Origin of the sequence: Rhizobium sp. AC27/96 (assembly GCF_001692325.1) — a bacterium.
Classification (GTDB): domain Bacteria; phylum Pseudomonadota; class Alphaproteobacteria; order Rhizobiales; family Rhizobiaceae; genus Rhizobium.
In genome coordinates this window covers 114,717-164,085 of record NZ_LXKN01000009.1, presented here as the reverse complement: position 1 = coordinate 164,085, position 49,369 = coordinate 114,717, and the positions used below count along the sequence as shown (strand labels likewise).

At 61.6% G+C, this 49,369-nt stretch carries 40 protein-coding genes and 1 pseudogene (1 of these 41 running past the window's edge); 20 read left to right on the top strand and 21 right to left on the bottom strand.

Features of this window, described 5'->3' with window-relative positions; all coding sequences use genetic code 11:
* Positions 1-434: 434 nt before the first annotated feature.
* The 4 genes from A6U86_RS10325 to A6U86_RS10310 all read right to left on the bottom strand — a co-directional run bounded on the left by A6U86_RS10325 (position 435) and on the right by A6U86_RS10310 (position 9,437).
* On the bottom strand, positions 435-3,542 hold the full coding sequence (locus A6U86_RS10325; protein ID WP_068390084.1) for an efflux RND transporter permease subunit: 3,108 nt from the start codon (positions 3,540-3,542) through the stop codon (positions 435-437).
* Positions 3,539-6,658 (bottom strand): efflux RND transporter permease subunit, encoded by a 3,120-nt coding sequence (locus A6U86_RS10320; RefSeq protein WP_068390081.1) that lies wholly within the window; start codon positions 6,656-6,658, stop codon positions 3,539-3,541. Before A6U86_RS10320 ends, A6U86_RS10325 begins: the two co-directional genes overlap by 4 nt.
* The gene (locus A6U86_RS10315) at positions 6,655-8,118 is read right to left on the bottom strand and encodes an efflux RND transporter periplasmic adaptor subunit (RefSeq protein WP_068390079.1); all 1,464 of its coding nucleotides are present in this window, start codon (positions 8,116-8,118) and stop codon (positions 6,655-6,657) included. The genes A6U86_RS10320 and A6U86_RS10315 overlap by 4 nt, the downstream gene beginning before the upstream one ends.
* Before the next feature lie 215 nt (positions 8,119-8,333).
* Entirely contained in the window at positions 8,334-9,437 is a 1,104-nt protein-coding gene (locus A6U86_RS10310) for an RHE_PE00001 family protein (protein ID WP_068390076.1), read from the bottom strand.
* A gap of 173 nt (positions 9,438-9,610) precedes the next feature.
* Between A6U86_RS10310 and A6U86_RS10305 the strand changes: the two genes are divergently transcribed.
* Both A6U86_RS10305 and cueR read left to right on the top strand, forming a co-directional pair.
* A complete protein-coding gene (locus A6U86_RS10305; RefSeq protein WP_068390073.1) occupies positions 9,611-12,118 on the top strand; it encodes a heavy metal translocating P-type ATPase in 2,508 nt (835 codons plus the stop codon).
* A gap of 11 nt (positions 12,119-12,129) precedes the next feature.
* A complete protein-coding gene (cueR, locus tag A6U86_RS10300) occupies positions 12,130-12,522 on the top strand; it encodes a Cu(I)-responsive transcriptional regulator (protein WP_068390070.1) in 393 nt (130 codons plus the stop codon).
* A 172-nt stretch (positions 12,523-12,694) separates the two neighbouring features.
* On the opposite strand, the gene A6U86_RS10295 is transcribed toward cueR, so the two are convergent.
* Positions 12,695-13,885 (bottom strand): acetyl-CoA C-acyltransferase, encoded by a 1,191-nt coding sequence (locus tag A6U86_RS10295; RefSeq protein WP_068390067.1) that lies wholly within the window; start codon positions 13,883-13,885, stop codon positions 12,695-12,697.
* 190 nt (positions 13,886-14,075) lie between these two features.
* Here A6U86_RS10295 and A6U86_RS10290 point away from each other — a divergent pair, with 190 nt between their 5' ends.
* Positions 14,076-14,297: a type II toxin-antitoxin system VapB family antitoxin gene (locus A6U86_RS10290; RefSeq protein WP_068390064.1), complete on the top strand. Its 222-nt coding sequence runs from the start codon at positions 14,076-14,078 to the stop codon at positions 14,295-14,297.
* Entirely contained in the window at positions 14,297-14,692 is a 396-nt protein-coding gene (locus A6U86_RS10285) for a type II toxin-antitoxin system VapC family toxin (protein ID WP_068390061.1), read from the top strand. Before A6U86_RS10290 ends, A6U86_RS10285 begins: the two co-directional genes overlap by 1 nt.
* Before the next feature lie 22 nt (positions 14,693-14,714).
* On the opposite strand, the gene A6U86_RS10280 is transcribed toward A6U86_RS10285, so the two are convergent.
* The 3 genes from A6U86_RS10280 to A6U86_RS10270 form a co-directional block, all read right to left on the bottom strand.
* On the bottom strand, positions 14,715-15,020 hold the full coding sequence (locus A6U86_RS10280; protein ID WP_068390058.1) for a hypothetical protein: 306 nt from the start codon (positions 15,018-15,020) through the stop codon (positions 14,715-14,717).
* An 82-nt stretch (positions 15,021-15,102) separates the two neighbouring features.
* Positions 15,103-16,563, bottom strand: coding sequence for an MFS transporter (locus tag A6U86_RS10275; RefSeq protein WP_068390056.1), 1,461 nt, complete (start codon positions 16,561-16,563; stop codon positions 15,103-15,105).
* 205 nt (positions 16,564-16,768) lie between these two features.
* The gene (locus A6U86_RS10270) at positions 16,769-17,431 is read right to left on the bottom strand and encodes a sulfite oxidase-like oxidoreductase (RefSeq protein ID WP_068390053.1); all 663 of its coding nucleotides are present in this window, start codon (positions 17,429-17,431) and stop codon (positions 16,769-16,771) included.
* Between the two features lie 277 nt (positions 17,432-17,708).
* On the opposite strand from A6U86_RS10270, the gene A6U86_RS10265 reads away from it, so the two are divergent.
* On the top strand, positions 17,709-18,125 hold the full coding sequence (locus tag A6U86_RS10265) for a hypothetical protein (RefSeq protein ID WP_158008743.1): 417 nt from the start codon (positions 17,709-17,711) through the stop codon (positions 18,123-18,125).
* Between the two features lie 57 nt (positions 18,126-18,182).
* Here A6U86_RS10265 and A6U86_RS10260 read toward each other — a convergent pair whose 3' ends face one another.
* The 4 genes from A6U86_RS10260 to hutI are packed head-to-tail and all read right to left on the bottom strand — an operon-like array spanning position 18,183 to position 23,230.
* Entirely contained in the window at positions 18,183-18,752 is a 570-nt protein-coding gene (locus A6U86_RS10260; protein WP_068390047.1) for a HutD family protein, read from the bottom strand.
* A gap of 2 nt (positions 18,753-18,754) precedes the next feature.
* Positions 18,755-20,440, bottom strand: coding sequence for a urocanate hydratase (hutU, locus tag A6U86_RS10255; RefSeq protein WP_068390044.1), 1,686 nt, complete (start codon positions 20,438-20,440; stop codon positions 18,755-18,757).
* Position 20,441: 1 nt separating this feature from the next.
* Positions 20,442-21,977: a histidine ammonia-lyase gene (gene hutH / locus A6U86_RS10250; protein WP_068390041.1), complete on the bottom strand. Its 1,536-nt coding sequence runs from the start codon at positions 21,975-21,977 to the stop codon at positions 20,442-20,444.
* Positions 21,974-23,230 (bottom strand): imidazolonepropionase, encoded by a 1,257-nt coding sequence (hutI, locus tag A6U86_RS10245; RefSeq protein ID WP_068390038.1) that lies wholly within the window; start codon positions 23,228-23,230, stop codon positions 21,974-21,976. The genes hutH and hutI overlap by 4 nt, the downstream gene beginning before the upstream one ends.
* A 101-nt stretch (positions 23,231-23,331) precedes the next feature.
* On the opposite strand from hutI, the gene A6U86_RS10240 reads away from it, so the two are divergent.
* Positions 23,332-24,675 carry a formimidoylglutamate deiminase gene (locus A6U86_RS10240; protein WP_068390035.1) on the top strand — a complete coding sequence of 448 codons (1,344 nt, stop codon included), beginning with the start codon at positions 23,332-23,334 and terminating at the stop codon, positions 24,673-24,675.
* A gap of 79 nt (positions 24,676-24,754) precedes the next feature.
* Entirely contained in the window at positions 24,755-25,474 is a 720-nt protein-coding gene (gene hutC, locus A6U86_RS10235) for a histidine utilization repressor (RefSeq protein ID WP_068390170.1), read from the top strand.
* Between the two features lie 12 nt (positions 25,475-25,486).
* Here hutC and A6U86_RS35595 read toward each other — a convergent pair whose 3' ends face one another.
* On the bottom strand, positions 25,487-25,642 hold the full coding sequence (locus A6U86_RS35595; RefSeq protein ID WP_198929041.1) for a hypothetical protein: 156 nt from the start codon (positions 25,640-25,642) through the stop codon (positions 25,487-25,489).
* 317 nt (positions 25,643-25,959) lie between these two features.
* Here A6U86_RS35595 and A6U86_RS10230 point away from each other — a divergent pair, with 317 nt between their 5' ends.
* The 3 genes from A6U86_RS10230 (at position 25,960) to A6U86_RS10220 (ending at position 27,312) form a co-directional block, all read left to right on the top strand.
* Positions 25,960-26,574, top strand: coding sequence for a hypothetical protein (locus A6U86_RS10230; RefSeq protein ID WP_068390033.1), 615 nt, complete (start codon positions 25,960-25,962; stop codon positions 26,572-26,574).
* A 95-nt stretch (positions 26,575-26,669) separates the two neighbouring features.
* A complete protein-coding gene (locus A6U86_RS10225) occupies positions 26,670-26,903 on the top strand; it encodes an AbrB/MazE/SpoVT family DNA-binding domain-containing protein (RefSeq protein ID WP_068390030.1) in 234 nt (77 codons plus the stop codon).
* Between the two features lies 1 nt (position 26,904).
* Positions 26,905-27,312, top strand: a complete 408-nt coding sequence (locus tag A6U86_RS10220; protein ID WP_068390027.1) for a type II toxin-antitoxin system VapC family toxin — start codon at positions 26,905-26,907, stop codon at positions 27,310-27,312.
* Positions 27,313-27,329: 17 nt separating this feature from the next.
* On the opposite strand, the pseudogene A6U86_RS10215 reads toward A6U86_RS10220, so the two are convergent.
* Together A6U86_RS10215 and A6U86_RS10210 are read right to left on the bottom strand one after the other, a co-directional pair.
* A pseudogene (locus tag A6U86_RS10215) lies at positions 27,330-30,488 on the bottom strand (efflux RND transporter permease subunit).
* Complete coding sequence (locus tag A6U86_RS10210) at positions 30,488-31,657, bottom strand: efflux RND transporter periplasmic adaptor subunit (RefSeq protein WP_068390026.1); 1,170 nt, start codon at positions 31,655-31,657, stop codon at positions 30,488-30,490. The pseudogene A6U86_RS10215 and the gene A6U86_RS10210 overlap by 1 nt, the downstream one beginning before the upstream one ends.
* Before the next feature lie 202 nt (positions 31,658-31,859).
* Here A6U86_RS10210 and A6U86_RS10205 point away from each other — a divergent pair, with 202 nt between their 5' ends.
* The gene (locus A6U86_RS10205; protein ID WP_068390023.1) at positions 31,860-32,486 is read left to right on the top strand and encodes a TetR family transcriptional regulator; all 627 of its coding nucleotides are present in this window, start codon (positions 31,860-31,862) and stop codon (positions 32,484-32,486) included.
* On the opposite strand, the gene A6U86_RS10200 is transcribed toward A6U86_RS10205, so the two are convergent.
* A complete protein-coding gene (locus tag A6U86_RS10200) occupies positions 32,483-32,953 on the bottom strand; it encodes an Lrp/AsnC family transcriptional regulator (RefSeq protein ID WP_068390020.1) in 471 nt (156 codons plus the stop codon). The genes A6U86_RS10205 and A6U86_RS10200 overlap by 4 nt on opposite strands.
* 151 nt (positions 32,954-33,104) lie before the next feature.
* Between A6U86_RS10200 and A6U86_RS10195 the strand changes: the two genes are divergently transcribed.
* The 4 genes from A6U86_RS10195 (at position 33,105) to A6U86_RS10180 (ending at position 38,126) form a co-directional block, all read left to right on the top strand.
* Positions 33,105-33,854: a tryptophan 2,3-dioxygenase family protein gene (locus A6U86_RS10195; protein ID WP_068390167.1), complete on the top strand. Its 750-nt coding sequence runs from the start codon at positions 33,105-33,107 to the stop codon at positions 33,852-33,854.
* Between the two features lie 398 nt (positions 33,855-34,252).
* A complete protein-coding gene (locus tag A6U86_RS10190) occupies positions 34,253-35,611 on the top strand; it encodes an Nramp family divalent metal transporter (RefSeq protein ID WP_068390017.1) in 1,359 nt (452 codons plus the stop codon).
* Between the two features lie 132 nt (positions 35,612-35,743).
* Positions 35,744-37,561, top strand: a complete 1,818-nt coding sequence (locus A6U86_RS10185) for a M23 family metallopeptidase (RefSeq protein ID WP_068390014.1) — start codon at positions 35,744-35,746, stop codon at positions 37,559-37,561.
* A gap of 187 nt (positions 37,562-37,748) precedes the next feature.
* Positions 37,749-38,126, top strand: a complete 378-nt coding sequence (locus tag A6U86_RS10180) for a DUF427 domain-containing protein (RefSeq protein ID WP_068390011.1) — start codon at positions 37,749-37,751, stop codon at positions 38,124-38,126.
* 97 nt (positions 38,127-38,223) lie between these two features.
* Here the strand turns inward: A6U86_RS10180 and A6U86_RS10175 are convergent, their stop codons facing one another.
* The 4 genes from A6U86_RS10175 to A6U86_RS10160 all read right to left on the bottom strand — a co-directional run bounded on the left by A6U86_RS10175 (position 38,224) and on the right by A6U86_RS10160 (position 42,469).
* Complete coding sequence (locus A6U86_RS10175) at positions 38,224-39,294, bottom strand: ABC transporter ATP-binding protein (protein ID WP_068390007.1); 1,071 nt, start codon at positions 39,292-39,294, stop codon at positions 38,224-38,226.
* A gap of 21 nt (positions 39,295-39,315) precedes the next feature.
* A complete protein-coding gene (locus tag A6U86_RS10170) occupies positions 39,316-40,164 on the bottom strand; it encodes a carbohydrate ABC transporter permease (protein ID WP_068390004.1) in 849 nt (282 codons plus the stop codon).
* Positions 40,157-41,005 carry a carbohydrate ABC transporter permease gene (locus A6U86_RS10165; RefSeq protein WP_244509865.1) on the bottom strand — a complete coding sequence of 283 codons (849 nt, stop codon included), beginning with the start codon at positions 41,003-41,005 and terminating at the stop codon, positions 40,157-40,159. Before A6U86_RS10165 ends, A6U86_RS10170 begins: the two co-directional genes overlap by 8 nt.
* A gap of 162 nt (positions 41,006-41,167) precedes the next feature.
* Positions 41,168-42,469 (bottom strand): ABC transporter substrate-binding protein, encoded by a 1,302-nt coding sequence (locus A6U86_RS10160; RefSeq protein WP_068390161.1) that lies wholly within the window; start codon positions 42,467-42,469, stop codon positions 41,168-41,170.
* 222 nt (positions 42,470-42,691) lie between these two features.
* Between A6U86_RS10160 and A6U86_RS10155 the strand changes: the two genes are divergently transcribed.
* From A6U86_RS10155 to A6U86_RS10140, 4 genes are all read left to right on the top strand, one after another.
* Positions 42,692-43,894 carry an ROK family transcriptional regulator gene (locus A6U86_RS10155; protein WP_068390001.1) on the top strand — a complete coding sequence of 401 codons (1,203 nt, stop codon included), beginning with the start codon at positions 42,692-42,694 and terminating at the stop codon, positions 43,892-43,894.
* 141 nt (positions 43,895-44,035) lie between these two features.
* The gene (locus A6U86_RS10150; RefSeq protein ID WP_068389999.1) at positions 44,036-45,136 is read left to right on the top strand and encodes a Gfo/Idh/MocA family protein; all 1,101 of its coding nucleotides are present in this window, start codon (positions 44,036-44,038) and stop codon (positions 45,134-45,136) included.
* Positions 45,137-45,160: 24 nt separating this feature from the next.
* Positions 45,161-45,802, top strand: coding sequence for a ThuA domain-containing protein (locus A6U86_RS10145; protein WP_068389995.1), 642 nt, complete (start codon positions 45,161-45,163; stop codon positions 45,800-45,802).
* A gap of 214 nt (positions 45,803-46,016) precedes the next feature.
* Positions 46,017-46,871: a 5'-nucleotidase, lipoprotein e(P4) family gene (locus tag A6U86_RS10140; RefSeq protein WP_068390158.1), complete on the top strand. Its 855-nt coding sequence runs from the start codon at positions 46,017-46,019 to the stop codon at positions 46,869-46,871.
* A 260-nt stretch (positions 46,872-47,131) separates the two neighbouring features.
* Here the strand turns inward: A6U86_RS10140 and A6U86_RS10135 are convergent, their stop codons facing one another.
* Entirely contained in the window at positions 47,132-48,427 is a 1,296-nt protein-coding gene (locus tag A6U86_RS10135) for an ABC transporter substrate-binding protein (protein WP_068389992.1), read from the bottom strand.
* A gap of 150 nt (positions 48,428-48,577) precedes the next feature.
* Between A6U86_RS10135 and A6U86_RS10130 the strand changes: the two genes are divergently transcribed.
* On the top strand, positions 48,578-49,369 hold the 5' portion of the coding sequence (locus A6U86_RS10130) for a LacI family DNA-binding transcriptional regulator (RefSeq protein ID WP_068389989.1). Its footprint extends 231 nt past the window's final position; 792 of the gene's 1,023 nt are visible here — the first part of the coding sequence; the start codon lies at positions 48,578-48,580; its stop codon lies off the right edge, out of view.

Sequence of the window (49,369 nt, the reverse complement as noted above, 5' to 3'; positions counted from 1 at the left end):
GATCGGCATCGGCGTCATGGGCGGCATGATCTCCGCCACCGTCCTCGGCGTCTTCTTCATCCCGCTGCTCTTCGTCTCCGTGCGCCGAATCTTCAAGGGCACGGTCAAGTCGACGGCAGCGGTGACACCACCCGATGACGCGCCGACCACAGGTGCCGCACATTAAAGACCTGTATGCCCGCTCTCCTCGAAAGGTGAGCGGGCGCACCCACACAATATGGTTCAAATCAAAAGGGCTCCTGCGATATCGCAGGAGCCCTTTTGATTTGATGTTACATCTGACTTGGGAAAGGGATCGCGGGGAGCACCCTGTCTGCATAGCCGCCGCGGAAGCGACCGTTCCGACATCAGCCAAGATGGCGGCTTCGGCGCGGAAACATGCGCCACCCTCCCCGCGACGCGATCAGCAGCTGCGATTGATATCTGCAAATCACTTAGGTGGGTGATGAAACAACCGGTGCCGCCGGCTGCGCCTTCGGCGACCATTTTGCATGCAGCTTGGCGAGCATCAGATAGATGATGGGCGTCGTATAGAGCGTCAGCACTTGCGACACCACGAGACCGCCCACAATGGTGATGCCGAGCGGACGACGAAGCTCCGAACCCGGGCCGGTCGCGATGATCAGCGGGATGGCCCCCATCAGCGCCGCCAGCGTCGTCATCAGGATCGGACGGAAACGCTTGAGGCATGCCTCATAGATCGCCTCGTCGGGCGGCAGGCCGAGCACACGCTCGCCCTGCAGGGCGAAGTCGACCATCATGATACCGTTCTTCTTGACGATGCCGATCAGGAGGATGATGCCGATGAAGGCGATGATCGTCAGTTCCGTGCCGCTGATGACAAGCGCCAGCAGCGCGCCGAGGCCGGCGGAGGGCAGCGTCGAGATGATCGTCAGCGGATGCGCCAGGCTTTCATAGAGGATGCCGAGAACGATATAGACCGTCAGCAGGGCCGCCAGAAGCAGCAGCGGCTGGCTGCCCGACGACTGCGAGACGCTCGCCGCATCGCCGGCAAAATCCGCATGCAGCGTATCGGGCAGGTGCATCTCAAGCACCGCCTTCTGGATGGCATCGTTCGCCACCTGCAACGGCGTATCGAGCGCCAGATTGTAGGAAATGGTCACCGAGGGATATTGCCCCTGGTGATTGACCACCAGCGGTGCAAGCGTCCGGTTGATCGATGCGACTGCGCTGAGAGGGACCTGCGTGCCGCCCGAGGCCGGCACATAGAGCTTGGAGATATCATGCGGGTCCAGAGCGTAGTTCGGATTCGCCTCCAGTACGACACGATACTGATTGCGCTGCGTGTAGATCGTCGAAATCTGCCGCTGCGCAAAGGCGTTGTTCAGCGCGGCATCGATGGATTGGATGCTGACGCCAAGCTGGGAAGCAAGGCTCCGGTCGATATTCACGGTCGCCTGCAGACCGTTCGGCTGCCTGTCGGTCGCGACATCAGTCAGTCCCGGAAGGGCTTGCATGCGCTCCAGCACCTTCGGCGCCCAATCCACCAGCTCGTCGTAATTCGCACCCCAGAGCGTGAACTGATATTGCGACTGCGACTGGCGCGCGCCGGCCCGGATATCGCCGGGCGAAAACAGGAATGTGCTGAGCCCCGGAACCGCCATCAGCTGCTTGCGCAACCTGTTGATGACCTCGGCCGTCGACACCCGCTCCGATTCCGGCTTGAGCGAAATCAGAAGCTGCCCGCGATTGACAGAGCTGGAGAAGCCGCCGCCTCCGACAGAGGAGCCAAGACCCGAGACCGCAGGGTCCTTGGCAACGATATCCGCCGCCTGCTGCTGCAATTTGACCATCGCCGGATAGGAGATGTCGGTCGCAGCCTGCGTCCCGCCCTGGATAAACCCGGTGTCATCCTGCGGAATGAAACCCTTCGGCACCTTGACGTAGAGATAGGCCGTCATGACGACGCAGGCGATGATGACAAGCACGGACAGCACGCGATGATGCAGCACCGCCTTCAGCGTGCGGCCGTAGAAGGACGTGACAGCCCCGAGCGTTCCTTCTACGAGGTGGCCAAACGGACCCGGTCGAGCATCGATATCGTGCTGGCGAAGGCGATGACCGCAGATCATCGGCGTCAACGTCAGCGACACCAGCGTCGAGACGACGATGGTGAAGCCGAGCGTCAGCGAGAAGGTCTGGAAGAAGCGCCCGACAATGCCGCCCATGAAGAACAGCGGAATGAAGGCTGCAAGCAGCGACAGGCTGATCGAAACAACAGTAAAGCCGATCTGCTTCGCACCCTCGAGCGCCGCCTTCATCGGCTTCATGCCGGTTTCCAGATTGGCGTAGATATTCTCGATCATGACGATGGCGTCGTCGACGACGAAACCGACGGATACGGCAAGCGCCATCAGTGAGAGGTTGTCGATCGACAATCCGAACAGCCACATCGCCGCAAAGGTTCCGGCCAGCGACAGCGGCACCGTTACGCCAGCTGCAAAGGTCGGCGTCGCGCGCCTGAGGAAGACGAAAACCACGCCCATGACCAGGCAGATGGTGGCAAGCAGCGTCCATTGCATGTCGTTGACGCTGGCGTGGATCGTCGTGGTGCGGTCGGAAAGGATGTCGATCTTGACGCCGGCGGGAATGAGCCGCTGTAGTTCAGGGATCAACTGCTTGACGCCATCGACGGTGGAAATGACGTTGGCATCGGCCTGCTTGGTGATGTTGAGCAGCACTGCCGGTTTGCCGTCATACCAGGCATCGGAGCGGCTGTTGCGCACGCCCGGCTCGACGGTGGCGATATCGGAAAGGCGAACGGCCGTACCGTCGCCACTCTGAATGATGATTCGTCCATAGGCTTCCGGCGTTCGCAACTGGCTATTCACGGCAATGGAGAAGGCGCCGCTGGCGCCGTCGATAGAGCCGAAGGGGCCGAGCACATTGGCGTTGACGATCGCCGTACGAACGGCATCGAGCGACAGGCCCATGGCCGAGAGACGGTCGGGGTCGAGCCTCACGCGCACCGCCGGCTGATCCGCGCCGCTGACCGTCACGCCGCCAACGCCATCCACCTGTGAAATGCGCTGCACGACCACCGTATCCGCCGCGTCATATATGGCGCTCGGCGCAACATTGTCCGACGTCAGCGCCAGGATGAGGACGGGAGCCGCAGCCGGATTGATCTTGCGGAAGGACGGCAAAGTGGGCAGATCGCCTGGCAGGTCGGTCGCGGCCGCATTCAATGCCGCCTGCACATCCTGCGCCGCGCCGTCGACGCTGCGCGATAGATCGAACTGCACGATGATGGTGCTCGAGCCGAGCGAACTGACGGAGGTCAATTGCGTGACACCGGCGATGGTGCCGAGATGTCGCTCCAGTGGAGCGGCAACGCTCGCCGCCATGCTGGCGGGATCGGCGCCGGGACGGCTGGACGAGACGACGATGGTCGGCAGATCGACGGTCGGCAGGCTTGCGACCGGCAGAAAACGATATGCGACGAAACCGAGGATCATCAATCCGATCGCCAGAAGCGTCGTCCCGACCGGGCGTTTGACGAATGGCTCGGAGATGTTCATGTCTCGTCACCCGCCATTTCAGTCATCTCGGGGCTGGGCATGCCGCTCGTCCGCCCCACGACGCGAGCGCGCAGGCTCTCGAAGGCCAGATAGATGACCGGCGTCGTATAGAGCGTCAGAAGCTGCGAAAGCACGAGGCCGCCGATGATGGTGATGCCGAGCGGAATGCGCAATTCGGCACCCGTGCCCTGTGCCAGCGCCAACGGAAGCGCACCGAAAAGTGCAGCCAGCGTCGTCATCATGATCGGACGGAAACGCAGGATAGAGGCCTTGAGAATGGCCTCGCGCGGCGCAAGCCCTTCCTTGCGCTCCGCCTCCAGCGCGAAGTCGATCATCATGATCGCGTTCTTCTTCACGATACCCATCAAGAGCACGATGCCGATCAAGGCGATGATCGACAGGTCCTGGCCGAACAGCATCAGCGCCAGCAGCGCGCCGACACCGGCAGACGGCAGCGTCGAAAGGATCGTGATCGGATGTACGGCGCTCTCGTAGAGAAGGCCGAGCACGATGTAGATCGTGACGACGGCAGCAAGGATCAACCAGGGTTCGCCGGCAAGCGAAGAGGCAAATTCCTCGGCGTCGCCGGAATATTTGCGCTGGATATTGTCGGGCATGCCGATATCTCGTTCGGCCGCCTTGACCTCTGCCACCGCGTCGCTCAGCGAAGCGCCCTTGGCGAGATCGAAACTGAGGGTCACGGCCGGAAACTGTTCGTCATGGCTGATGACCAGCGGCGCCGTGGTGAAGGTCGCCGTGGTGAAGGCATTGAGCGGAACCTGCGTATCGCTGGCGCCGGCAACATAAAGCTTGTCGAGCGATTTCGGATCCGATTGATACTGCGGCGCCGCCTCGAGGATGACGCGATACTGGTTGGCCTGTCCGTAGATCGTGGCGATCTGCCGCTGGCCGAAGGCGTCATTCAATGTGTCGCTGACAGCCTGCATGGATACGCCAAGCCGCGAGGCAGTCTCGCGGTCGACATCGACAAAGATGCGGCCGCCGCCCATCTCGACCTCGGAGGAGACGTCGATCAGCTTCGGGCTTTCCTGCAGCCGCTGCGCCAGCTTGGCGGACCAATCGACGACGGTCGCGGTATCGGTTCCGGTCAACGTATATTGATAGGGTGCCCGGCTGGCGCGGGTGCTGATCGAAATGTCGCGCACGCTCTGGAAGGTGACGTGGATGCCGGGCAGGCCGGTGACCTCATCCCGCATCCGGTCGATGATCTGATCGGCGGAAGCGTCACGCTGGTTTCTGGGCTTCAGCACGAGGCTGAGATTGCCCGTGTTCAGTGTCAGATTGCTGGCGCTGGAGCCGATGACCGTGACCACGCCGGTCACATCCGGATCCTTGCGCAGGCGATCGGCAACGGTTGCCTGTATCTGCTTCATCGTTTCGAAGGAGGTCGTTGGTTCAGCCTCGACGACGGCGGTGATCAGGCCCGTATCCTGGGCCGGCAGGAAGCCCTTGGGAATGACGATATAAAGCGCGACAGTCGCAGCCAGTGTCGCCACCGTCACCAGAAGCATGAGGGCACTGCGATCGACGGCCCAGACCAGACTGCGGCGGTAGCCCTCGATCAGCCGCTCCATGAGATGGTCGGTACCCGCCAGGATGCCGCCCTTGCGCTCTTTAGGCTTGCGCAGAATCCGGGCGCACATCATCGGCGTCAGCGTCAGCGAAACGACGGCCGAGACGACCACGGCAATGGTCAACGTCAGCGCGAATTCGCGGAACATGCGCCCGACGATCCCGGTCATGAACAGCAGCGGAATGAACACTGCCACCAGCGAGACCGTCAGCGATATGATCGTGAAGCCGATTTCGCCGGCGCCCTTCAGCGCCGCCTGCATCGGGTTCTCGCCCTCCTCGATATGGCGCGCAATGTTCTCGATCATGACGATGGCGTCGTCGACGACGAAGCCTGTACCGATGGTCAGCGCCATCAGCGAGAGATTGTCGAGGCTGAAACCGGCAAACCACATGACGCCGAAGGTCGCAATCAGCGACAGCGGCAGGGCGACACCTGCAATGAACGTCGCCGTCACCGTGCGCAGGAACAGCAGGACGACGAGGATGACCAGCCCGATGCTGATGACCAATGTCCATTGCACGTCATGGATCGAAGCACGGATCGTCTCGGTGCGGTCGTTGACGATATCGAGGGAAACGCCGGCCGGCATGGCCTGCTTCAGCTTAGGAAGCTGCTTCAGCACATTCTCGACGGTTTGAATGACGTTGGCGCCCGGCTGGCGCATGATATCGATAATGACGGCCGGTTGCCCCTGATACCAGGCGCCGACACGGTTGTTCTCCAATCCTTCAACGACGGTGGCCACGTCCTTCAATTGCACCGGCGCGCTGTTCCGATAAGCGACGATGACGGACTTATAGACATTGGGATCGACGATCTGGTCGTTGGCGGCAAGCGTGAAGCTCTGCTGGGTGCCATCCAGCGAACCCTTTGCCCCGGCGACACTGGCATTGGTGATGGCCGAGCGAATGTCTTCCAGGGCGAGACCATAGGAGGCAAGCCGTGGCAGATCGACCTGAATGCGGATGGCGGGCTTGACGCCGCCCTGAATATTGACGTCACCGACGCCGGAAACCTCGCTTAGCCGCTGCGCCATCATCGTATCGGCGAAATCGCTGAGTTCGCGGATCGAATAGCTGTTGGAGCGCAAGGCCAGCGTTACGATCGGCGTATCGGCCGGGTTCACCTTCGAATAGGTCGGTGGGTAGGGAAGCGTGCGCGGCAGCGTCGACCCGGCGGCATTGATCGCCGCCTGCACGTCCTGCGCTGCCCCATCGATATCGCGACCGAGATCGAACTGCAGGGTAATCTGGCTGATACCGAAAGCGCTCGACGAGGTCATCGACGCCAGCGACGGGATCTGGCCGAGCGGCCGTTCCAGCGGCGCCGTCACCAGCGCCGCCATCGTATCGGGATCGGCGCCCGGCAGCTGTGTCGTCACCTGTATCGTCGGGAAATCCACCTGCGGCAGCGGCGCCACCGGCAGGAAGAGGAAGCCGAGAATGCCGCCCAAGAGAACCGCGACCCCGAGAAGCGAGGTTGCGATAGGCCGGCCAATAAAGAGCGACGAAACGTTCATTGTTGCTGTGTCGGCGTTGCGGGCGCTGTGGCCGGAGGAGTGCCGCCGCTGGAATCCTTGCTCTGTTCGGCGCCTGCGGCATTCTGGCCGCGATGACCGCCATTGCCGCCCTGACCATTACCATTGTGCCGATGATGCTGTTGCTGGCCTCCGGCAGCGTTGTTCTGACCGCCTTGCGGATCGTTCTCGGCGACCGGCTGGCCCTGATCGTCTGCTGCCGGCGCATCCGGCGCAGCCTGGCCGGGATTGGCCGAAATCTGTACTTTCGATCCATCCTGAAGCCGGGCAAAGCCCGTCGTCACTACCTTGTCGCCGGTGGCCACGCCATCGGTGATGACAGCCAGCGTATCATCCTGCTGACGCACCTTAACCGTCTTCATCGCAACGCTCTCATCCGGCTTGATGATGTAGACGAAGGTACCGTTCGGCCCGCGCTGGACAGCAGCGCTCGGGATGACGATGACGTCCTTCAGCGTCTCCACAAGCAGACGGGCATTGATGAAGGCGCCAGGCCACAGCGCCAGCTTGTCATTGGGAAAATTCGCCTTCAGCTTGACAGTCCCGGTCGTCGGATCGACCTGGTTGTCGACCACCTGGAGACTACCATTGTCGACCACGGTCTCGCCGTCGCTGCCCATGGCCTGGACGGCGAGCGTTCCGGCCGCGTTGGCGGCATTGACGCGCGCAAGCTGCTGCTGGGGAATGGAAAAGAGCACGGAAATCGGCTGGATCTGCGACAGCGTCACGATGCCGGTCGTGTCGCCCGAACTGACGAGGTTGCCGATATCGACGTTTCGGATGCCGGTGCGCCCATCGATGGGCGCCTTGATCGTCGTATAATCGAGCGTCGCCTGCGCGCTTTCTATAGCCGCCACATCGACCTGGATTTGTGCGGTATATTGCGCCACCAGCGACAGCTGGGTGTCGACTTGCTGCTGCGTGCCCGAGGCGGTCTTCACCATGAGTTGATAGCGGTTGAGGTCACGCTGCGCGCCGGCAAGCAGGGCTTCATCCTGCGCCTTCTTGGCAACCGCCTGGTCGCGCTGTGCCTTGTAGACGCCGTCGTCGATGCGGGCGATAACGTCGCCCTTCTTGATGTCCTGGCCTTCGTTAAAATCGATTTCCACGATTTTCCCGTTGACCTGCGCGCGCACCGTCACAGTGTTCAAAGCCTTCACCGAACCGACGCCGTTGATGTAGACGGGCACGTCGGCTGTCTTCGCATCGGCGGCCAACACCGGAACCGGACCGCTGAACTGCGAGGCTCCGCGCCGTCCTCCGCCGCCCTGTCCTTGCCCGTTGCGACGCTGACCTTGAGCTTGCTGCGCGGGGGCAGAGGTATTCTGATAGCCAAGTAGCCGTTCGGCGCTGGCAAGCCAGAGATCGCGAGTCGCGTAGGCGCCATAGCCTACCGCACCGATCACCGCCAACGACATTACGACCCGAAATGCGCGAGCCATCAATCCACCTTCCTTCAAAGCCTCCGGCGATCGAAGATCCGCCGTTGTTTTATGGCGCGACTTTAGCTTGCATCGTGTCGCTTAGGAATTTGGTATAGCCATTAAATTTTGTCCATTTTTGCGGCGACTTAGCGAAATAATTTGTTACATTTCATAAAACTAGGGTTGTACCCGCAAAAGGTTGGTGCGGACGCAAGTTGCCGCTGTCTGCCGGATCAGAGCACACCCCAGCCGCGATAACGCCCGCGGCCGGTCATCTCGCGCAAGCCGAGTTCGCTCACCAGATTGAGCGCGCCCCTCGGGGTGACGCCGACATGGCGGGCTATCATCTTCGCCGAGACGATCGGTCTCGACAGCACGATATCGATGACTTCGGGCAGGCTGCTGTTCGAACGCCGGTCTTTCAGTCGCAACTCCATCTGCAGCTTGGCGAGCGACAGGCGATCCAGCTCCTTGAGGCCCGAATCGGCGGAAAGCGCCATGGCCTCCAGAAATGCTAACAGGCGTGTGATGCGATCCGATGAACGCCGTCGGTCATGCCGGACGGCTTTGAGGCCGATATTCAGGCAGAACAGATGTGAGGTAATCTTGCCCCGGCTGCGCAGATAGGCACTGACCAGCAGACCGCCGAGCCAATGCTGCCGCCTCAGCGGCTCGATCCGCTCCCAGGCATCGAAAAGCACTGCCGCACCAAGCACCGGCGGCAGCATGTCGGCCTCGCGGATCACGGCGCGCCAGTTCTCCAGGCGCTCGTTTTCATCCCAATCTACATCAAGCACCAGGGCGAGCGGATCGTGGATCGTCTCCGGCTTGCTCTCCGGAGCACCGCCATTCAGGATCTTGTCGGATCGGGCAAGGATGGCATCGATCTCGGCAAAATCAACGCCGAAATCATCCTCCTCTTCCTCCTGTGTCTCGGACTCCGCAACCTCGATGGACGCCGGACGCCGCGGGACAGCGTCTTCGGCCTCGCCGGTATCGCCACGCAAGGCCGCAAGCCCGGCCGGCTCCAACCCCCAGGAAGGCTCCGCATTCCAGAGGCGTCGCCGGCTCCGCAGCACGGCGTGGGCAATCGTCAGTTCATGCGTCGGAGCACGGGCATCCATGCGCGCATCGTGCAGCACGAGATCCTCGACATGCACCAGTTCGCCGCCGACCCAGAGCGCGCCGGCGGCATCGAAAAAATGCCCGCGCTCGCGAAAGCCGTCTGCCACCACATGCCGGAGAACACGCTCATCCAGCCGCGCCAGCATGTCCTCTGCCTTGACGATGGCGGGCAGAAGCGTCGTCAACGGAAGAGTGGTCAAATCATATCGCATTGGAATCGCATCATTGAATCGGTCTTACGGAACCTATCACCGCGACAAGCTGCGAGATAGAAAGCGACCTCTGTAAACTGTGGACGGTAATTCCTATTTTTTGTCTTGACCTTCCAGTGACAGGAAGGTTCATAACCCTATCCAACGCTCCCTTCGGAGCAATGGAGTCTGACATGGCATTGCACGACGAACACGATCACAGCCATCATGGGCACGATCATCATCACCATCATGACGGCCAGCCGCAGGAGACGGTGACGCGCGACCCCGTTTGCGGCATGACGGTTGATCCGAATGCCGGCAAGCCGTCGCTCGATTATCAGGGCCGCACCTTCCATTTCTGCTGCAATGGCTGCAAGACCAAGTTCGAGGCGGCGCCGGAGACCTATCTCACCGCCAAGGACCCGACCTGCGGCATGACGGTCGATCGCGCCACGGCACGCCATTTCCTGAAGCATGAAGGCGAGAAATTCTATTTCTGCTCGGCCGGCTGCAAGGCCAAGTTCGAGGCGGATCCATCAGCCTATCTCAATGGCAACAGGCCCGCGCCAAAGCCGGTGCCGAAGGGCACGCTCTATACCTGCCCGATGCATCCCGAGGTCATCAGCGACCATGCCGGTGATTGCCCGAAATGCGGCATGGCGCTTGAACCCATGGGCGTGCCGGCCGCCGACGAAGGCCCGAACCCGGAACTGATCGATTTTACCCACCGTCTCTGGATCAGCGCCGCCCTGTCACTGCCGCTGCTCGTCATCAGCATGGGTCCGATGGCCGGTCTGCCCGTCCGCGACTGGATCGGCGAACCCATCGCCACATGGATCGAACTCGTCCTGGCAACACCGGTCGTGCTCTGGGCAGCCCTGCCCTTCTTCCGTCGCGCCTGGAATTCCCTGGTCAATCGCAGCCCGAATATGTGGACGCTGATCGGCCTCGGCGTCGGCACCGCCTATCTCTACAGCCTCGTCGCCACGCTTGCTCCCGGCTTGTTTCCCATGAGTTTCCGCGGTCATGGCGAAGCCATACCCGTTTACTTCGAGGCCGCATCGGTCATCGTCGCTCTGGTCTTCGTCGGCCAGGTGCTGGAGCTGAAGGCCCGAGAGCGCACCGGCTCTGCCATCCGCGCGCTGCTCGATCTCGCGCCGAAGACCGCCCGCCGCATCGGGGCCGACGGCAGTGAGGTGGACGTACCGGTCGACGAGATCGCGGTCGGCGACCGCTTGCGCGTCCGTCCTGGCGAGCGCGTGCCCGTCGATGGCACGGTTGCTGAAGGGCAGTCGACCATCGATGAATCGATGATCACGGGCGAACCCCTCCCGGTCGAAAAGACCAAGGGCGACGCATTGACCGGCGGCACCATCAACAAGAACGGCTCGCTGATCCTGCTCGCCGAAAAGGTCGGCGCCGATACGACGCTGTCGCGCATCGTCGAACTGGTCGCCAAGGCGCAGCGCTCGCGCGCGCCGATCCAGACGATGGTCGATCGTGTCTCCGCCGTCTTCGTGCCTGCCGTCGTCGCGGCTGCCCTCATCGCCTTTGCCGTCTGGACCTTTATCGGGCCGGAACCGAGACTGGCGCATGCGCTGCTCGCCGCCGTCGCGGTGCTGATCATCGCCTGCCCCTGCGCGCTCGGACTGGCAACGCCGATGTCGATCATGATCGCCACTGGCCGTGGCGCGCAGGAAGGCGTGCTGGTGCGTGACGCCGAAGCGCTGGAACGCTTCGCGAAGGTCGATACTTTGATCGTCGACAAGACGGGCACGCTCACCGAAGGCAAGCCGAACCTGACTGACATCGTCACGGCTGATGGCATCGAGGAAGCTCGCCTGCTGTCGCTCGCTGCCAGCCTCGAGCGTGGCTCCGAACATCCGCTTGCCGAAGCCATCGTTGCCGGCGCAGAGGAACGCGGAGCCCATTTCGTCGAGATCTCCGGCTTTGCGGCAACAACAGGCAAGGGCGTCGAAGGCCGCGCCGGCGAAACCGCCGTCGCACTCGGCAATGCCGCGATGATGGCGGGCCTCTCTGTCTCGACCGATGTATTGAAGTCCGAGACCGAACGCCTGCGCGGCGAAGGCAAGACCGTGATGTTCGTCGCCATCGACGGCAAGCTGGCCGGCCTTGTCGCCGTTGCCGACCGGATCAAGCCGACGACGGCAGCTGCGATCAAGGCATTGCACGAGAGCGGCCTGAAGATCGTCATGGCAACCGGCGACAATGGCAAGACCGCCGCTGCCGTTGCCGCGCAGCTCGGCATCGACGAAGTGCGTGCCGATATGCTGCCGGAAGGCAAGAAGGCCTTGATCGATGAGCTGCGCGCCAAGGGCCATATCGTTGCCATGGCCGGCGACGGCGTCAACGATGCGCCGGCGCTTGCATCAGCCGATGTTGGCATCGCCATGGGCACGGGCGCTGACGTCGCCATGGAAAGCGCCGGCATTACGCTGGTGAAGGGCGATCTCAACGGCATCGTCCGGGCACGCCGCCTCTCGGCAGCGACGATCCGCAACATCAAGCAGAACCTGGCCTTTGCCTTCGGCTACAATGCGCTCGGCGTGCCGCTGGCTGCCGGCGTGCTCTATCCGGTCTTCGGCGTGCTTCTGTCGCCGATGATTGCGGCGGCCGCCATGAGTCTGTCCTCGGTCTCGGTCATCGCCAACGCGCTGAGATTGCGGCTGGCAAAATAAGGAGAAAGCACATGAACATCGGCGAAGCATCCGGCCGCTCCGGCCTGCCGGCCAAGACCATCCGCTACTATGAGGATATCGGCCTCATCCGTCCCGACCGCAGCGACAACGGCTATCGCGACTATCGCGCCGACGACGTGCACAAGCTGCGCTTCCTGCATCGCTCGCGCGGCCTCGGCTTCTCGGTCGAGGAGTGCCGGCAGCTGCTGGCGCTCTACGAAGACAAGAGCCGCGCCAGCGCCGACGTCAAGGACATCGCCAGCACCAAGCTCACCGAGATCGACCGCAAGATTCGCGAACTCACGGAGCTGCGCCGCACGCTGGAACACCTCGTGCACGCCTGCCACGGCAATGAGCGGCCGGATTGCCCGATTCTGGAGGAACTGTCGGAGCGCACGCAATAGCGCCGAGCCACCCGCACTCGCCCTTCGAGGCTCCGGCCTTCAGCCTACGCACCTCAGGGTGAGGGCTGATCCCTTCGGCAAGTGCGCGTTCTCTCCGCCTCATCCTGAGGTGCCCAGGCGATGAAGCGTCAGCGGAAGCGACTGGGCCTCGAAGGACGAGGCGGCCCGCCCTTCACCCAACCCGCTCCACCGCAATCGCAGTCGCCTCGCCGCCACCGATGCAGAGCGCTGCGATGCCGCGTTTTGAGCCTTGGCGCTGAAGCGCATGCAGCAGCGTCACGATCAGCCGCGCCCCTGTCGCGCCGATAGGGTGGCCGAGTGCGCAGGCGCCGCCATTGATGTTGAGGCGATCGCGCGCAATGCCAAGGTCCTTGGCGGCGGCCATGGCGACGACGGCGAAGGCCTCGTTGATCTCGAAGAGATCGACATCGCCAACCTTCCAGCCTGTTTTATCAAGCACCTTGCGGATCGCCGGGATCGGCGCTGTGGTGTACCAGGCCGGCTCTTGCGAATGGGTGGCATGCGCCTTGATCTCGGCAAGGATCGGCAAGCCCTCACGCTCGGCAATCGAGCGACGCGTCAGTATCAGCGCGGCCGCGCCATCGGCATTGGCCGAGGCGCTGGCAGCCGTGATGGTGCCATCCTTGCGGAAGGCGGGCTTCAGGGTCGGGATCTTTTCCGGCGAAACCTTTTGCGGATGCTCGTCCTTGGCAATTGTCACCGGACCGCCCTTGGCAGCCACCGAGATCGGGGTGATCTCGGCCCCGAAGGCGCCGTTTTCACCCGCGGCGCGGGCGCGCGACAAGGTCTCCACGGCATAAGCATCCTGATCGTCGCGGGTGAACTGGTAGGCCTCTACTGCCATTTCGCCGAAGTCGCCCATGGAGCGGCCTTTCTCATAGGCATCTTCCAGCCCGTCGAGCATCATGTGGTCGAAGATACGGTCATGGCCCATGCGATAACCGCCTCGCGCCTTGGCCAGCAGATAGGGCGCGTTCGACATCGATTCCATGCCGCCTGCCACCACGATCGAGGCCGAGCCGGCGAGCAGCAGGTCATGCGCCAGCATGGTCGCCTTCATGCCCGAGCCGCAGACCTTGTTGATCGTCGTCGCGCCGACGACATCCGGCAGGCCAGCCCCGCGTGCGGCCTGCCGGGCCGGTGCCTGTCCTTGTCCTGCGGGCAGGACGCAGCCGAACAAGACTTCATCCACCCGGTCAGCCGGCAACCCCGCGCGCTCCAGCGCAGCCCGGATGACATGCGCGCCAAGTTCGGGCGCCTGCAAGGATGAGAGCTCTCCCTGAAAGCGGCCGAGCGGCGTGCGCGTGGCGGAAACGATGACAACGGGATCGATAGCGGGCATGACATCTCCTCACAGTCTGCAAACGACATCTTCGAAGTCTATTGCTAACACGTTAGATGACGATCGTCATCTAACTATCGTGAAGACACAAGCCGATTAAATCGCTCCTCCGCCCAACGACGACAAAGACGCAATTGCCTCTGCGAGGGACATATCCTATGGATATCCCATATAGAAAAATGGATATCTCATGCCACTTTACATCAAAGATGACGCCATCGACCGGCTGGCGCGCCGCTATCAGGCGCTGACCAAGACACCCACCAAGACCGAGGCCGTGAGGCTGGCACTTCAGAAGGCGCTGGATGAGGAACTGACCAAGCCGGCTCTGGCCGATATCGCCGTCACCTTCTGCCGCAATCTCAAGCAGAAGGCTTCCGCCAAAGCCGATAGTACGGCGGGGGATGCCTGATGTTCATCGATCACACCGTCCTGTCGGCAATGATGACCGACGAGGGCGAGGCAAGGGCCTTCGCCAACCGCATGCAGTCGGCAACGGCGCGAATGACATCCCCGCTCGCGGCGGCGCATACAGCAATCGAGATATCAGAAATGCTCGGCCTGCCGCCAACCGAGGCCGGCGAAGCGGTGCGCACTTTTCTGCAGTTGATGAATATCCAGCTTCTCGCAGTGCCGCCGCGCGCGGCCTTTGTGGCGGCGGAAGCTTATGAGCAATACGGCCAAGGCGGCCATACGGCGCGCCTCAGCCTCGACGATTGCATGACCTATGCCTGCGCTCGCTATTATCGCCAGCCGCTATTGTCGAAAAGCGACCGGTTCACTCAAACCGATATCGAACTGACCTGAGCCATTCGATATCGTTTTGACATCAAGGGCAAAGCGAGGCCGAGCCTGCCGAAAATGCGCTCGCGCGCGCGCCGACAGAATTCGGTGCCGCAGCGCATTGCAGCCGGGACATCGTGTCGCCGGCGCGAATCGGACCGGTTACCGACGGATCGGTGTTGATCGTGCCATCCGGAAGGATCGCGTCCTTCGAGTGGTCGACATTGCCGACATCGGTCTGAACCGCCTCGACCTTGACGCGCTTGGGATGATGCTTGTGCACCTGTTCCGCCATTGCGCCGCTGGACATGCCGATGACGAGAGCGGAAATAGCGAGAGTTTTGAGCAGCATCAGACTGCCTCCTGTGGGGGTTGAAGCTCTTTTCATATGGGAACTGGTTAGCCGATTTACAGCGGCTTGTATCCCAATATCGTTAAGAGTTTGAAGGTTTTGAGGATGTGTTGATTTTGTGCCGCGACACCTCCGCCCCTGCGTCGTGCGGAAGGCTGATGAAACGCAGCGAAGACACCGCACCGATCAGGGCGACGACGATGAAAGCCCAGCGAAAATCGATGAGGGAAAGCACCTCTCCGCCATGGAGAGTGCGCGAAAGATTGAGAACGGCAGCCGCGACCGCGACACCGAGCAGCAGCGACACCTGCTGCAGCATGCTGGACAAGGTCGAAGCCGAACTGCGCTGCGACGCGTGGATATCGGCAAAGCCCAGCGTATTCAGCGCGGTGAAGTTCATCGAACGCGAGAGCCCGGCGGCCAGCAGCACGCAATAGATCAGCCAGTTCGATGTCGATGGCGACACGAATGCGAAACCGCCGATACAGGCGGACGAGATCAGGCCATTGACAACAAGCACATTGCGAAAGCCGAAAGCCCTCAGCATCTGCGTCGTGATCGCCTTCATGCCGAGATTGCCTGCAAAATAGAACAGAAGATAGGTACCGGCGTCGATCGCGCTCTGGCCGAAGCCCACCTGGAAGAGCAGCGGCAGCAGAAAGGGCGTGGCGTTGATCGCCACCCGGCTTGCCGTCCCGGCCGATAGCGTCGACATGGCGAAAGTCTGGATCTTGAAGGCGGAGAGATCGAGCAGGGGCGCATCCACCCGCATGAAATGTCGGGTGGCGATGACGGAGAAGACCACCCCGACGGCAATCAGGCCGACGCTGGCGACGAGAGCGGTCGTACCCTGGACGACGAATTCCAGACCGGCGAGCAGAAAGGTCAATCCTGCCGCCGACTGGAGGAAGCCGACGAAATCGAGCGGCGCCACCTTCTCCTCGCGCTGGTCCGGCACGTAGCGCAGGACGAGACCGAGACCGATGATGCCGATCGGCAGGTTGATCAGGAAGTTCCAGTGCCAGCTGAGATAGGTGGTGATGACGCTGCCAAGCACCGGGCCGATGACGGGCGCCGTCAGCGCCGGCCAGGTGATCATCGACATCGCATGCACGAGATCCGACTTGCGGGCATTCTTCAAGACGATGATGCGCCCCACGGGCGTCATCAGCGCGCTGCCGATACCCTGCACGGCTCGAGCAATGACGAACTCCGTCAGATTGCCGGAAAGGCCGCAAAACAGCGACGCCACCGTGAAGATGGTGATCGACGCCAGAAACACCCGCCGAGCGCCGTAGCGATCGCCCGCCCAGCCGGCGAGCGGCACGAAAGCGGCCATGGTCAGCAGATAGACTGTTATGCCGATGCTCATCGACACCGGCTCGACGCCGAATGTGCTCGCCATCTGCGGCAGCGACGTCGTGACGATGGTGCCGTCGAGGATCTGCATGAAGAAGGCGACGGCAACGACAAAGGCGATGATACGAGACTGCCGGCCGAAACTGGTCTCGGAAGGCTGCTCTGTAGTCCGGACAACGGTCATGGCATGGTATTTCAGAGGATGGTGTTATGGGGTGGCCGGGCTCGCCCGACAGCAATCATAGGATCAATGAATACGCCCATGATCGCGACTTGCAAAGCCGCAAACGCCTGCCGGATCCATCAAAAATTGACACCGTTACATAAGAAAACGCGATCCTTGCCCGCTTTCTTGGCCGGGAGCCGAGATCCGCACCACCGCCAGGACGTCAGTCGTCGGAATAACGCTGCTCGCGCCAGGGATCGCCATACATGTGGTAACCGTTCTTTTCCCAGAAACCGGCCCTGTCGGCACCGATCAGCTCGATACGGCTCAGCCACTTGGCGCTCTTCCAGAAATAGAGATGCGGCACGATGAGACGCATCGGCCCGCCATGCTCGCGCGTCAGCGGCTGGCCTTCCCAGGCGGTGGCAAGGATGGCGTCCTCGGCGGCAAAATCCGAAAGCGGCAGATTGGTGGTGTACCCGTCATAGCTGGTCAGCAGCACATGCTGCGCCTCGACGGTCGGCATGACGAGATCAAGCAGATCACGCGTCGAAACCCCTTCCCAGCGATTGTCGTAGCGCGACCATGTCGTCACGCAATGAATGTCGCTGACACGGCTGCTTTGCTCCATCGCCTGGAAAGCGGCCCAATCGAGGCTGAGCCGCTTTTCCACGAAGCCAAATACATCGAGCCGCCAGCTCGACAGGGAGACATGCGGCTGCTCGCCAAGATCGAGCACCGGCCAGTTCTTGACGAGATGTTGCCCCGGCGGCAGCCGCTCGGTCTCGGGCCGGCTGATGCGCCCGGTCAGAAACTTGCCCTCCGCTACCCAGCGGCGTTTGGACGTGGTGAGCTTGCTATCGGCGGGGATCTGATCGTCGCTCATGGGAACTCCCTAGGAAACAGCTTGTATTGGAGCCGCGCGGCGGCTCGGGTGTCAAGTCAGGGATGCGCCAATCAATCGGCTGGTGACATCTCGGCGAGCGCGGTGCTATGCCTCGACAAGCAAGATGAAGGGGGCAAGCTTGAACACCGACATCACATCCGTTCGCGAAATCAGGTACTCAAGATCCAGCTTCAGAATCATATTGGTAATCTATTGCTTCCTTGCAGCAGGGCTCGCAGCCATGCTGATAAAGGAAGGCCCAGTGCGTTTCCTCGCAATGATCCTGTTGCCGATGCTGATTTTCTTTATTGCTTTTGCGGTATACGAATATTTTCGCCGCGACTTTGTGACGCCGGTGATAACGATCGGTCCCCAGGGCATTCAGGACATCCGGATTGCCCCCGGCTTCATTCCTTGGCAGCATATGGATGGCGTGATCTTCGCCACCATGGACCCAAGAACGGCGAAGGCCGCGACCATATTCGTCAATGTGGAAGGCAAGAACAGCCTGAGCGAAGGCCTGGTCGCAAAAATCTGGAAGAGATCGAAACGCCCGCGGCCGGTTTTGATCAGGCGCGGCCAGTTCGATACGCAGTTCAGGGAAATTGCAGCTGCGGTCGATCTCTACTACCGCGCCTACAAGGTACCGGCGAGGACTCCCGAGAACGGCTCCCCGCAACGCGTACCGGCCTAGATTGCCGCGATCTCGAAAGGAAAAATAGAGCCCATCACTTCGGCTGGCTGTCTTCGCCTAGCGACGGCGATTGGCCTGAATATCAATCTGAAATAGCTCCGCTTTTCCGGAAACGTCTACTTCCGGCTCACCCGCTTCCAGAAGCAGGCAATCCAATGCCGAAAGCGAAAGCCTGGCGACTTCGGCTTGGCCGCGATGACAAAGGATAAGGCTGACCCCGCCACGAGGGGCGAGCTTGATGGTCCCGTCAACCGAAACACGCCGCACCGAATGCGTAAAGCGTCCACGCCGCGTCATGACGTTGAGATCGATGATGGTGCCATCGATCAAGGTCGCCGAGGTTGGCGCATCGGCTGCGAAGGGCAGCGGGTCGCTCGCCTGCGTCAGACGCTCCGGCTCGCGACCTTCGATGAAGAGGGTCATTCCCTCTCCCTCGATAATGGATAGCGTACGATCGATGCCCGGAAAGACCGAGAACGGTCCGTCCGAGGCAACCGTCGCCATGCTGACGCGCCAATCGAAGTCGGCAAGCCCCACGCCGTCGGGTGAAACGGCGATCTCGACCGTTTCTCCGCCGCCGTTTTTCCAGGGCATGCGCTTGTGGTCACTGGCGCGCAGCAGCTTCATCTTCAGTTCCCCAGGATGGCCGGCAGGCGCAGGCCCTGCTCCTTGGCGCAATCGATGGCGATGTCGTAGCCGGCATCGGCATGGCGCATGACGCCGGTCGCCGGGTCGTTCCAGAGAACGTTTCCAAGGCGGCGGGCCGCATCATCCGTGCCGTCGGCGCAGATGACCATGCCCGAATGCTGGCTGAAGCCCATGCCGACGCCGCCGCCGTGATGCAGCGATACCCAGGTAGCGCCGGAGGCGGTGTTGAGCAGAGCGTTCAAGAGCGGCCAGTCGGAAACGGCATCCGAGCCGTCCTTCATCGCTTCCGTCTCGCGGTTCGGGGAGGCGACCGAGCCGGAGTCGAGATGGTCGCGGCCGATGACGACAGGCGCCTTCAGCTCGCCGTTCCTAACCATTTCGTTGAAGGCGAGGCCGAGGCGGTGGCGATCGCCGAGACCGACCCAGCAAATGCGCGCCGGCAGGCCCTGGAAGGCGATGCGCTCGCGCGCCATATCAAGCCAGTTGTGCAGATGGGTGTTGCCGGGGGTGAGTTCCTTCACCTTGGCGTCGGTCTTGTAAATATCTTCCGGATCGCCCGAAAGAGCAGCCCAACGGAACGGACCGATACCGCGGCAGAACAGCGGGCGGATATAGGCCGGCACGAAGCCCGGGAAGGCGAAGGCATTTTCGAAACCTTCATCCTTGGCGACCTGACGGATATTGTTGCCGTAGTCGAGCGTCGGTACGCCGGCGTTCCAGAAATCGACCATGGCTTCGACATGAACCCGCATCGAAGCGCGGGCGGCAGCTTCGACGGCCTTCGGGTCGCTCTCGCGCTTTGCCTTGTGTTCGGCGACGGTCCAGCCGGCCGGCAGGTAGCCGTTCAGCGGGTCGTGCGCGGAGGTCTGGTCGGTGACGATATCCGGACGCGGACCGCCGGCCTTCATGCGCTTCACCAGTTCGGGGAAGATTTCAGCGGCATTGCCGAGCAGGCCGACAGACTTGGCTTCGCCGGCCTTCGTCCACTTGTCGATCAGAGCCAGCGCTTCATCAAGCGTCTTTGCCTTCTCGTCGACGTAACGGGTACGCAGGCGGAAATCGATGCGGGTCTCATCGCTTTCAACGGCGATGCAGCAGGCGCCGGCCATGACGGCCGCCAGCGGCTGTGCGCCGCCCATGCCGCCGAGACCGCCGGTCAGAATCCACTTGCCCTTGAGGTTGCCATTATAATGCTGGCGGCCGGCTTCCACGAAGGTCTCGTAGGTGCCCTGCACGATGCCCTGCGTGCCGATGTAGATCCACGAGCCGGCCGTCATCTGGCCGTACATCGCAAGGCCCTTCTTATCCAGCTCGTTGAAGTGATCCCAGGTCGCCCAATGCGGCACGAGGTTGGAGTTGGCGATCAGCACGCGCGGCGCATCCTTATGCGTGCGGAACACGCCGACCGGCTTGCCGGATTGCACGAGCAGCGTCTCGTCTTCGTTCAGCGTCTTCAGCGTCGCGGCGATACGGTCGAAGTCGTCCCATGTGCGGGCGGCGCGGCCGATGCCGCCATAGACGACCAGTTCGTTCGGGTTTTCCGCAACGTCGGGATCGAGGTTGTTCATCAGCATGCGCAGCGGCGCTTCCGTCAACCAGCTCTTGGCGTTGAGCTCCGTGCCGCGTGGTGCGCGAATTTCGCGGATATTATGGCGTGGGTTGGTCATGTCACATCTCCAAGGAGGGCAGGATGTCGGTTGAAATCGAGGCATTGAGCGCGCCGGAAGCGACGAGGTCGCTGGCGGCCTTGAGGTCATTTGCCATATAGCGGTCTTCTTCGAGCGACGGCACGACGCTGCGGATCACCGAGATGGCAAGGGTCAGCTCCGGGCTGGTCGTCAGTGGCGCACGCAGCTCGACGCCCTGGGCGGCGGTCAGCGCTTCTATGCCGATGATGGCGAAGAGATTGTCGGTCATTTGCAGCAGGCGGCGCGCGCCGTGGCAGGCCATGGACACATGGTCTTCCTGGTTGGCGGAAGTCGGCGTCGAGTCGACCGAAGCCGGGTGCGACATCTGCTTGTTTTCCGACATCAGCGCGGCGGACGTCACTTCAGCAATCATTAGGCCGGAATTCAGGCCTGGCTTCTTGGCGAGGAAGGCCGGCAGGCCGTAGCTCAGCGCGGGATCGACGAGCAGCGCGATGCGGCGCTGTGCGATTGCGCCGATTTCGCAGACGGCAAGGGCGATCTGGTCGGCGGCGAAGGCAACCGGCTCGGCATGGAAGTTGCCGCCGGAGACGACCGAATTGTCGGACAGCACGAGCGGATTGTCGGTGACGGCATTGGCTTCGATTTCCAGCGTGCGGCCGACAGAACGCAGAAGATCGAGGCAAGCGCCATCCACCTGCGGCTGGCAGCGGATGCAATAGGGATCCTGCACGCGCTCGTCGCCCTCGATATGGCTCTCGCGGATCACGGAACCGGCAAGCAGGCCGCGAAGGGCGGCGGCGGTATCGATCTGGCCCTTGTGGCCACGCAGCGTATGAATGTCGGGATGGAATGGCGCCGAGGAACCCATGGCCGCATCCGTGGACATGGCGCCGGTGATGAGAGCTGCCTGAGCGGCGCGATGGGCGCGGAAAAGACCGGCAAGCGCAAGCGCCGTCGATACCTGCGTGCCGTTGATGAGTGCCAGCCCTTCCTTGGCAGCCAGCACGACCGGCTTCAGGCCGGCCTTTTCAAGCGCTGCTGCGCCGGAGAGCTGCTCGCCGGCATAGAAGGCCTCGCCATGGCCCATCATGACCGCAGTCATGTGTGCCAGCGGAGCAAGGTCGCCCGATGCGCCGACAGAACCCTTTTCCGGAATGACCGGAACGACGCCCTTGTCGAGCATGCCTTCGATCAGCCGCACCAGCTCCAGTCGCACGCCGGAGGCGCCACGGCCGAGCGAAACCAGCTTCAGCGACATGATCAGGCGAACGACGTTCTCGGGCAGCGGCTGGCCGACGCCGCAGCAATGCGACAGGATGAGATTGCGCTGTAGCGTGGCGACATCGGCGCTGTCGATCTTGATCGATGCCAGTTTGCCAAAGCCGGTATTGATCCCGTAAACCGGCGCATTACCGGCGGCAATCTCGGCGATACGAGCGGCGGCTTTGGCGATGCCAGCATCGAAGGAGGCATCAAGCTTAGCCGGCTCACCGCTCCAATAGATCGTCGCCAGCTGTTGCAGCGAGACGGAGCCCGGATGGAGAACGACAGTCATCGGTTGAACCTCTTTCCCTTGAAAACATGTGCATGGAGCGGATTGAAGCCGATGCGGTAGACAAGCTCCGCCAGGCTTTCGACATCCCAGATGGCAAAATCGGCCGACTTTCCGGCTTCGAGCGTACCGGTTTCGCCAAGAAGACCAAGGGCGCGCGCGCCTTCCCGGGTGGCGCCGGCAATGCATTCCTCGACCGTGAGACGGAAAAGGGTAGCAGCCATGTTCATGGTCAAAAGCAGTGAAGTCAGCGGCGACGTGCCGGGATTGGAGTCCGTGGCGATGGCAATCGAGACGCCCGCATCCCGCAGGGCCTGAACCGGCGGCTTATGCTTTTCGTTGATGGCATAGAAGGCGCCGGGCAGGAGCACGGCAACGGTGCCGGCCTCAGCCATGGCCTTGACGCCATCTTCATCGAGATATTCGACGTGATCGGCCGAAAGCGCGCCGTAGGAAGCGGCAAGCTTGGCGCCGCCGAGATTGGAAAGCTGTTCGGCATGCAGCTTCACCGGAATGCCGAGTGACCGGGCGAGATCGAAGACACGAGCGATTTCCGCCGTTGAGAAGGCGATGCCTTCGCAGAAGCCATCGACGGCATCGACAAGACCTTCGGCATGAGCCTGCTTCAATCCGGGCAACACGACATCGTCAATATAGTCGCCGTTGCGGCCTTTATACTCGGCTGGCGTCGCATGCGCGCCGAGATAGGAGGTGACGACACGAACCGGACGGACTGTCTCCAGCTTGCGCGCGGCCCGCAGCATCTTCAATTCGGATTCAATATTCAGGCCGTATCCCGACTTCACCTCGATGGTGGTGACGCCTTCGGACAGCAGCGTGTCGAGGCGCGGCAAGGCAGCAGCAACAAGCTCGTCGACCGACAGCGCCCGCGTCGCCTTGACGGATGAGACGATGCCGCCGCCAGCACGAGCAATCTCTTCGTAGCTCGCGCCCTCCAGCCGCATCTCGAATTCGCGGGCGCGATTGCCGCCATAGACGATATGGGTGTGGCAATCGACGAGGCCGGGGGTCACCCAACGTCCTTCGAGATCGATGATTTCAGCACCGGAAGTATCGGGCAGATCGGCTTCGCCGCCGGCAAAAATGATCCGGCCGCCCTTGGTCAGGATCGCGCCATTCTCGATCGTGCCGAGCCGGGCCTCACCCTCTTTCAGGGTCGCCAGACGAGCATTGCGCCAGACGCGGGTTGCGCCGTCGCTTGCCTTACCATCTTCGGAAAAATTGTTCCCACCCATCAGCTTTACGCCTTTCCTCACTGGCCTATAATGTATATACATATTAAAAAGGCTGACAAGAGGGATTTTGGACTCCAAGTTCAAAAGGAAAGGGTGACACCATGACGACACTTCATGCACGCTCGGCACTGCTCGGCGACGGATGGCACGAGAATGTACGGCTGACCCTCGAAGACGGCCGGATTGCCGGCATTGCCGTCGATGTCGCGCCCGAAGCTGGCGACGACAGGCAGGATATTCTGGTGCCGGCGGTGCCGAACCTGCACAGCCACGCCTTCCAGCGCGCCATGGCCGGCCTTGCCGAAGTTCGCGGCCCGGCCAACGACAGCTTCTGGAGCTGGCGCACCGTCATGTACAAGTTCGCGCTGTCGATGACCCCCGAGCATGTCGAGGCTGTGGCAGCACAGCTCTATATGGAAATGCTGGAGGCAGGCTTCTCCCGTGTCGGCGAATTCCATTACCTGCACCACGACAGGGATGGCAGCCCCTACGCCAATATCGCCGAACTGGCAGAGCGCATCGGCGCCGCCAGCGCCGAAACCGGTATCGCGCTGACGCTGCTCCCGGTCTTCTACGCCCATTCCGGCTTCGGCGGCACAGCCCCCATCGAAGGCCAGCGCCGCTTCATCAATTCCACCGAAAGCTTCGAAGCGCTGATGGCAGGCTGCCGCACGGTGACGAGCCGCCTGCCCGGCGCCGAACTCGGCATCGCACCGCACAGCCTGCGCGCCGTCACACCCGAAGAACTGGCAAAACTGGTGCCGATCGCCGGCGACGGGCCAATCCATATCCATGTCGCCGAGCAGGTGAAGGAAGTCGAGGATTGCATCGCATGGTCGGGTGCACGCCCGGTGCAATGGCTGCTCGACAACGCGCCTGTCGATGAGCACTGGTGCCTGATCCATGCCACGCACATGACCGAGGATGAAACCCGGCGGATGGCAAGGAGCGGCGCGATCGCCGGCCTCTGCCCCATTACCGAAGCCAATCTCGGCGACGGCGCCTTTGCCGCTCCCCTCTTCCTGGAGGAAGGTGGGCGCTACGGCATAGGCTCGGATTCCAATGTCCTGATCTCCGTTCCGGAAGAATTGCGGCAGCTGGAATATTCGCAGCGCCTCGCATTGCGCGCCCGCAACGTCATCGCCTCGTCGGGCGGCTCGACAGCGCGGAAACTGTTCGATGGCGCACTGGCAGGCGGTGGCACGGCATTGAAAGCCCCGGCCGGACTTGCCGTCGGCAACCATGCCGACATCGTTTCCCTGGATGTCAGCGCAGTACCCTATCTCTCCGGCGACCAGATCCTCGATCATTGGACATTCGCCGGCGGCGTCACCGTCGACGGCGTCTGGGCCCTGGGCAAGAAGCAGGTCGCGGCAGGTCGCCACATCAAGAGAGAGACAATCTCTGCGCGATTCCGGCAGGTGATGGCTGAACTCATCGGTTAAGAAACCGCTTTTCCTTCCATCGATTGATCCTTAAACAGTGTGCGCAAGTTCGATGTCTCACACGGAAATGATAGGCGGCATGGCCACGACTAAAGAGGCGACCCTGCATCAGCGTATCCTGAGCGATATCGAGAGCCAGATCGTCTCCGGCGCGTGGCCGCCGGGGCATCGCATTCCCTTTGAACTCGCCTTGGCGGAGCAGTATGACTGCTCGCGCATGACGGTGAACAAGGCACTGACACAGCTTGCCCGCGCCGGTCTCATCGAGCGTCGAAAGCGCTCGGGCAGTTTCGTTACCCATCCGCAGGCGCAATCGGCGGTGCTGGAAATCCACGACATCAAATCGGAAGTGCAGTCGCTCAATCTGCCTTATTCGCACAAGCTTGTGAAAATCTCCGAGCGACGGGGTCGCGCTGAAGACGCGCGCCGGCTGCAGTTTGCCGGCTCGGTCCCGGTAATCGAGATCAACTGCATCCACTATGCCGGCCCGCGACCCTTCTGTCTGGAAAATCGCGTGATCAACCTCGATGCCGTGCCGGACGCGGCCAAGGCCGATTTCGCGGCCTTGCCGCCAGGCCCCTGGCTGCTCAATCAAGTGCCCTGGAGCACCGCCGAGCACCAGATCCGCGCCATCTCCGTCGAGGGCGACGAGGCCGCGAGCCTTGGTGTCGCCAAGGGCACGGCCTGCCTTGTGGTCGAACGGCGCACATGGAGTTCAAGCGGCCCTATAACCCATGTTCGGCTCACCTATCCGGGTGATCGTCATAGTCTGGTGGCACGCTTTACGCCCTCGAGCTGATCCGCACGCTTGTCACGGCCGCTGCTGCGCGGGTTCCGTATGCATGGGTATGAGGCTGTCGGATTGACGCAGCGGCTGGGAGGGATCAACCAGCAGAATACTGAGCGCAATCAACACCAGTGCCAGAATCAGAATGATGCCGATCAGAAGTGGACGAATCGCGGCCATATCGGTTCTCCAATCTCCCCAGCCCAGCGCAATGGCGCGATAGGGATTTCGAGACAACGGCGACAATGTAGCGTCAAACCTTAAGCAAAGTTTGATGTTTTTGCATTTATCTCGGTTTTTCTCGATCACGCCTCGGGCACGCTGTCACTCTCATCTCACGCTTGTTTGAATGGCGAACGGCACAGCCGGCGCATAGGATCACCGCGTCGATAGCCAAGCCCCTCTGTCTGCGCAGGAAAATCCCGTTGACCGGCTCGGCATCGCATCCAACACGACCGGCACGCCGCTCGGCCGACACTCAAGGGAGACCCCCGCCCATGCATAGCAAACACCTGATCACGGGTGCGCTGACGCTCACCGTCGCAATGTTCGCCGCGCTGCAAAGCGTTGATGCCGCCGAGCGCGTCAAGGTGCGCGGCACCGTCGAAAGCCTCGATGGCGATACGCTCAAGGTCAAGTCCCGCGACGGCAGCGACGTGACGGTCGCGCTGAAATCCGGCTGGAAGGTCAGTGGCGTCGTCCAGGCGGCGGTTGGCGATATCAAGCCGGGCGATTTCGTCGGCATCGCCTCGCAGCCGACCGATAGCGGCATCAACGGCGCCATAGAAGTCGTCATCTTCCCGGCCGCGATGAAAGGCACCGGAGAGGGCGACCGCCCCTGGGATTCGGCGCCGAACAGCTCCATGACCAACGCGACCGTCGCCGACGCCGTGACATCTGTGAACGGCCCGACGTTGACGCTCACCTACAAGGGCGGACAGCGCAAGATCAGCATTCCCAAGGGCACGCCCGTCGTCACGCTGGCGGCAGCCACGAAGGCCGACGTGAAACCCGGCGCCGGCGTCTTCATCACCGGCGAGCAGACCAACGCAACCACGGTCTCCGCCGACCGCGTCGCCGTCGGCCTCAACGGCACCATGCCGCCGATGTGATCGTTCAGCGCTCCGACGCGCGGAGAGACCGGTTACCTTGAACTCGGCCGCCAAAAGTAATACCTCTGTTTCAGAGATCATTACCGAGGCGGGCCATGAGTACGACCGTTACAGCAAAGGGACAGGTCACGATTCCCAAGGCAGTTCGCGACATGCTGGGAATCGGGCCTGGTAGCCAGGTCGACTTTCGCCGGGCGGCTGACGGCAACATCGTACTTGTACCTGTGGATGCGGGCGATCAGGTGAGCCGGTTTGCCAAGTTTCGCGGGCATGCCGGGAAAGGCATGAGCACGGATGAAATCATGGCTTTGACACGCGGCGAAGGCTGACGTGATCCTCATCGATTCCAATATCCTCCTGGATATCATCACCAATGATCCGGTGTGGTACGATTGGTCGCTGGCGCAACTCGATGCCGCAAGCCTCCTCGGGCCACTCCGCATCAACGACGTCGTCTATGCCGAAATCTCGGTTCGCTACGACCGGATAGAAGATCTCGACACCATGCTCGCCGAAACCGGCATCGATATCATGCCGATCCCCCGGGCAGCACTCTTCCTTGCCGCCAAGGTTTTCACCCAATATCGCAAATCGGGCGGGACACGCGGCGGCGTCCTGCCCGATTTCTTCATTGGCGCTCATGCTGCCGTCAACGGCTTGCCGCTGCTGACCCGCGACACGAAGCGCTTCCAGACCTACTTCAAGTCCGTCACGCTCATCAGTCCACAGCCGGGCTGAGCGCGGAGCAGGATACCCTACTCCGCAGCCTGCGCATGCGGGCGATGATCGATCGCATCGTCCTCGTCATCCTCTACCGGCTTCGGCTGCTTCCAAGCGATGAGACGATAGAACATCGGGATGAAGAAGGTGGCGATGAAGGTCGCTGCCAGCATGCCGCCGATGACGCCGGTGCCGATGGCGTGGCGGCTGGCCGAGCCGGCGCCGGTGCTGATGGCGAGCGGCACGACACCGAGGATGAAGGCGAGCGAGGTCATCACGATCGGGCGGAAGCGCAGCCGCGCCGCCTCGAGCGCCGCTTCGGCCGCACCCATGCCTTCCTTGCGTTTCAGCACCGCGAATTCGACGATCAGAATGGCGTTCTTTGCCGCCAGGCCAATCAGCGTCACCATGCCGATCTGGAAGTAGACGTCGTTGGTGAGCCCGCGCAGATAGGTGGCGAGCAGCGCACCGAACAGCGCGAACGGGATCGCGGTGATGACGGCGAGCGGCAGGCTCCACTTCTCATACTGTGCGGCAAGGATCAGGAACACCATGATGACGCCGAAGATCATTGCCTGAGTGCCGGCGCCGCTGGTCTCCAGCTCCTGATAGGCAGACCCCGTCCAGGCGATCTGGAATCCCTCCGGCAATGTCTCGGCCGCCACCTGCTGCATGGCCTTGATCGCATCGCCTGACGTGTAGCCGGGCGCCGGATTGCCGGTGATCTTGGCGGCATTGAAGGCATTGTAGCGTTCGAGCTGGTCCGGGCCGATGACGCGCTCCACCTTGATGAGCGCATCGAGCGGAATCATCTTGCCGCTGTCGGAGCGCACGAAGACCTGACGCAGATCGTCGGGCGATTCGCGGAAGGGCGCTTCCGACTGCAGGTTGACCTGATAGTTGCGGCCGTAGAGCGTGAAGTCGTTCACGTAGAGGCTGCCGAAGGTCGCCTGCATCGCATCGAAGACCGAGTTGATCGGCACGCCGAGCGCCTTCGCCTTTTCGCGGTCGAGATCGGCGCGGAACTGCGGGACGTTGGCGTCGAGCGTCGTGCGCACGGCCGCCAGCTCCGGCCGCTTGGAGGCCGCCGCGACAAGCTTCTGTGCCTGTTCGGAAAGCCCCGCGACGCCCTTGCCGCTGCGGTCCTGCACATAGACCTCGAAACCGCCCGTGGTCGACAGGCCCTGGATCGGCGGCGGGTTGAAGGCAAGCACCATGGCATCCTTGATGCCCATGTTGGCGCCGATCAACGGGCCTGCGAGATTGCGGGCATCGAGCTCGGGCGTCTTGCGCTCGCTCCAGTCCTTCAGCGTCACGAAGGCGACGCCGGCGCTGCTCTTCAGGCCGCCCGAGAGCAAGTCGAAGCCGGAGACGGCAAAGACGTTCTCGACGCCGGGAAGCTTCTCGGTGTTCACAAGCGCCTCATCCATAACGGCCTGGGTGCGCGTCAGCGACGCCGCCGGCGGCAGGATGGCGATCTGGAACAGCGAACCCTGGTCTTCATCCGGCACCAGCGAGCCCGGCAGCGTATAGAAGAGATAGCCGGTGACGCCGAGCAGGCCGGCAACGAGCACGCAGCCGACGATGACACGCTTCAGGAAGAAGGCGACACCGGCGGCGTAGCCCGCGGTCAAGCGCTCGAAAGCGCGGTTGAAGATACGGAAGGGCAGGATCGGCTCGTGATGGCCGGGTTTCAGGATCAGCGCGCAGAGCGCCGGCGTCAGCGTCAGCGCCACGATGCCCGATAGCGTGACCGAGATCGCGATGGTGACGGCGAACTGCTTGTACATCTGGCCCGCCAGCCCGCCCATGAAGGAGACCGGAATGAACACGGCGCAGAGCACCAGCACGATGGCGATAACCGGCCCCGTGACTTCGCCCATCGCCTTGATGGCTGCCTTTCTCGGCGACAGTTTCTCCGTCGACATCAGTCGTTCGACGTTTTCGAGCACGACGATGGCGTCGTCGACCACGATACCGATGGCCAGCACCAACCCGAACAGGGTCAAGAGATTGATCGAGAACCCGAGCAGATACATGCCGGCGAATGTGCCGATGATCGAGATCGGCACGGCGATGACCGGGATCAGGGTTGCCCGCCAGTTCTGCAGGAACACGAAGACCACGATGATGACGAGGAGGATCGCCTCGATGAAGGTTTTGACCACCTCCTCGATCGACACCTGAATGAACTTCGTCGTGTCATAGGGGATCTGATAGGCGACCCCTTGCGGGAAGGACTTTTGCAGCTCGTCGAGGCGCGACTTCAGCGCCGCCATCGTATTCAAGGCATTGGCGCCCGGCTGCAGATAGACGGCGATCGGCACGGCCGGCGTGCCGTTGAGGCTGCTCTGGGTCGAATAGCTCTTGGTGCCGAGCTCGATGCGCGCGACATCCTTCAATCGTAGCGTCGCAGCATTGCTGGTCGAGCGCAGGATGATCTCGCCGAAGCCTTCGACATCGGGCAGGCGGCCCTGTGTCGTCACCGTCTAGGTGAAGGCCTGCGGATTGTTGCTGGGCTGATCGCCGAAGCGGCCGGCGGCAAACTGCGAATTCTGCTCCTGGATGGCGGTCGCGACATCGCTCGGCGTCAGATTATATTGCGCGAGCTTGTCCGGCCGCAGCCAGATGCGCATCGAATAATCGACATCGCCGAGCAGGTTGACATCGCCGATGCCGGGAATGCGCTTGAGATCGTCGATGACGTTCAAAAGCGCATAATTGCCGACATAGGTGCGGTCATAGCGGCTGTCGGTCGAGTACATCGCCACGAAGCCGAGGATCGAGGTCGAGCGCTTGGTGACGACGACGCCAAGGCGCGTCACGTCCTGCGGCAGGGTCGAGACCGCCCGCTGCACGCGGTTGTTGACGTTGATCGCAGCCTGGTCTGGATCCGTGCCGAGCGCAAAGGTCACGGTGATCTGCATCGCGCCGCTGTTGGAGTTCGTCGACTGCATGTAGAGCATGTTTTCGACGCCGTTGATCTGCTGCTCCAGCGGAGCAGCAACGGTCTGCGCTACAGTTTCGGCGCTGGCGCCGGGATAGGTCGCGGTGACCACGACCTGCGGCGGCGTCAGCTCGGGATATTGCGCGATCGGCAGGATGCGGATGCAGACGGCGCCCGCAAGCAGGATGACGATCGAGATAACCGCCGCGAAAACGGGGCGGTCGATGAAGAATCTGTTGCCCAACATCAGTTTTGCACCACCTTTTTCGTGTCTTTAGGCGCTGCATCCGCCGTCGCCTGTACCGGTGCGCCCGGACGTACTTTGATGATGCCTTCGGTGATCAGCCTGTCGCCGGCCTTCAGGCCAGAGAGCACCAGCCAGCTATTGCCGAGCTTCTGGCCGAGCGTCACCGGATTGACATGCGCCTTTCCATCCTGGTCGATCGTGTAGACGAACTGGCCCTGCGGGCTCTGCATCAAGGCGACTTCGGGGATGGTGATGGCATTGTCGAGCGAAACGCCCGTCACCCTGGCGCGCACGAACTGGCCCGGCAGCAGCCGGCGATCGGGATTGTCGACCACGGCGCGCGCCTGCAGCGTACCCGTCGACACATCGATCGTGGAAGAGGTGAAGTCGACGGCGCCGTCATGATCGTAGCTCGTGCCGTCACCGAAGGAGATCTTGACGCCGAGATTGGGCGCCTCGCCCTTGGCCTTCTTCATGTCGATGAGCTTGCGCACTTCGGCAGCTTCCGAATCCGAGAAGGAGAAATTGACGTAGACCGGATCGAGCTGAGTGATGCTGGTGAGCAGGCCCGTATCGCCCGTGGTGCCGATGAGGCTGCCTTCGGAGACCTGCTCCAGGCTGGTGATACCGCCGATGGGCGCCGTCACCTGGGTATAATCGAGATTGAGCTGCGCCGTCTGAAGCTGCGCCTGCGCGGCGGCAACGGCTGCTTCTGCCAGCTCTCGGGTTGAAATGGCATCGTCGCGGGCCTTCTGTGTCGCGGCATTCTGCTGGAAGAGCGTAACGTTGCGCTTCTCCTCGCGCTGTCCCTGGGCCAATTGCGCCTGGCTTTGCTGCAATTGCGCCTGTGCCTGTGCCAGCGCCGCCTGGTAGGTTGCCGGATCGATCCGGAACAACACATCGCCAGCCTTGACCTCGGCACCCTCGACAAAGTTCCTTTTCAACAGGATACCGCCGACCCGGGCCCGCACATCGACTTGCCTAAAGGCGGAGATGCGCGCAGCATATTCATAGGTGAGCGATACGGTCTGGGGCTTGACATCGATCGCCGTCACCTGCGGCGGCGGCATCTGGCCGGCCTGCTGCGCGAGGGAGGGAAATGCGCTGAAAATAAGCAGCCCTGCTGCCATAAGGCTGTTGCGCAGGAGGAAAGAATGTTGCGTCGTCATGGGAAAATCACCGCGATCTCAGACATTTTTGTTGCGGCGCAATATACAAACATACATGAATGATTGTAAATATCAAATCGATGCGATTTTTTGCGTGATATCCGGAACTGCACGTGCGGTCTGGGTATTATCTCTTTAAATCAAATAGATAGAGTGCGGCGGAAAGACCCCCTTTCGTCTCAGGAAAGCTTCTAGGAGGAGCATGCGCAGAACCAAGGAAGATGCAGCCAAGACAAGGGAAGAAGTCCTGACTGCCGCCGCCGAGATTTTCTACGAGAATGGCGTCAGCGGCTCGAGCCTCGAGAAGATCGCTCAGCGCGCCGGCGTGACGCGCGGCGCGATCTACTGGCATTTCAAGGACAAGGCCGAGGTCCTGACGGCGCTGCACCGCGAGATCCGCCTGCCGCAGGAAGCGATCGTCGACTATGCCATCGAACATGGCCATGACGATCCGCTCGGCCTCATCGAGCAAGGCGCGATCGAGGTTCTGCATATTCTGGCAAATGACGAGCATCAGCAGCGGGTCTTCGCCATCATGATTCTCGGCTGCGAATTCACCGAGCATCTTTCCGACGCCGCCCAGCGCATCATCACCGCCAACGAGGAAATGTTCGGCAAGCTGCAGAAGCTGATCGAGATGGCTGATCAACAGGGCACGCTTGCATCGCGATGGACGATCAATGCCGCGGCCCGCGCCCTTCAATGCTCGATGAACGGCCTCTTCGCCGAATGGCTCCGATCGGGGAAATCATTCCCGCTGGTCGATGTCGGCGACAGGCTGGTCCGCAGCCTCGTCGGATCGATGCGGCATGGCGGTGCCGGCAACTAGCTATCCGCGTGCCGCGCCGCCTCGGCCAATGAAATGTCCGACTTGATCTCCCGCGTCGACATCGACGTCACGGTATGGCGCACGCCGGGCAGCCTGTTGAGTTCCTGCCGCAACAGCCGGTCGAGCGCCGCCATGTCTGTGGCCAAGATATGCAGGAGATAGTCGGCCTCGCCCGTGGTCGCATGACAGCGCCAGATCAGCGGATGACGGCGCACGGCGGCTTCGAAGGCATCGAAACGCTCGACATCAATCGATACCTGCACGAAAGCCTCCAGCCCGAAGCCGAGCCGGGCCGGATCCAGCGCCGTCCTGTAGCCCCGGATTACTCCAGCCTCCTCCAAAGCCTTCACCCGCTTCCAGCATGGCGTCTTGCTGAGACCGACGAGATCGGCAAGCGCCGCGAACGAGATGCGGGCATCGACCTCCAATGCGGCGATGATCTTGCGGTCGAGCGCGTCCAGCTCCATCGTTCTCTCCTAGTCTCTATAAGCGATCGATCGTACTCTCATTTTGCCATTTTGAATGACAAATAGGAACAATGTTCGACCCGAAACTTCGTACTCTTCATGAAGAGCAAACATGCTTGGCGGCCGCGGGCCGGATGAAAAGGGAACGAAGATGCAAAAGGAAGACTACTACGCCCGCATCGAAGCGCCTGACATGCGCGACTACGGCGTTTATCTGCAATGCGACAAGCTGCTCGCCTGTCAGAAGCCGTTGAACGGCATGGTCAACGGCGACGAATTGCAATTCCAGATCGTTCATCAGGTGGAAGAGCTCTGGATGAAGCTCATCGCCTATTCGCTGGTCGACGTCATCGGCTTCATGGAGGAGCGCAACACGCACCGCGTCGTCACCCTCATGGGCCGCGTGCATCGCCTCATGCGCATGATGACCACCCAGCTCGATCTCCTGGAAACCATGTCGCCAAGAGAGTACCAGGAAGTTCGCCTGCAACTCGGCAATGGCAGCGGCCAGGAATCGCCCGGCTTCAAATTCCTGCTGCGCATGCCGCCGGACCTCTGGCACGCCTTCAAGACGTATTATCTCGATGCCCCAGGCCTGACGGTCGAAGATATCTATGACAGCAAGTACGATCACGGCGACAGCTACGTGGTCGCCGAAGCGCTGGTGGAATATGACGAACTGTTCCAGAAATTCCGCGCCAACCACATCTACCTGATCCAGCGTTCCATCGGGCTCGGTTCGAAATCCCTCAAGGGACGCCCGGTCGAGCTGCTGCAGGCCGGCACGCGCCATCGCTTCTTTCCCGAGCTCTGGGATATCCGCGCCGAGATGACCGATCGCTGGGGCGGCCAATATGGCGTGGTCCGCGATTCCATTTCCAAACACGACGCCGCCGAATAGGCGCTGATCGGAAGCCACCCTCCGTCACCCGACGCGGCGGAGGATGCCAATATCCGATGGCAAACCTGCCAGCCGCAACCTTGCGAAACAGGCAGTGACAAGCCGCGGAATGCGGCTTGCCTTGCCGAACACATCATCCCCGACGCATCGTCCTCACCGGCATGTACTTATCGCGGACCGTTCCGATCGGCCGCCTCCCTCCCCGCTACGTGCGAATCGACCGGCCTCGCCGCGTCGAGGATACAGCCACGCCACCTTTATCAAGAATGAGAACCGCCTGAATCCGGGCTTTCCGACTCGATAAAAATGCCAAAACCAAGAAATATAGCATGTTGCATAATCTTGATATCTGGCATATTTATTTAGGTAGTTCACAATTCGTCTCTCCCGGAGCCCCTATGACGCAGATTCAGGAAGCCGCCACGCGACAGCGCGCGTGGAAATTCGCCAGTGCAGATGAAGACGACCGCCCAAGCCTTCCTGAAGTCAATTCCACGGTAAAAGTGCCCCATGCCGGTAGCTGGATCCGGCGCCTGCTTGCCTTCGCCGGACCGGGTTACATGATCTCAGTCGGCTACATGGACCCCGGCAACTGGGCGACCGACCTCGCCGGCGGCGCGCAATTCGGCTACACGCTGCTCGCCGTCATCATGCTGTCGAACCTGATGGCAATCCTGCTGCAGGCGCTGTCCGCCCGGCTCGGCATCGTTACCGGCCGCGATCTCGCCCAGGCCTGCCGCGATCATTATCCCCGGCCCGTCAGCCTGGTTCTGTGGTTTGCCTGCGAACTCGCCATCATCGCCTGCGATCTCGCCGAAGTCATCGGCACGGCGATCGCTTTGCAGCTGCTGTTCGGAATTCCGCTGATCGGCGGCGCGCTGATCACGGCGCTGGATGCCTTCCTGCTGCTGCTTCTGATGAGCAAGGGCTTCCGCTACCTCGAAGCCTTCGTCATCGCACTGCTGATCGTCATCGCCACCTGCTTTGCCGTGCAGATCGCCGCGGCGGCGCCGCCTGTTGCAGCAATCCTCGACGGTTTCATTCCGTCGCCAGAGATCGTCACCAATCCGGCGATGCTCTACATCGCCATGGGCATCATCGGCGCGACCGTCATGCCGCATAATCTCTACCTGCATTCCTCGATCGTGCAGACCCGCGCCTACAAGCGCAACGACGAGGGCCGCCGCGACGCCATCAAATGGGCGACGCTCGACAGCACCATCGCCCTGATGCTGGCGCTCTTCGTCAACGCCGCCATCCTGATCGTCGCCGCCGCCGCCTTCCACGATAGCGGACATGCCGATGTCGCCGAAATCGGCGATGCATATGAATTGTTGTCGCCCCTGCTCGGCCTCGGCATCGCCTCGACCCTGTTTGCTGTCGCACTGCTCGCCTCGGGCCTCAATTCGACCGTTACGGCGACGCTTGCCGGCCAGATTGTGATGGAAGGCTTCCTTCGCCTGCGGATTCCGCACTGGGCAAGGCGACTTTTGACCCGCGGCCTCGCAATTATTCCAGTTGTGTTCGTGACCGCCATTTATGGTGAAAAAGGTACTGCCAACCTGCTCGTGCTCAGCCAGGTCATCCTGTCCATGCAGCTACCCTTCGCGGTCATTCCACTGGTCCAATTCGTTACGAATCGCGAGAAAATGGGCAGTTTCGTCGTTTCCAGGGGCGTTGCCGTCCTCTCCTGGCTAGTCGCCGCAATCATTCTGGTGCTGAACTTCAAGCTGCTCTACGACACCATCTTCAGTTGACGAATCACCCCGAACACGCGAATCTGGACCTGTGGACGATCACGGCAATTAACGGACTCGTAATATTTGCCTAGATTTTGCCACGATTTGCCCTAGTTTGGGCCCACCGCAGTCTGCAGGGTTCCTCACTTCATGGCCGAAAGTCCATTACGCGTCCAATTTCCTGCAGAGGCTGCGATCCAGGCTCGGCCGCATCATGACTTTCATATTCCATTTCTGCCCCGATCCGCACATCTTCGTCATCTGATCGCCATCGGGCTGGCCGGAACCGCATCCTTCGGCCTGCTCGCCACCGTGCTCTATCCGCTGCTGGCGCGCCACACCATCGAACAGGCCGTGCCGGTGCACACGGGCCAGATGCTGCGCCCCCAGCCCGCAATGCCCAAGAGCACGCGCCTGGCCGCTGCGAAAGAGCGATTTGATGGCGCCCGCTTCGCCCAGGTTGCAGAAAAGCTCTCGAGCGGCGAGACCCGTATTTTCACCTATCACCGCACGACGCTGGTGTTCAAACCCACCGACGCGGCAGGCACGCGCGCCAACGCCGCAGCGCTCAATGCCTCCTATGGACGCGAATCCATCGACGAGGCCGTGTTCTCGCCGCCGTCGCTGTCGGATATCCGCCATGGCATCTATCCGCAAACCACGCACTACGATGCCGTCCGCCGCTCCCGCTTCCCCGTTCGCGGCGTGCCGCTGAATGTCAGCGTATCGAGGGCAACGACCGGCGAACCCGGCCGCGAATTCCGCCGGCTGGTGTCCATGCCGAAGGACAAGCAGGATCTGCAGGATATTCTTGCATCCGCAGGCCTCAGCAGCGATGCCGGCGACGAACTGCAACGGGCTCTCGAAACCGATACGGTTTCCCCCGGCGACAGCCTGGAACTGCTTCTGGAGAAGAAGGGCGGCTCTCGCCCGAAACTGATCATGGCGCGGTTGAGCGGCGACAAGACACCGGAGCGGGTCGTCGCGCGAGACGACGCGGACGGCTTCGTGCCCATGGCCAACGACCGGCTGTTTTCGACTTTGTATAGCGAGAGCCAGATGGACGCGCCCTCCTCCACGGAAGTGGCGGCCGTCGATCTCAAGGACGTCGACGACAGAGATGAGGCCGCCGTCAGCGCCAAGCTGGAAAAGGCCGGCCTCAGCAAGGAATGTGCCCAGCAGCTGGTCAAGCTTGCCAAGGCCAAGGGTATTTCGCTCACAAGCATCGAAGACGCGCCCGACAGCGTCGACCTGCTCTTCCGCAAGGCCGATGATGGTCAGAACGAGTTGATGTTCATCGAATTCCACGCCGATGGCGATGCGCACCGCTTCTATCTGCACAAGGATGGCGGCGAAGGTCCTTCGGAATTCTACGATGAGGGCGGCCATTCCATCGCCAAGTCGCTGGTGCATCGCCCCGTGCCGAACGGAACTCTTGGCGACGGTTTTGCCTGGCGTATTCATCCGATCCTCGGCGTGAAGAAATTCCACAACGGCGTCGATTTCCGCGCGCCGATGGGCAGCCCGATCCAGGCCGCCGGCGATGGTGTCGTCGAGAAGATTTCCTGGGAAACCGGCTACGGCAAATATGTCCGTATCCGTCACGACGGCGGCTATGAAACCACCTATGCCCATATTTCGGCGACCCCGTCGGACCTGCGCGTCGGCCAGCGCGTCACCCAGGGTCAGGTCATCGCCTATGTCGGCTCGACCGGCTACTCCACCGGCCCGCACCTCTATTACGAGCTGCGCGTCAACGGCCGATACGAGAACCCGCTGACGGCGCAATTGCCCGCCGGCACCAATCTGACTGGCAAGTCGCTGGACAATCTGCGCTCGCAGGTGAGCCATGTCGAAAACATCATGAGCTATCTCGATGTTCCGACGACACGCGATAACGCACCGCCGCCCTTCTCCGCCTTCGGGCAAACCCCTGCAATCGGCCCGAACCACTTCGGCGCACCGTAAGCACTCCTTACCCGTCCTCTGATCGATCTGCCCGCCAGCAATGGCGTCTCCGCGACCGAACGCGGATCCGCAACACGCCCCCTGATAATCGGCGCCGCGCTTCCTATATCCTTTCCGGACGCAGATCGTTGCGCACTCCTGCCGTAACAGCGGCTTGGTGCCTGACCCCTCACCCCAGGAGGCCATCATGTCGGAAAGACCAGTGAAGATCCCCGGTCCTGATCATCCCATCACGATCGACAGGAAGCATGCGCATGTCACCGTTTCCGTCGCCGGCAAGGTGATCGCCGACACGCGCGAAGCGCTGTCTCTCAAGGAGGCATCCTATCCGGCGGTTCTCTATATTCCGCGCAGCGATGTCGACATGTCGTTGCTGGAAAAGACCGATCACGAAACCTACTGTCCCTATAAGGGCGAATGCTCCTATTACAGCATTCCCGCCGGCGGCGAACGCTCGGTGAACGCCATCTGGACCTACGAGAACCCCTATCCCTCGGTCAGCAAGATCAAGGATTACATGGCGTTCTATACCGACCGCGTCGATGCCTTCGACGTCGTGACCTAAAGCATTTCCAGGAAAAGTGCGCAGCGGTTTTCCGTTCGGAATGCGTAAAAACAAAGAGATAGAGCGCTTTCGCGATTCGAAGAAAAGCGAAAATGCTCTAAAGGGCGAGGCCGCTTGCAGCGTCAAAGACATAGACCTGTTCCGGGCTGACGGAGACATTCAGTTGCTGGCCGTAGCGCACCGGTGCCTCACCATCAACGACGGCCGTCACCTGCTCGCCCGCGAGATCGAACAACACATGCGTCTGTGCGCCGGTCGGCTCGACCAACAGGGTCTGGCCGCTGAGCGGCGAGCCGTTGCTTGCAAGGCTCAGATGCTCGGGCCTGAGGCCGATCTTGACGCTCTGGCCCGGCTTTACCTTGCGCTCGTCAGCGATGCGCACCGGCGTGCTGTCCTTCAGCCGCACGGCTGGTGCACCCTCAACCCCATCCACCACGCCATCGAGAAAATTCATCGCCGGTGAGCCGATGAAACCGGCTACGAACAGATTGGCCGGCTTGCGATAGAGCTCGATCGGCGTGCCCTGCTGCTCGATCCTGCCCTGGTTCAGCACGACAATGCGATCGGCCAGCGTCATCGCCTCGATCTGGTCATGGGTCACATAGATCGAGGTCGTCTGCACTTTTTGATGCAGCGCCTTGATTTCGGAGCGCATCTGCACGCGCAGCTTCGCATCGAGGTTGGAGAGCGGCTCGTCGAACAGAAACACTGCCGGGTTGCGCACCACGGCGCGGCCCATGGCGACGCGTTGCCGCTGACCACCGGAGAGCTGCGCCGGCTTGCGGTCGAGCAGCTTGGTAAGATCAAGCATGCGCGCGGCTTCATTGACCCGCTGTTCGATGACCTGCTTTGTCTGGCCCGAGAGCTTCAGGTTGAAGCCCATGTTTTCGGCGACGGTCATATGCGGATAGAGCGCGTAGGACTGGAAGACCATTGCGATGTTGCGTTCGCGCGGCGTCATGGCGTTGACCACCTGCCCGCCGATCGACACGTCGCCATCGGTGATTTCCTCGAGGCCGGCGATCATGCGTAGCAACGTCGATTTTCCGCAGCCCGAGGGGCCGACGAGAGCGATGAACTCGCCATCGTCGATCGAAAGCGAGATATCGTGGATAACGGTGAGCGCCCCATAGGCCTTGTGGATGTTGTGCAGTTCGACGGATGCCATGCTTTGTTGCTCCAGTAAGGCTCAGGATTTCACCGCACCGGCGGTGAGGCCGGCGATGATATGCTTCTGCGCCAGGAAGAAGACGATAATGGTGGGCAGGATGGTGAGCGTGATGAAGGCGAGCACCAGCTCCCATTCGGTGCCGAATTCGCCGCTATAGACCATCATGCCGAGCGGCCAGGGATAGATCGAATCCGAATTCAGCATGATCAAAGGCAGGATGTAGCTGTTCCAGCTGCCGACGAAGGAGATGATGCTGACGGTGGCGATGATCGGCCGCGAGAGCGGCAGCGAGATATGCCAGAAGAAGCGGATATAGCCGCAGCCGTCGACAAAGGCCGCCTGAAACAATTCTTCCGGGAGGTTGCGAAAATAGTTGCGGAACAGCAGGATGCTCATACCGAGGCCGAAAGCCACCTGCGGCAGCACGACACCCCAGTAGGTGTTGAGCAGGCCGAGATCGCGGATGCGGATGAACAGCGGCAGGATGGCGGTTGCCGCCGGAAACATCAGGCCGATGAGGAAATAATTCAGCAGGAAGTTCGAGCCGAAGAATTTCACATGCGCGAAGGCAAAAGCGGCCATGGCCGAGACCGATACCGTCAGGAACACGGTCAATACGGCGATGATCAAGGAATTCATCATCTGCCGCCAGTAGCGGTCGCCGAACAGGATGCCGGTGTAATTCTCGAAATGCCACTCGGCCGGCAGGCCGAAAGGATTGGTCCGGAGATCGCCGAGCGACTTGAAGCCGCCAAGCGCGGTCGTCAAAAGCGGGATCAGCACGATGGCGGCAATGATGGTCAGCGACACGTAAAGATAGATCTTCGTGCCGGTGCTCAGTCGAACGGATGTGGCCATATCAGTCATTGCGCATAAATATCCGTTTGTAGCCGAAGGCGAGGGTGACGCAGATCACGAACAGCACGACGCCGACGGCGCTGCCGAGACCGACCTGCATGCGGGTGACGCCGAAATTGTAGAGGAAGGTCACCATCGTCTGCGTCGAGTTGAACGGTCCGCCGCCGGTGAGCGGCATGATCATGTCGAAGAGCTGCAGCGAGCCGACAACGGCGAAGAAGACCGAGAGACGCAAGGTCGAGCCGAGCAACGGCAGGGTGACATAGCGGAACTTCTGCCAGCCGGTGGCGCCGTCGATCTCGGCCGCTTCCAGCACGCTCTTGTCGAGGGACTGCAGGCCGGCGATAAACAGCATCATGTGGAAGCCGAAATATTTCCAGACGATGACGCCGAGCACGGCATACATCGCCAGATCCTTGTCGGCGAGCACATAGGGCGTGGCGGTGCCGAGGAAATGCGCGATCGCGGCAAAGAGGCCGTAGTCGCCATCATAGACGAAGCGCCAGATCAGGCCAGCCGCAACTTCAGCCAGCACATAGGGCAGGAAGAAGATCAGCCGGAACAGTACGACACCCCGAATACGGTTTGCCAGCATCGTCGCCAGCCAGATGGCAAGTGGCACCTGGACGGCGATCGACACCACGATGATGAGTGCGTTGTTCTTGAGCGATGTCAGGAACGCGCCGTTCTTGAACAGCACCTCGAAATTGCGCAGGCCGACAAACTCCGTCGGCGGGCCATATCCGTTCCAGCGATAGAAACTGTACCAGGCCGCTTCGCCCATCGGCAGGATGACGAAGATGGTGAAGAGCAGTAGTGCAGGCGGCAGAAACAGCAGGATGACCGGCATGCGCCCGCGCGCCGACGGCGATTTCCGCTTCGCGGCGGGCCTCGCTCTTGCGACGGAGGGTATGGTGGTCGTGGCGCTGACATCGGTCATGAGCAGTCTCGACAATTGCAATTCGAAAAAAAATTGGCGCCGGTGCCAAGCGAACACCGGCGCCGGATGCCGTTAGAGCTGATCCTGCTCGAAGGCGTCCTGAACCTGCTGCGCGCCATCCTTCGGCGACAACTGGCCGGAGACGATGCCGACGGAAATGTCGTTGACGACACGGCCGACGGAGGGCCCGAGATCCTGGTCGAAGAAGTTCTGGTGCCAGGTCGAATGCGCCAGCTGATCGGCAGCGCCGCGCATCAGCGGAGACTTGATGCCATCCTCGGCGCCGATAGCGACCGGAATGATCAAGCCGGACTGGGCGATAGTGCGCTCATTCTCGGCATTGGTGAGATAGGCGAGGAAATCCAGCGTTTCTGGCGGAGCCTTCTTGGTGACGGCCCAGCCGTTCAACCCGCCAAGCGTATCCGTCGGAGCGCCGGCACCCCCGGTCACAGCCGGGAAGGCGAAGCGGCCGATATTGTCGTCCGCCAGACCCTTGCCATCGCCCGAATTGACGCGCTGCGTGGCGACCGTCGTCTCGAAGCTGAGGATCATCGCCGCCTTTCCGTCACCGAAAACACCAAGCGTCTGCGGCCACGTCGCGCCGAGATAGCCGGGCTGGAAGGGCTCAAGCTTGCCAAGTTCCGCAAGCTGCTCGCCGGCCTTGATGATCGCCGGGTCGTTGAAGCCGTTGCCTTTGCCGTTCTTGGCGTCATTGAAAACCTGCTGGCCGCCATCGCGCATGACGAGGTAGCTCCAGTAGAAATGGATCGGCCACTTCTCGCCGCCACCGCCCGCGATCGGCACGATGCCGGCCGCCTTGATCTTCTTCACCGCGGCCAGATAGTCGTCCCAGGTCTTGATGGCATCGGCGTCGACGCCGGCCTTGGCGAAAAGTGCCTTGTTATAGAAGAAGGAAACCGTGCCCATCTGATAGGGAACGGCGCTGATCTTGCCATCGAAGGTCAGGCCCTTGATTGCGGCCTGATTGTAGCTCTTCTTCCAGGCGCCGTCCTTGGCATCCATTGCCGAGGTCAGGTCGAGCAGCGTGCCGGTCTGCTGCTGCTGCTTCAGCACGCCGCCACCCCAGCTATAAAAGAGGTCCGGAGCGTCCTTCGACTGCAGAAGCGTCGGCAGCTTGGCCTTGAAGGCTTCATTGGCCAGGAACTGCATCTCGATCTTCGTGCCGGGATGCTTGGCCTGGTACTCATCGGCGATCTTGCGCCAGATGGCGACGTAGGCCGGATTGGCCTCCAGATGCAGCCATTTGACGGTGGTATCGGCCGCGGCGCTCGTCACGCCTGCCAGCATCGTCAGTGCGGTGGTGGCGGCAATAGCGGCCGCGCGAAGGGCTTGAGCCCCACGTAAATGGATCATGATTTTCTCCTCCCAAGGGAACATCAGAGCCTCAGATATTTTTTCCCTTATACGGATTAATTCAACGGAGCTTTGCTGAAATGTCAACCACCATTGCCAAATTTTCGGCAGATCGGCCGCAAAACGGCTTGACATTGGGCAATGGGCATAGGTTATTTAATACGCATTCCGTTAAAAATACCAGGCCGCAGCCGAGCGGGTCCGTCATTCGGCGTCATTCACATGAAAACAGCAGATCCCGAACTTATGCGGGCGATAAACCGCTTCAATGTGCTGGATACGATCCGGCGAGCGGGCTCCATCGCACGTATCGAAATCAGCGACCGCACCCAGCTTTCGACCACCACGGTCTCGGCAATCACGGCATCGCTGCTGGATGACGGCCTGATCCTTGCCCGCACCGAGGGCGACTTGCGCGAGGCCGCCGCCCGCGGCCGGCCCCGCGTCATGCTGGAGCTCAATCCGGATGCCGCCCGCGTCGTCGGCGCGAAGATCGCCGCCAATCGCATGGTCTTCGTCGTGTCGGATTTTCGCGGCGAGGTTCTTTCCACCCTCACGCTGGCACTGAGGGTTGACCGACAGCCGATCGGCGTCATCGCCGATCTGATCGAGGATGGCGTGCGCCGCTGCGTCGTCGATGCCAATCTCGCGCTGGATGAGATCGATTCCGTCTGCCTTGGCCTGCCTGGCGTTATCGAGCATCGCACTGGCCATGTGCGCACCAGCCCGATCTTCCGCGAAACCGGCGTCGATTTCGCCAAGGAAATGTCCGGGCGGCTCGGCGTCACGACCATCGTTGAAAGCGACGCTCACGCCATTACGCTCGCCCATCACTGGTTCGGCGGGGCAAGAGACCTGGACGACATGGTGCTGGTGTCGCTGGAACAGACGCTGGGGCTCGGCGTTCTGCATGGCGGCCAGCTTTTTCGCGGCGCCGGCGGCCTCAGCCACAATCTCGGCGACCTGGTTCTCGGCATAGGGACGCAAGGCGTGGTCAGGCTGGCGAGCCTTGCCGGCGAAAGCGCCATTCTCGGCGATCAGCCAAGCGGCCGCTTCGCCGAAGCCATTCGTCTCGGCCAGGGCATGGCGCATGCAAAGACGCTGATTGCCGCCGAGGACAATATGCTGATCGGCGCGGCGATCCGCGCCGGCGAGGCCTGCGGTACGGCGCTTGCCAATATCGTCACGTTGTTCGCCCCGCCGCGCGTCATTCTGGTGGGATCGAGCCTGGCGCTCGGCCAGCCCTTTCTCGACGGCCTTCGGGAGGCCTATTCGCTGGCGATCCCGCCCTCGATCAAGGGCGTGACCGAACTGGTTTTCGATCAGTCGACCGACGAGACCTGGGCGCAGGGCGCCGCCGTCGTTGCGCTGCGCGAACTCTACGAATCGCCTTGGGGAACGACGGGGCCGGCATCGGCTCTGTAATTCCCACAACAATTCCGGGAAAAGTGCACAGCGGTTTTCCGTCCGGAATTGCGTCGAAACAATAAGATGGAGCGGCTCAGGGCTTACGTGAAACGCCGAGCCGCTCCAGCACAGCAAAGACAATTCATTTGGAGGAAGTCTATGAACAAGGTCGGCATTGGCATTATCGGCTGCGGAAACATTTCCGGCGCCTATCTCAAAGCCATGAAATCCTTTCCCATTCTCGACATCAAGGGCGTCGCCGACCTCAATCGCGAGCTTGCCGAGGCGAAAGCTGCTGAATTCGGCCTGAAGGCGGTCGATATCGCCGCCCTGTTCGCTGATCCCACGATCGAGATCATCGTCAACCTGACCATTCCGAAGGCGCATGTCGCCGTCGGCCTGCAGGCGCTGGACGCTGGCAAGCACACCTATTCGGAAAAGCCACTCGGCATCAATTTCGCCGAGGGCAAGAAGCTGGCTGACGCGGCTGCCGCCAAGGGCCTGCGAATCGGCGCAGCCCCCGATACCTTCCTCGGCGGCGGCCACCAAACGGCCCGCGCCATCATCGACGAAGGCGCGATCGGCATCCCGGTCGGCGGCACCGCCACCTTCATGTGCCCCGGCCACGAACGTTGGCATCCGAATCCGGCTTTCTATTATGAAGTCGGCGGCGGCCCGATGCTCGACATGGGTCCCTATTACATCACCGATCTCGTCAACCTGCTCGGCCCCGTCTCCCAGGTTGCCGGCTTTGCCGTGACGCCGCGCAAGGAGCGCATCATCACCAGCGAGCCACGCAACGGCGAGCATATCCCCGTGCATGTGCCCACCCACGTCGCCGGCGTCATGGCCTTTGCCAATGGCGCGGTCGTGCAGATCGGCATGAGCTTCGACGTTGCCGGCCACAAGCATGTGCCGCTCGAAGTCTACGGCACCGAGGGCACGCTGATCGTGCCGGATCCGAACCATTTCGGCGGCGCGGTCGAGTATCTCAAGAAGGGTGGCCAGTTCGAAGACCGCGAGGTTACGGCTCCCTATGCCGATGGTAATTACCGTTCGCTCGGCGTCGCCGATCTCGCCCATGCCATCCGCTCCAACCGGCCGCACCGCGCCAATGGCAGCCTGGCGCTGCATGTGCTCGAGGTCATGGAAGCCTTCCAGACCGCGTCCGAGACCGGGCGTACGGTCACCATCACGACGCAAACCGAACGTCCGGCCCCTCTGTCCGAATCCCTCGTGGACGGAAAAATCGGCCGCTAACCGCACAATTTCAGGAGGAATATCATGCGTGAAGCACTTATCGTCTGGGGCGGCTGGAGCGGCCACGAACCGCAGGAATGCGCCCATATCATCCGCGACATGCTGGAAGAGGACGGCTTCAAGGTCTACCTCGAAAACAGCACCGAGGCCTTCGCCGATCCCTCGATCCATGATCTCAGCCTGATCGTGCCGATCGTCACCATGTCGAAGATCGAGAAGGAAGAGGTGAAGAACCTCGCTGACGCGATCGAAAGCGGCGTCGGCATTGCCGGCTATCACGGCGGCGCCGGTGACTCGTTCCGCGAAAGCGTCGAGTACCAGTTCATCATCGGCGGCCAGTGGGTCGCCCATCCCGGCAACATCATCGACTATACCGTCAACATCACGCGGCCCGACGACCCGATCATGGAGGGGATCACCGATTTCCCCTATACGTCGGAGCAATATTACATGCATGTCGACCCGTCGAACGAGGTGCTGGCGACGACAACCTTCACCGGCGACCACGCCTACTGGATCGACGGCGTCGTCATGCCGGTCGCCTGGAAGCGCAAATACGGCAAGGGCCGCGTCTTCTATTCCTCGCTCGGCCACCAGGCCAAGGAATTCGACGTGCCGCAGATGAAGACCATCTTCCGCCGCGGCGCCAACTGGGCCGCGCGCTGAACATCTCCATCTTTTTTAAAGCCATCGCTCCTCATCCTTTCCGGATGGGGAGCTTTTTTGCTTTTGCAATCCAAATCGGACACAGCCGACTGTCATATACTTGACACATTACATCGGCGCGCAAACTATCCTTATCCGGATCAGGACTTTGATGCCCGTTTGAAATCCTTGATGCGACCGATTGATTCCCGGGAATTTGATGAAGGAGAGTGGTGTGCGAAAGAGATATTCTAAGTGCCTGACTTTGATGATCGGTCTCGCCTCGGCCATGCCGGCCCTTGCAGCAGATCTGCCGGCTGCCATGCCTGACGACAATCTCAACGCCGTTCTCTGGGACCAGACCTCGGTCGAGGCTCAGGCCAATGCGCTTGGCGCCTATGCGCTCGCCCGCTTGCGGCTGGATCAGGCACTGGCCGACAAGAACTGGACCGCAGCACCGGTAGAGCAGACAGGCAATTTCCAGGACTTTCCACCGGCCATCATCCTCGATGTCGATGACACCGTGCTCAACACATCGGCCTATCAGGCGCGCAACATCACGGCAGGAACGAGCTTCACGCCGGATAGCTGGACGCAATATGTGAATGCCCAGCAGGACAAACCGATCCCGGGCGCCGTCGAATTCACCCAATATGCCGCCTCGAAAGGCGTAAAGGTCTTCTACGTCACCAATCGCACAGTTGACGAGGAAAAGCCGACCCTCGAGGAAATGAAGCGTTTCGGCTTCCCGATGGGCGACAATGTCGACACCTTTCTCAGTGCGAAGGAACAGCCGGACTGGGGCTCCGCCAAGGGCACGCGCCGCGCCTTCATCGCCAAGGACTACCGCATTCTCCTGATGTTCGGCGACAATTTCGGCGACTTCACCGATGACTACAAGGGTACGGTCGAGGAGCGCCAGAAAGCCTTCGAAGCCAATGCCGCCCATTTCGGCCACGACTGGATCGCCATCGCCAACCCGACCTACGGCTCGTTCGAGAGCGCACCCTACAAGGGCGACTACAAGCTGCCGCCCGAAAAGCAGCGCCAGCTGAAGCAGGATGCGCTGAAGCCCTGGGATGGGAAGTAGCCGTCGTTCAAGGGTGATTGTCAGGCGCATTCAAGTCTGTGGGAGCTTTGTGCCTGGCCCCTCATCCTAGCCTTCTCCCCGCAAGCGGGGAGAAGGGACGATCGAGAAACCGCCTGTCTTCAGAAAGACTGAAGCCAAGTCAGGCATGATAACCCCCTCGCCCCGCTTGCGGGGAGAGGGTTGGGGTGAGGGGCCAGGCACAGAATCAAGGCAAAGACGAACGAGCCTGACCGTCATCCACCCACATAGCCGGCCTCCACTCAGCTCTTCCGCTTCAGCTTCGTCGCACCTTCCTCGACCAATCTCTTCGCCGCCTCGGCGACTGTGATCTTGCCGAAGGCGAGCTGGTCGGCGACGGGGCGGGCGACGTTCTGGTCGAACTCTCCGGAGCCGAGCGGCGCCGGCACCGGGTAGCTGCCGACGTGATCCTTCAACAGCTCGACATATTGCACCGTCTGCTGCTCCACCGGATTGAGCGTCGGCAGGATGGCGGCGCGCACCGCGGGTGACATCGGCACGCCGCGCTCGACGCCGAGGATCTTGCCGGCGTCGACATCATTGACGAAGAAATTGATGAATTTCGCCGCCGCTTCCCCATTCTTGCTGGTGGCGCCGACGCTCCAGATCAGCGCCGGGCGATAATAGTGACCGGAGGGGCCGTCCTTCTTTTCACGCGGCAGCAGGGTGACGGCGAGCTTGCTCTTGACCACGAGCTGATAGCCGACAAGCTGGTTGGAATAGGCCATGCCGATGGCCGATTTTCCGAGTGCAAGGCAGTTGCTCTCGATGACGTTCTGGTCGAGCGTCTGGACATCGGCGGAAACCGTGCCGCCGCGTTTGCGCAGTTCTTCCCAGTAGCTGTACCATTCCTTGGCATCGTCGACGCCGAAGCCAAGCCCACCCTCTTCCGTAAAAAGGCTCTTGCCGCGCTGGCGCAGCCAGACATCGAGGACATAGTTGTAGCGCGCGCCATAAGGGCCGCCCCAATAGCCGCGCTTGCCGGCCGCCTTGGTCATCTCAACCGCAAGATCGGCATATTCGGCCCATGTGGTCGTCGGACCAGGCGGCGTCAGGCCGGTCTTCTTGAACATGTCCTCGTCATAGAACATCGCGAAGGAATTGAGCCCGAGGCCGATGCCGTAGAGCTTGTTGTCCACCGTGGTCAGCTTCAGCACGTCCTTGCCGAAACTGTCGACATTCAGCGTCGAGGGCACGAACTGGTCGAGCGGCATGCAGGCGCCACGCTTGGAATAGTCCGAAATCGTGCTCGGCTCGAGCTGGAAGACATCGGCGATGTTCTGGCTGGCCATGCCGGTCGCAAGCTTGGCCCAGTAGCCGTCGCCGCTGATGCTCTCGCCGATGACGGAGAGATCAGGGTTCTTGCTATGAAACAATTCGGCGACCGCGACCGTGCGCTTGCCGCGATCGGGCGAGCCCCACCACATTGCCCTGAGCTGGGTGGCGTCGGCAAAGGCGGGCATTGCCCCTCCTCCGAACGCCAGACCGGCAGTTGCTCCGGCGGCTCCAATCATGAATGAACGGCGATTCATGCGCATGAGATTCCTCCTTCTCTTGCGTTGTCGTCCGCGACGATCTCCCCGACGCCTTCAGCGGACAATTCCGGGGGAAGATATGCAACTTCATTGCACTGTGCAATAAAAAACTCTGTATTGCAAATTTGCATAATTTTGCATAACAATTGCGATATGAGCGATGTTCGATCCAAACGTATCCGGCAAGCCGATATTGCCACCGCAGCCGGCGTCTCCGTCTCGACGGTGTCGCGCGTCCTGACCAACGAACCCGGGATCAGCGAGGCGATCCGCCAGCACATCTTCAAGGTGGCCGCCGATCTCGGCTACCCGCTGAAAACGGCGGCGGAGACGGAAGCCGGCGGACTGGCCCTGATTGCCAGCGATAGCGTCACGGGCGGCTTGAGCGTTTTCTACGAGGGCATTTTGGAAGGCTTGCGCGCGGGGGCGGCCGAGCGCGGCATGCGCTTCGACATTCGCCTCATCCGCGAGGCCCGCACCGAACCGGATCTGGTGAGGGAATATCTGCAGTCTGCCGGTGCCGAAGGCCTGTTTCTCGTTGGCATCGACCCCTCCGAGGACCTGTGCCGGTGGCTGGAGGCTAGCGGCACGCCCACCGTTCTCGTCAACGGCACCGATCCGAAGCTGCGCTTCGACGGCGTTTCGCCCTCGAATTTCTTTGGCGCCTACAATGCGACAAGCCGCCTGCTCGATGCCGGTCACCGCCGCATCCTGCACCTGACGGGCTCGCATCGCCAGACGATCCGCGAGCGCATGCGGGGCTTCGAGGCCGCCATCACCTCGGTCGAGGGTGCCCATGGCCGCATCGTGCCGATGAACTTCCGTGGCAGCTCCAGCCAGGAAGCCCATGACACCACCGCCGCAATCTTCGCTGCGGATGAAGGCTATACCGCCGCCTTCTGCATGAATGATTTCATCGCCGTCGGCGTGCTCGATGCGGTTATG

What these genes read in the sequence shown, in the direction of transcription:
- A6U86_RS10325 (WP_068390084.1), bottom strand. Translation starts at nt 3,542, where the DNA reads ATGAACATCTCCGAGCCATTCGTCAAACGCCCGGTCGGGACGACGCTT.
- A6U86_RS10320 (WP_068390081.1), bottom strand. Translation starts at nt 6,658, where the DNA reads ATGAACGTTTCGTCGCTCTTTATTGGCCGGCCTATCGCAACCTCGCTT.
- A6U86_RS10315 (WP_068390079.1), bottom strand. Translation starts at nt 8,118, where the DNA reads ATGGCTCGCGCATTTCGGGTCGTAATGTCGTTGGCGGTGATCGGTGCG.
- A6U86_RS10310 (WP_068390076.1), bottom strand. Translation starts at nt 9,437, where the DNA reads ATGCGATATGATTTGACCACTCTTCCGTTGACGACGCTTCTGCCCGCC.
- A6U86_RS10305 (WP_068390073.1), top strand. Translation starts at nt 9,611, where the DNA reads ATGGCATTGCACGACGAACACGATCACAGCCATCATGGGCACGATCAT.
- cueR (WP_068390070.1), top strand. Translation starts at nt 12,130, where the DNA reads ATGAACATCGGCGAAGCATCCGGCCGCTCCGGCCTGCCGGCCAAGACC.
- A6U86_RS10295 (WP_068390067.1), bottom strand. Translation starts at nt 13,885, where the DNA reads ATGCCCGCTATCGATCCCGTTGTCATCGTTTCCGCCACGCGCACGCCG.
- A6U86_RS10290 (WP_068390064.1), top strand. Translation starts at nt 14,076, where the DNA reads ATGCCACTTTACATCAAAGATGACGCCATCGACCGGCTGGCGCGCCGC.
- A6U86_RS10285 (WP_068390061.1), top strand. Translation starts at nt 14,297, where the DNA reads ATGTTCATCGATCACACCGTCCTGTCGGCAATGATGACCGACGAGGGC.
- A6U86_RS10280 (WP_068390058.1), bottom strand. Translation starts at nt 15,020, where the DNA reads ATGCTGCTCAAAACTCTCGCTATTTCCGCTCTCGTCATCGGCATGTCC.
- A6U86_RS10275 (WP_068390056.1), bottom strand. Translation starts at nt 16,563, where the DNA reads ATGACCGTTGTCCGGACTACAGAGCAGCCTTCCGAGACCAGTTTCGGC.
- A6U86_RS10270 (WP_068390053.1), bottom strand. Translation starts at nt 17,431, where the DNA reads ATGAGCGACGATCAGATCCCCGCCGATAGCAAGCTCACCACGTCCAAA.
- A6U86_RS10265 (WP_158008743.1), top strand. Translation starts at nt 17,709, where the DNA reads ATGATCCTGTTGCCGATGCTGATTTTCTTTATTGCTTTTGCGGTATAC.
- A6U86_RS10260 (WP_068390047.1), bottom strand. Translation starts at nt 18,752, where the DNA reads ATGAAGCTGCTGCGCGCCAGTGACCACAAGCGCATGCCCTGGAAAAAC.
- hutU (WP_068390044.1), bottom strand. Translation starts at nt 20,440, where the DNA reads ATGACCAACCCACGCCATAATATCCGCGAAATTCGCGCACCACGCGGC.
- hutH (WP_068390041.1), bottom strand. Translation starts at nt 21,977, where the DNA reads ATGACTGTCGTTCTCCATCCGGGCTCCGTCTCGCTGCAACAGCTGGCG.
- hutI (WP_068390038.1), bottom strand. Translation starts at nt 23,230, where the DNA reads ATGGGTGGGAACAATTTTTCCGAAGATGGTAAGGCAAGCGACGGCGCA.
- A6U86_RS10240 (WP_068390035.1), top strand. Translation starts at nt 23,332, where the DNA reads ATGACGACACTTCATGCACGCTCGGCACTGCTCGGCGACGGATGGCAC.
- hutC (WP_068390170.1), top strand. Translation starts at nt 24,755, where the DNA reads ATGGCCACGACTAAAGAGGCGACCCTGCATCAGCGTATCCTGAGCGAT.
- A6U86_RS35595 (WP_198929041.1), bottom strand. Translation starts at nt 25,642, where the DNA reads ATGGCCGCGATTCGTCCACTTCTGATCGGCATCATTCTGATTCTGGCA.
- A6U86_RS10230 (WP_068390033.1), top strand. Translation starts at nt 25,960, where the DNA reads ATGCATAGCAAACACCTGATCACGGGTGCGCTGACGCTCACCGTCGCA.
- A6U86_RS10225 (WP_068390030.1), top strand. Translation starts at nt 26,670, where the DNA reads ATGAGTACGACCGTTACAGCAAAGGGACAGGTCACGATTCCCAAGGCA.
- A6U86_RS10210 (WP_068390026.1), bottom strand. Translation starts at nt 31,657, where the DNA reads ATGACGACGCAACATTCTTTCCTCCTGCGCAACAGCCTTATGGCAGCA.
- A6U86_RS10205 (WP_068390023.1), top strand. Translation starts at nt 31,860, where the DNA reads ATGCGCAGAACCAAGGAAGATGCAGCCAAGACAAGGGAAGAAGTCCTG.
- A6U86_RS10200 (WP_068390020.1), bottom strand. Translation starts at nt 32,953, where the DNA reads ATGGAGCTGGACGCGCTCGACCGCAAGATCATCGCCGCATTGGAGGTC.
- A6U86_RS10195 (WP_068390167.1), top strand. Translation starts at nt 33,105, where the DNA reads ATGCAAAAGGAAGACTACTACGCCCGCATCGAAGCGCCTGACATGCGC.
- A6U86_RS10190 (WP_068390017.1), top strand. Translation starts at nt 34,253, where the DNA reads ATGACGCAGATTCAGGAAGCCGCCACGCGACAGCGCGCGTGGAAATTC.
- A6U86_RS10185 (WP_068390014.1), top strand. Translation starts at nt 35,744, where the DNA reads ATGGCCGAAAGTCCATTACGCGTCCAATTTCCTGCAGAGGCTGCGATC.
- A6U86_RS10180 (WP_068390011.1), top strand. Translation starts at nt 37,749, where the DNA reads ATGTCGGAAAGACCAGTGAAGATCCCCGGTCCTGATCATCCCATCACG.
- A6U86_RS10175 (WP_068390007.1), bottom strand. Translation starts at nt 39,294, where the DNA reads ATGGCATCCGTCGAACTGCACAACATCCACAAGGCCTATGGGGCGCTC.
- A6U86_RS10170 (WP_068390004.1), bottom strand. Translation starts at nt 40,164, where the DNA reads ATGACTGATATGGCCACATCCGTTCGACTGAGCACCGGCACGAAGATC.
- A6U86_RS10165 (WP_244509865.1), bottom strand. Translation starts at nt 41,005, where the DNA reads ATGCCGGTCATCCTGCTGTTTCTGCCGCCTGCACTACTGCTCTTCACC.
- A6U86_RS10160 (WP_068390161.1), bottom strand. Translation starts at nt 42,469, where the DNA reads ATGATCCATTTACGTGGGGCTCAAGCCCTTCGCGCGGCCGCTATTGCC.
- A6U86_RS10155 (WP_068390001.1), top strand. Translation starts at nt 42,692, where the DNA reads ATGAAAACAGCAGATCCCGAACTTATGCGGGCGATAAACCGCTTCAAT.
- A6U86_RS10150 (WP_068389999.1), top strand. Translation starts at nt 44,036, where the DNA reads ATGAACAAGGTCGGCATTGGCATTATCGGCTGCGGAAACATTTCCGGC.
- A6U86_RS10145 (WP_068389995.1), top strand. Translation starts at nt 45,161, where the DNA reads ATGCGTGAAGCACTTATCGTCTGGGGCGGCTGGAGCGGCCACGAACCG.
- A6U86_RS10135 (WP_068389992.1), bottom strand. Translation starts at nt 48,427, where the DNA reads ATGCGCATGAATCGCCGTTCATTCATGATTGGAGCCGCCGGAGCAACT.